At 56.9% G+C, this 55,203-nt stretch carries 60 protein-coding genes (2 of these 60 only partly in view); 20 read left to right on the top strand and 40 right to left on the bottom strand.

Features of this window, described 5'->3' with window-relative positions:
- The 17 genes from lpoB to yceD all read right to left on the bottom strand — a co-directional run.
- A protein-coding gene (gene lpoB, locus LAC65_RS06190; RefSeq protein ID WP_071668740.1) for a penicillin-binding protein activator LpoB crosses the window boundary here: on the bottom strand, positions 1-242 show its 5' end (the start). 358 nt of this gene lie to the left of the window's left edge; the window shows 242 of its 600 coding nt (coding positions 1-242); it begins with the start codon at positions 240-242; its stop codon lies off the left edge, out of view.
- Between the two features lie 11 nt (positions 243-253).
- Positions 254-619: a YcfL family putative periplasmic lipoprotein gene (locus LAC65_RS06185; RefSeq protein WP_039383863.1), complete on the bottom strand. Its 366-nt coding sequence runs from the start codon at positions 617-619 to the stop codon at positions 254-256.
- Between the two features lie 17 nt (positions 620-636).
- Complete coding sequence (gene hinT, locus LAC65_RS06180; protein WP_039383861.1) at positions 637-987, bottom strand: purine nucleoside phosphoramidase; 351 nt, start codon at positions 985-987, stop codon at positions 637-639.
- A 179-nt stretch (positions 988-1,166) separates the two neighbouring features.
- Complete coding sequence (gene ptsG / locus LAC65_RS06175; protein ID WP_039383858.1) at positions 1,167-2,600, bottom strand: PTS glucose transporter subunit IIBC; 1,434 nt, start codon at positions 2,598-2,600, stop codon at positions 1,167-1,169.
- 280 nt (positions 2,601-2,880) lie between these two features.
- Positions 2,881-3,672 carry a metal-dependent hydrolase gene (locus tag LAC65_RS06170; protein ID WP_039383856.1) on the bottom strand — a complete coding sequence of 264 codons (792 nt, stop codon included), beginning with the start codon at positions 3,670-3,672 and terminating at the stop codon, positions 2,881-2,883.
- Positions 3,673-3,687: 15 nt separating this feature from the next.
- Complete coding sequence (gene holB, locus LAC65_RS06165) at positions 3,688-4,680, bottom strand: DNA polymerase III subunit delta' (RefSeq protein WP_039383853.1); 993 nt, start codon at positions 4,678-4,680, stop codon at positions 3,688-3,690.
- Positions 4,677-5,312: a dTMP kinase gene (gene tmk / locus LAC65_RS06160; protein WP_039383850.1), complete on the bottom strand. Its 636-nt coding sequence runs from the start codon at positions 5,310-5,312 to the stop codon at positions 4,677-4,679. The genes holB and tmk overlap by 4 nt, the downstream gene beginning before the upstream one ends.
- Positions 5,302-6,321, bottom strand: a complete 1,020-nt coding sequence (gene mltG / locus LAC65_RS06155) for an endolytic transglycosylase MltG (RefSeq protein ID WP_039383848.1) — start codon at positions 6,319-6,321, stop codon at positions 5,302-5,304. The genes tmk and mltG overlap by 11 nt, the downstream gene beginning before the upstream one ends.
- Complete coding sequence (pabC, locus tag LAC65_RS06150; protein ID WP_039383845.1) at positions 6,318-7,130, bottom strand: aminodeoxychorismate lyase; 813 nt, start codon at positions 7,128-7,130, stop codon at positions 6,318-6,320. The genes mltG and pabC overlap by 4 nt, the downstream gene beginning before the upstream one ends.
- 115 nt (positions 7,131-7,245) lie before the next feature.
- Positions 7,246-8,487, bottom strand: coding sequence for a beta-ketoacyl-ACP synthase II (fabF, locus tag LAC65_RS06145; protein WP_039383844.1), 1,242 nt, complete (start codon positions 8,485-8,487; stop codon positions 7,246-7,248).
- 84 nt (positions 8,488-8,571) lie between these two features.
- Positions 8,572-8,808, bottom strand: a complete 237-nt coding sequence (gene acpP / locus LAC65_RS06140; RefSeq protein WP_039383843.1) for an acyl carrier protein — start codon at positions 8,806-8,808, stop codon at positions 8,572-8,574.
- Between the two features lie 153 nt (positions 8,809-8,961).
- Positions 8,962-9,696, bottom strand: coding sequence for a 3-oxoacyl-ACP reductase FabG (fabG, locus tag LAC65_RS06135; protein WP_039383840.1), 735 nt, complete (start codon positions 9,694-9,696; stop codon positions 8,962-8,964).
- 10 nt (positions 9,697-9,706) lie between these two features.
- Complete coding sequence (gene fabD, locus LAC65_RS06130; RefSeq protein WP_039383837.1) at positions 9,707-10,639, bottom strand: ACP S-malonyltransferase; 933 nt, start codon at positions 10,637-10,639, stop codon at positions 9,707-9,709.
- Positions 10,640-10,655: 16 nt separating this feature from the next.
- Complete coding sequence (locus tag LAC65_RS06125; RefSeq protein ID WP_039383834.1) at positions 10,656-11,609, bottom strand: beta-ketoacyl-ACP synthase III; 954 nt, start codon at positions 11,607-11,609, stop codon at positions 10,656-10,658.
- The gene (gene plsX, locus LAC65_RS06120; RefSeq protein ID WP_039383832.1) at positions 11,610-12,656 is read right to left on the bottom strand and encodes a phosphate acyltransferase PlsX; all 1,047 of its coding nucleotides are present in this window, start codon (positions 12,654-12,656) and stop codon (positions 11,610-11,612) included.
- Positions 12,657-12,683: 27 nt separating this feature from the next.
- Positions 12,684-12,854, bottom strand: a complete 171-nt coding sequence (gene rpmF, locus LAC65_RS06115) for a 50S ribosomal protein L32 (protein WP_007885783.1) — start codon at positions 12,852-12,854, stop codon at positions 12,684-12,686.
- A gap of 14 nt (positions 12,855-12,868) precedes the next feature.
- Positions 12,869-13,390: a 23S rRNA accumulation protein YceD gene (yceD, locus tag LAC65_RS06110; protein ID WP_039383829.1), complete on the bottom strand. Its 522-nt coding sequence runs from the start codon at positions 13,388-13,390 to the stop codon at positions 12,869-12,871.
- Between the two features lie 140 nt (positions 13,391-13,530).
- Between yceD and LAC65_RS06105 the strand changes: the two genes are divergently transcribed.
- Positions 13,531-14,115, top strand: a complete 585-nt coding sequence (locus LAC65_RS06105) for a Maf family protein (protein WP_039383826.1) — start codon at positions 13,531-13,533, stop codon at positions 14,113-14,115.
- An 11-nt stretch (positions 14,116-14,126) separates the two neighbouring features.
- Here LAC65_RS06105 and rluC read toward each other — a convergent pair whose 3' ends face one another.
- Positions 14,127-15,083 carry a 23S rRNA pseudouridine(955/2504/2580) synthase RluC gene (gene rluC / locus LAC65_RS06100; RefSeq protein WP_104084769.1) on the bottom strand — a complete coding sequence of 319 codons (957 nt, stop codon included), beginning with the start codon at positions 15,081-15,083 and terminating at the stop codon, positions 14,127-14,129.
- A gap of 299 nt (positions 15,084-15,382) precedes the next feature.
- Here rluC and LAC65_RS06095 point away from each other — a divergent pair, with 299 nt between their 5' ends.
- On the top strand, positions 15,383-15,592 hold the full coding sequence (locus LAC65_RS06095) for a hypothetical protein (RefSeq protein WP_139074200.1): 210 nt from the start codon (positions 15,383-15,385) through the stop codon (positions 15,590-15,592).
- A gap of 64 nt (positions 15,593-15,656) precedes the next feature.
- A complete protein-coding gene (gene rne, locus LAC65_RS06090; RefSeq protein WP_039383818.1) occupies positions 15,657-18,998 on the top strand; it encodes a ribonuclease E in 3,342 nt (1,113 codons plus the stop codon).
- Between the two features lie 161 nt (positions 18,999-19,159).
- Here the strand turns inward: rne and flgL are convergent, their stop codons facing one another.
- From flgL to flgB, 11 genes are all read right to left on the bottom strand, one after another.
- Positions 19,160-20,122, bottom strand: coding sequence for a flagellar hook-associated protein FlgL (gene flgL / locus LAC65_RS06085; protein WP_039383815.1), 963 nt, complete (start codon positions 20,120-20,122; stop codon positions 19,160-19,162).
- Positions 20,123-20,139: 17 nt separating this feature from the next.
- Complete coding sequence (gene flgK, locus LAC65_RS06080) at positions 20,140-21,774, bottom strand: flagellar hook-associated protein FlgK (RefSeq protein WP_039383813.1); 1,635 nt, start codon at positions 21,772-21,774, stop codon at positions 20,140-20,142.
- Between the two features lie 119 nt (positions 21,775-21,893).
- A complete protein-coding gene (gene flgJ / locus LAC65_RS06075) occupies positions 21,894-22,841 on the bottom strand; it encodes a flagellar assembly peptidoglycan hydrolase FlgJ (RefSeq protein ID WP_071668730.1) in 948 nt (315 codons plus the stop codon).
- Positions 22,841-23,890 (bottom strand): flagellar basal body P-ring protein FlgI, encoded by a 1,050-nt coding sequence (locus LAC65_RS06070; protein WP_233207422.1) that lies wholly within the window; start codon positions 23,888-23,890, stop codon positions 22,841-22,843. Before LAC65_RS06070 ends, flgJ begins: the two co-directional genes overlap by 1 nt.
- A 69-nt stretch (positions 23,891-23,959) precedes the next feature.
- Positions 23,960-24,670, bottom strand: coding sequence for a flagellar basal body L-ring protein FlgH (locus LAC65_RS06065; protein WP_039383804.1), 711 nt, complete (start codon positions 24,668-24,670; stop codon positions 23,960-23,962).
- Positions 24,671-24,731: 61 nt separating this feature from the next.
- Positions 24,732-25,514, bottom strand: a complete 783-nt coding sequence (flgG, locus tag LAC65_RS06060) for a flagellar basal-body rod protein FlgG (RefSeq protein ID WP_039383803.1) — start codon at positions 25,512-25,514, stop codon at positions 24,732-24,734.
- A 17-nt stretch (positions 25,515-25,531) separates the two neighbouring features.
- Complete coding sequence (locus LAC65_RS06055) at positions 25,532-26,290, bottom strand: flagellar basal body rod protein FlgF (protein WP_039383802.1); 759 nt, start codon at positions 26,288-26,290, stop codon at positions 25,532-25,534.
- 20 nt (positions 26,291-26,310) lie between these two features.
- Complete coding sequence (flgE, locus tag LAC65_RS06050) at positions 26,311-27,513, bottom strand: flagellar hook protein FlgE (protein ID WP_039383799.1); 1,203 nt, start codon at positions 27,511-27,513, stop codon at positions 26,311-26,313.
- 25 nt (positions 27,514-27,538) lie between these two features.
- On the bottom strand, positions 27,539-28,210 hold the full coding sequence (gene flgD, locus LAC65_RS06045) for a flagellar hook assembly protein FlgD (RefSeq protein WP_039383796.1): 672 nt from the start codon (positions 28,208-28,210) through the stop codon (positions 27,539-27,541).
- A gap of 12 nt (positions 28,211-28,222) precedes the next feature.
- Positions 28,223-28,627, bottom strand: a complete 405-nt coding sequence (gene flgC, locus LAC65_RS06040; protein WP_039383794.1) for a flagellar basal body rod protein FlgC — start codon at positions 28,625-28,627, stop codon at positions 28,223-28,225.
- 2 nt (positions 28,628-28,629) lie between these two features.
- Complete coding sequence (gene flgB / locus LAC65_RS06035) at positions 28,630-29,043, bottom strand: flagellar basal body rod protein FlgB (RefSeq protein ID WP_039383791.1); 414 nt, start codon at positions 29,041-29,043, stop codon at positions 28,630-28,632.
- A 152-nt stretch (positions 29,044-29,195) separates the two neighbouring features.
- Between flgB and flgA the strand changes: the two genes are divergently transcribed.
- From flgA to flgN, 3 genes are all read left to right on the top strand, one after another.
- Positions 29,196-29,855, top strand: a complete 660-nt coding sequence (flgA, locus tag LAC65_RS06030; RefSeq protein ID WP_039383788.1) for a flagellar basal body P-ring formation chaperone FlgA — start codon at positions 29,196-29,198, stop codon at positions 29,853-29,855.
- Positions 29,856-29,958: 103 nt separating this feature from the next.
- Positions 29,959-30,264, top strand: coding sequence for a flagellar biosynthesis anti-sigma factor FlgM (gene flgM / locus LAC65_RS06025; RefSeq protein WP_039383785.1), 306 nt, complete (start codon positions 29,959-29,961; stop codon positions 30,262-30,264).
- Positions 30,265-30,269: 5 nt separating this feature from the next.
- Positions 30,270-30,701, top strand: a complete 432-nt coding sequence (gene flgN, locus LAC65_RS06020; RefSeq protein WP_039383782.1) for a flagellar export chaperone FlgN — start codon at positions 30,270-30,272, stop codon at positions 30,699-30,701.
- A gap of 47 nt (positions 30,702-30,748) precedes the next feature.
- On the opposite strand, the gene murJ is transcribed toward flgN, so the two are convergent.
- The 4 genes from murJ to rimJ all read right to left on the bottom strand — a co-directional run bounded on the left by murJ (position 30,749) and on the right by rimJ (position 34,575).
- Positions 30,749-32,287, bottom strand: coding sequence for a murein biosynthesis integral membrane protein MurJ (gene murJ / locus LAC65_RS06015; protein WP_039385797.1), 1,539 nt, complete (start codon positions 32,285-32,287; stop codon positions 30,749-30,751).
- Positions 32,288-32,406: 119 nt separating this feature from the next.
- Positions 32,407-33,327, bottom strand: coding sequence for a Gfo/Idh/MocA family protein (locus LAC65_RS06010; RefSeq protein WP_039383780.1), 921 nt, complete (start codon positions 33,325-33,327; stop codon positions 32,407-32,409).
- 1 nt (position 33,328) lies between these two features.
- Complete coding sequence (locus tag LAC65_RS06005) at positions 33,329-33,964, bottom strand: YceH family protein (RefSeq protein ID WP_039383778.1); 636 nt, start codon at positions 33,962-33,964, stop codon at positions 33,329-33,331.
- A gap of 14 nt (positions 33,965-33,978) precedes the next feature.
- Positions 33,979-34,575 carry a ribosomal protein S5-alanine N-acetyltransferase gene (rimJ, locus tag LAC65_RS06000; protein WP_039383776.1) on the bottom strand — a complete coding sequence of 199 codons (597 nt, stop codon included), beginning with the start codon at positions 34,573-34,575 and terminating at the stop codon, positions 33,979-33,981.
- A gap of 194 nt (positions 34,576-34,769) precedes the next feature.
- Between rimJ and grxB the strand changes: the two genes are divergently transcribed.
- The 9 genes from grxB (at position 34,770) to LAC65_RS05955 (ending at position 41,184) form a co-directional block, all read left to right on the top strand.
- Positions 34,770-35,417 (top strand): glutaredoxin 2, encoded by a 648-nt coding sequence (gene grxB / locus LAC65_RS05995; protein ID WP_039383774.1) that lies wholly within the window; start codon positions 34,770-34,772, stop codon positions 35,415-35,417.
- A 108-nt stretch (positions 35,418-35,525) separates the two neighbouring features.
- Complete coding sequence (locus LAC65_RS05990) at positions 35,526-36,089, top strand: lipoprotein (protein ID WP_039383772.1); 564 nt, start codon at positions 35,526-35,528, stop codon at positions 36,087-36,089.
- Positions 36,090-36,236: 147 nt separating this feature from the next.
- Complete coding sequence (gene pyrC, locus LAC65_RS05985) at positions 36,237-37,283, top strand: dihydroorotase (protein WP_039383769.1); 1,047 nt, start codon at positions 36,237-36,239, stop codon at positions 37,281-37,283.
- Positions 37,284-37,351: 68 nt separating this feature from the next.
- Positions 37,352-37,597: a DNA damage-inducible protein I gene (gene dinI / locus LAC65_RS05980; protein WP_039383767.1), complete on the top strand. Its 246-nt coding sequence runs from the start codon at positions 37,352-37,354 to the stop codon at positions 37,595-37,597.
- A gap of 142 nt (positions 37,598-37,739) precedes the next feature.
- Entirely contained in the window at positions 37,740-38,009 is a 270-nt protein-coding gene (locus LAC65_RS05975; RefSeq protein WP_039383765.1) for a hypothetical protein, read from the top strand.
- Positions 38,010-38,292: 283 nt separating this feature from the next.
- Complete coding sequence (gene bssS, locus LAC65_RS05970; protein ID WP_039383762.1) at positions 38,293-38,547, top strand: biofilm formation regulator BssS; 255 nt, start codon at positions 38,293-38,295, stop codon at positions 38,545-38,547.
- 107 nt (positions 38,548-38,654) lie between these two features.
- Positions 38,655-39,770, top strand: a complete 1,116-nt coding sequence (solA, locus tag LAC65_RS05965) for an N-methyl-L-tryptophan oxidase (protein ID WP_039383761.1) — start codon at positions 38,655-38,657, stop codon at positions 39,768-39,770.
- Positions 39,771-40,036: 266 nt separating this feature from the next.
- Entirely contained in the window at positions 40,037-40,612 is a 576-nt protein-coding gene (locus tag LAC65_RS05960; protein WP_071668724.1) for a cytochrome b, read from the top strand.
- Positions 40,609-41,184: a YceI family protein gene (locus tag LAC65_RS05955; protein WP_039383760.1), complete on the top strand. Its 576-nt coding sequence runs from the start codon at positions 40,609-40,611 to the stop codon at positions 41,182-41,184. The genes LAC65_RS05960 and LAC65_RS05955 overlap by 4 nt, the downstream gene beginning before the upstream one ends.
- A 43-nt stretch (positions 41,185-41,227) precedes the next feature.
- On the opposite strand, the gene trhO is transcribed toward LAC65_RS05955, so the two are convergent.
- On the bottom strand, positions 41,228-42,283 hold the full coding sequence (gene trhO / locus LAC65_RS05950) for an oxygen-dependent tRNA uridine(34) hydroxylase TrhO (RefSeq protein WP_039383757.1): 1,056 nt from the start codon (positions 42,281-42,283) through the stop codon (positions 41,228-41,230).
- A gap of 260 nt (positions 42,284-42,543) precedes the next feature.
- Here trhO and LAC65_RS05945 point away from each other — a divergent pair, with 260 nt between their 5' ends.
- The 3 genes from LAC65_RS05945 (at position 42,544) to LAC65_RS05935 (ending at position 44,751) form a co-directional block, all read left to right on the top strand.
- Complete coding sequence (locus tag LAC65_RS05945) at positions 42,544-43,467, top strand: Kdo(2)-lipid IV(A) acyltransferase (protein WP_039383756.1); 924 nt, start codon at positions 42,544-42,546, stop codon at positions 43,465-43,467.
- A 499-nt stretch (positions 43,468-43,966) separates the two neighbouring features.
- The gene (locus tag LAC65_RS05940; protein ID WP_039383755.1) at positions 43,967-44,233 is read left to right on the top strand and encodes a hypothetical protein; all 267 of its coding nucleotides are present in this window, start codon (positions 43,967-43,969) and stop codon (positions 44,231-44,233) included.
- 119 nt (positions 44,234-44,352) lie between these two features.
- Entirely contained in the window at positions 44,353-44,751 is a 399-nt protein-coding gene (locus tag LAC65_RS05935) for a MysB family protein (protein ID WP_039383752.1), read from the top strand.
- Between the two features lie 2 nt (positions 44,752-44,753).
- Here the strand turns inward: LAC65_RS05935 and LAC65_RS05930 are convergent, their stop codons facing one another.
- The 3 genes from LAC65_RS05930 to LAC65_RS05920 all read right to left on the bottom strand — a co-directional run bounded on the left by LAC65_RS05930 (position 44,754) and on the right by LAC65_RS05920 (position 49,177).
- Entirely contained in the window at positions 44,754-44,948 is a 195-nt protein-coding gene (locus LAC65_RS05930; protein ID WP_211049308.1) for a YceK/YidQ family lipoprotein, read from the bottom strand.
- 148 nt (positions 44,949-45,096) lie between these two features.
- On the bottom strand, positions 45,097-47,649 hold the full coding sequence (mdoH, locus tag LAC65_RS05925; protein ID WP_039383749.1) for a glucans biosynthesis glucosyltransferase MdoH: 2,553 nt from the start codon (positions 47,647-47,649) through the stop codon (positions 45,097-45,099).
- Positions 47,642-49,177 carry a glucan biosynthesis protein G gene (locus tag LAC65_RS05920; RefSeq protein ID WP_175540467.1) on the bottom strand — a complete coding sequence of 512 codons (1,536 nt, stop codon included), beginning with the start codon at positions 49,175-49,177 and terminating at the stop codon, positions 47,642-47,644. The genes mdoH and LAC65_RS05920 overlap by 8 nt, the downstream gene beginning before the upstream one ends.
- Before the next feature lie 277 nt (positions 49,178-49,454).
- Here LAC65_RS05920 and mdoC point away from each other — a divergent pair, with 277 nt between their 5' ends.
- Complete coding sequence (mdoC, locus tag LAC65_RS05915) at positions 49,455-50,585, top strand: glucans biosynthesis protein MdoC (protein ID WP_039385787.1); 1,131 nt, start codon at positions 49,455-49,457, stop codon at positions 50,583-50,585.
- Between the two features lie 31 nt (positions 50,586-50,616).
- On the opposite strand, the gene LAC65_RS05910 is transcribed toward mdoC, so the two are convergent.
- Positions 50,617-52,077: a phospholipase D-like domain-containing protein gene (locus tag LAC65_RS05910; protein WP_039383744.1), complete on the bottom strand. Its 1,461-nt coding sequence runs from the start codon at positions 52,075-52,077 to the stop codon at positions 50,617-50,619.
- A gap of 148 nt (positions 52,078-52,225) precedes the next feature.
- Between LAC65_RS05910 and LAC65_RS05905 the strand changes: the two genes are divergently transcribed.
- The gene (locus tag LAC65_RS05905; RefSeq protein ID WP_039383742.1) at positions 52,226-53,368 is read left to right on the top strand and encodes a glycoside hydrolase family 1 protein; all 1,143 of its coding nucleotides are present in this window, start codon (positions 52,226-52,228) and stop codon (positions 53,366-53,368) included.
- Here LAC65_RS05905 and LAC65_RS05900 read toward each other — a convergent pair.
- Complete coding sequence (locus tag LAC65_RS05900; protein ID WP_175540463.1) at positions 53,356-53,529, bottom strand: hypothetical protein; 174 nt, start codon at positions 53,527-53,529, stop codon at positions 53,356-53,358. The genes LAC65_RS05905 and LAC65_RS05900 overlap by 13 nt on opposite strands.
- Before the next feature lie 326 nt (positions 53,530-53,855).
- Positions 53,856-55,203, bottom strand: the 3' portion of a protein-coding gene (locus LAC65_RS05895) for an efflux transporter outer membrane subunit (protein WP_039383739.1). The gene runs 26 nt beyond the window's last position; 1,348 of the gene's 1,374 nt are visible here — the last part of the coding sequence; its start codon lies off the right edge, out of view — the gene reads right to left on this strand; the stop codon is at positions 53,856-53,858.

The following is a 55,203-nucleotide window of genomic DNA, read 5'->3' as shown; positions in this document are numbered from 1 at the left end:
GACTGCACCATATTGGCCACCAGCGGTGAGACGCTGGCGCTCCAGTTAATGGTCTTTAGCTTAGGCGGCTGCGGCACATTTTGTGGCGGCGGCACGGGTTGCGGCTCCGGCTGCGGTTCCGGCTGAACCGGGGTCGTCGGCTGCGTCGGTTCGACCGGCGCCGGCGTCTGCTGTTTTACCACACAGCCGGTAAGCATCAGCGCAAACAGTAGCGCGCCAGAACGTTGAACACTGCGGATCACGGGGTTACTCCTTAGAGATAAAGATAAAGCCGCACTTTGCTGGCGGTAAGATTGCCCATTTGCGAAGCCACCATCACGCTGCCGTGTGCGGGAACAGTTTGCGTCTGTGCCGGCTCCTGCGGCTCAATTTCCAGTCCCTTATCGTCATACCAGTAGAAACGATAATGAACCGTAACAGGCGCTTCACGCAGATTCTGCAGCGTGCTGGCCGCCTGCAGCTGACCGTCGCGGCTGGTAAGCTGTGGCTCGTCAGTAATAATCCCCGCTGACAGCACGGATGACTCCATCACCAGCGATTGCGAGGTATTAATCATCGGTTTATCACTACTGCAGCCTGCCAGAGTCAATAATAGCAGGCCGCTCAGCCATCGACGCATATCAGGTCCGCCTGAGGTTAATAAGCAAGCATCGGGCCCAGGGGTTCACCACCCACCAGGTGCATGTGTATATGATAGACTTCCTGACCGCCGTGGCGATTGCAGTTCATGATCAGGCGATAGCCATCTTCAGCAATGCCTTCATCGCGGGCAATTTTCGCCGCCACGGTGATCATCCGCCCGAGCGCATGTTCATGCGCAGGCTTAACGTCGTTCGTCGTGGGGATCAGGACATTAGGGATAATCAGCACGTGAGTGGGCGCTTTGGGTGCAATATCACGAAAGGCGGTGACCAGTTCATCCTGGTAGATAATATCGGCCGGAATTTCACGGCGAATGATTTTACTGAAAATAGTCTCTTCAGCCATGGTGCGGTTCCTTTTTACCTGAGTCAGTCTGGCAGTATGCGCGAGAAAATCCGCTTCTTTCAACCTTCTCCCGGCTTTTCTTCACTGACTGGCTGCTTTTACAGCGTCGCGCAGACAAACAAAAACCCCCTCACGGGAGGGGGTTTTCAGTAACGGTGCACAATCTTACTGCAAAGGCGTTACATGCTGCGGATGTAATCATCCATTTCCGTTTTCAGATTATCTGATTTAGTGCCAAAGATAGCCTGTACACCGGAACCGGCAACCACAACGCCGCGGGCGCCCAGGTTTTTCAGCTCAGCCTGATCAACCTTTGCCACATCGGCCACGCTGACGCGCAGACGGGTAATACAGGCATCCAGATTGGTGATGTTCTCTTTGCCGCCAAAGGCGCTGACCAGCTTGCCCGCCATTTCACTGCCGGTGACGCTGCTCTGCTCAATCGCGGTATCTTCACGACCTGGCGTTTTCAGATTCAGTTTTACAATCAGCACGCGGAAAACGGTGTAGTAAACCAGGCCGTAGATGATGCCAACAATCGGGAACAGCCAGATTTTGCTGCTGTTACCGCTCAGGACGATAAAATCGATCAGGCCGTGCGAGAAGCTGGTACCGTCACGCATACCCAGCAGGATACAGATAGGGAACGCCAGACCTGCCAGAATCGCGTGGATCACGTAGAGGATCGGTGCCACGAACATGAAAGAGAACTCAATCGGTTCGGTAATACCGGTCAGGAACGAGGTCAGCGCGGCAGAGATCATGATACCGCCAACTTTAGCACGGTTCTCAGGCTTCGCCGAATGCCAGATAGCAATAGCAGCAGCCGGCAGACCATACATTTTAAACAGGAAGCCGCCTGAGAGTTTACCGGCAGTCGGGTCTCCCGCCATGTAACGCGGGATATCGCCGTGGAATACCTGGCCGGCCGCATTGGTGAACTCACCAATCTGCATCTGGAAAGGAACGTTCCAGATATGATGCAGGCCGAAAGGCACCAGCGCACGCTCAATCACGCCGTAGATGCCAAAAGCGACAACCGGGTTCTGATACGCAGCCCACTGGGAGAAATCCTGAATTGCCGTACCCACCGGTGGCCAGATAAACGACAGCACAATACCGGTAAAGATAGCGGTCAGACCGGAAATAATCGGAACAAAGCGTTTACCGGCAAAGAAGCCGAGGTACTCCGGCAGCTTGATACGGTAAAAGCGGTTAAACATATAGGCAGCAATCGCACCGGCAATGATCCCGCCCAGTACGCCGGTGTCCGCCAGATGTTTCGCTTCAATCTCTGCGGCTGGCAGATGCAGTACCAGCGGCGCCACGACCGCCAGCGTTTTAACCATAATGCCGTAAGCGACAACCGCCGCCAGTGCTGACACGCCGTCGTTATTGGTAAAGCCCAGCGCCACACCAATCGCAAAAATCAGCGGCATGTTGGCAAAAACGGACCCGCCCGCCTCGGCCATGACGTGGGAGACCACTGCCGGCAGCCAGCTAAAGTTTGCAGAACCAACACCTAACAAAATACCGGCAATCGGCAGAACCGATACCGGCAACATCAGCGATTTACCTACTTTCTGCAGGTTCGCAAATGCGTTCTTGAACATAGAAGCTCCTGAGTATGAGTGCATAGTTGCGCGATGCGCGTGGCAGCGGGGGAGGTTCCGCAGCCGGGTGACGCTGAGCGTCTTTTGATTTATTACGAAGAGTAAAATAAATGGGGGCGCGTTACTTTGACGGCTATCACGTTTCCTCAATGAGAGCCGGCAGCTTTCAGCACTTTCTGACTGACCTGCCGGATAATAGCGCAATAAAACACTGCCTGCGTCGGGAATAACCTGACGCAGGCAGTTCATTACGGATTAATTACAGCGTTTGAAATAAAGCTCAGGCCCCCAGACGCGTCATAGGAATGTGAAACAGGCGTGAGAAATTCTCCGTAGTCGTCGCGGCCAGGGTCTCGATATCCACCCCTTTCAGCACCGCCATATAATCGGCCACGTCGCGGGTAAATGCAGGCTGGTTCTCTTTACCGCGATGCGGCACCGGCGCGAGATAGGGAGAATCTGTCTCTACCAGCATCCGATCCAGTGGCACAAAGCGCGCGGCATCGCGGATCTGCTCCGCATTACGGAACGTCAGAATACCGGAGAAGGAGATATAAAAGCCGAGATCCAGAAGCTTAGCTGCGGTTGCGCGATCTTCGGTAAAACAGTGCAGCACGCCGCCGCACTTTTCGACCTGCTCTTCACGCAGGATCGCCAGCGTATCGTCACGGGCGTCCCGGGTATGCACGATGATCGGCTTATTCAGCGCAATACCGGTGCGAATATGTTCGCGAAAAGCGGCCTGCTGCTGCACTTTGGTCTCCTGCTGATAGAAGTAGTCGAGGCCGGTTTCCCCCAGCGCCACTACCTGCTCCTCTGCGGCCAGGCGGCGGAACTCCGCCACATCCCAGGGTTCCTCCTGGTTCAGCGGATGAACGCCGCAGGCCAGCGCAATATTCTGTCGCTCGCCGACCAGCGCTTTGATGCGATAGTAGTCTGGCAGCGTGGTGGCAATTGCCAGCATAAATTTTACGTCGCGCGCGGCGGCTTTGGCGATAACGTCATCCAGGTCGCGGTGCTGACTTTCATAGTCAAGGCCATCAAGGTGGCAATGGGAATCAACGATAAACATAATTTTCTCAGATAATTACGGGCTGATGACAGGCGGTGCCAGTAAACGGCTCCACGCCAGCAGCCGGTCGGTCAGAATAAGTTCGCGGTTAAGCGACGTCACGTGCAGCAGCTGCTCACGACAGGCGAGCCACTGCTGTGCGCTGCTGTTCAGGGCACTGCTGTTCAGCCGCCGGGCCAGCGCGGTCACCACATCAGGCCGGTCACCATTACTCAGCCACGCCGCAGCACCCTGCTGCATTTTCATGGCGTCCACCAGCAGCGAGATAAGCCAGCTGAGGCGATCGGCCACGTCATCACTGTTCAGCGCAGGCAGCAGCTGCAGAATGTCATCATTCAGCACCGCGATCAGCGTATCGCACAGTGCCTGACGCGTCTGCCAGCGCGCGGGCTGCAGCAGCGCCAGCGCTGCGGCGGGCGCACCGCCGCTCAGACGCAGCGCAGCGCGCAGCGCCGCTTCTGGCTGTGTTACTTCACGGCCCAGCCAGGCGAGGCTCTGCGACTCCTCCGGCGGAATTAGCGGCCAGCTGAGACAGCGGCTGCGCAGCGTAGCCAGCAACCGGGAGGACTCACGCACGCTGAGAAAGAACCAGCAGTTTGCGGGTGGCTCCTCCAGCGTTTTCAGCAGCGCATTGGCAGCCGCTTCCGTCAGCTGCGCGGCGTCCGGCAGCCAGACCACTTTCGCACCGCCCTGCTGCGCAAAATGATAGAGCTTTTCCGTAACGTCGCGCACGGCATCCACGCCCAGCGACGCCTTTCCTTTTTCTGCTTCCAGCCGATACCAGTCCGGATGCGTATGCGCCTGCATCAGTTCACAGCCGTGGCACGTGCCGCAGCTTTTAGCGCCTTCCCGCCGCTGACACATCAGCCAGCGGCTAACGCCCCACACCAGCGCGTCATCCCCCATACCTTCAGCTGCCTGCAGCAGCAGCGCATGATGCGCTGCGCCCTCCTGGTGACGGGCAATAATCTGCCGGTAGGGCTGGTTCAGCCACGGATACCAGTTCATGGGCGCTGCCCGGCCAGCCAGCGATGCAGGGCAGCTTTAAGTGACGTTGTCACCTCATCGATAGCCTGCGTTGCATCAACAGTGACGATGCTGGCGTCCGCCTGCGCCAGCGCAAGGTAGCGCGCGCGGGTCCGCTCGAAAAAGCGCAGCGACTCCTGCTCAATGCGGTCCAGCGCGCCGCGCGCGCGGGCGCGCTGCAATCCGATTTCCGGCGTCACATCAAGGTAGAGCGTCAGGTCGGGACGAAAATCGCCCAGCACCGCATCACGCAGCGTGGTCATCAGCGCGGCATCCATTTCACGTCCGCCGCCCTGATAAGCCTGCGAAGAGAGATCGTGACGATCGCCCACTACCCACGCGCCGCGCGCCAGCGCCGGCTTGATCACGTTTTCTACCAGCTGCACCCGGGCAGCATAGAGCATCAGCAGCTCCGCTTTGTCGGTAACCTGTTCACCTTCAATACCCTGCTTTACCAGCACCCGCAGCTGTTCCGCCAGCGGTGTGCCGCCCGGCTCACGGGTAAAGACGATGTCGTGGATACCGTGCTGCTGCAAAACTTCCACCACCGCCTCGCGCGCGGTGGTTTTGCCGGCGCCTTCCAGCCCCTCAATGACAATAAACTTACTCTTCATTTTTTTCCTTCAGCGCCTGACGATAAGCCTGTACCGCCCGGTTATGGCTGGCAAGGTTGGTGGTAAAGGTATGCCCGCCTTTGCCATCCGCAACAAAATAGAGATAGCTGCTCTTTTCCGGATGCGCAGCGGCTTCCAGCGAGGCGCGTCCGGGCATCGCAATCGGTCCCGGCGGCAGGCCGCTGATGCTGTAGGTATTATAGGCGGTCGGCGTGTCGAGATCGCTGCGCGTCAGCGTGCCGTTATAGCGCTCACCCATCCCGTAGATAACGGTGGGATCGGTCTGGAGCTTCATTCCGGTCCGCAGACGATTAATAAATACTGACGCTACCCGCGCGCGCTCCTCGCTTACGCCGGTCTCTTTCTCGATGATTGACGCCATCGTCACCAGATCCCGCGGCGCTTTGTAGGGCAGATTCGCCATGCGCGTCTGCCAGACCTCATCGACCAGCTTGTTCATGCGGATATGCGCCCGCGTCAGCACCGCGACGTCCGTAGTATTGGCAGTATAGAGATAGGTGTCGGGATAGAAGCTGCCTTCAAGCTGTGCCGCGTCCAGCTTCAGCGCCGCCGCTACGCTGGCAAAGCTGTCGTCCGGCAGCGTATGCTTCAGATAAGGCGCTTTGCGCAGCTCGCTCAGCCACTCGCTGAGGCGTGAGCCCTCGATAAAACGAAGCGGAAACTGCGCCTCTTTACCGCTGGCCAGCAGCTGCAGCAGCTGACGTACGGTCATGCCCTGTTCCAGCCGGTAGGTACCCGCTTTAAACTCCGCCAGCTCCGGCTGCAGCCTGAGCAACGGCCCAAACCAGATAGTGTGCGGAATAATATGCTGGCTCTCCAGCTGCGCTTCCAGCACAACGCGTCCGCTACCCGCCGGCAGCGTATAGAGCGTTTCCTGGTGAATGGTCAGCGGCGTATCTGCCAGGCGCTCTGCCTGCCAGTAGCTAAACGCGGCAGCGGCGGCAGCGATAACTGCCGCGCCCGCAATAATTTTTTTGATTCGACTCATGTTACGTCCATTTTCTGGCAACAGGTAAAAAGTTGCTGGTACAGCGTGCGTTCACTGAAAATAATGTTATCGATTTGCAGCACCGGCAGCACCGGCATCAGTGCATTACAGATCACGACTTCATCAGCGCCAAGTACGCTTTCGCGCGGCGCGCTGATTTCCTGACAAGCCTGGCCGCTGGCCGCCAGCTGCGCCATCAGAAAACGTCGCATAATGCCGTTTACGCCCGCCTGGCCAAGGTGAGGCGTAAAAATCTGGTTGCCGCGGCGCCAGAAGAGATTGGCAGCGCAGCATTCTACCACGCATCCCGCGGTGTCCAGTACCAGCGCCTCATCAGCATCCGTCTCATCAAGGTGGTGGCGAATCATCACCTGCTCCAGCCGGTTGAGATGTTTGATGCCCGCCAGCAGCGGATTGCGCGCCAGCGGCACCGGGCTGGTAATCAGCCTCACCCCCTGCTGCTGCAGCGCGGCGTAATGGTGCGGCCAGGGGGAGAGCGAGAGGATGCGCACCGGGTCCTGACAGCCGCGCCGGCTGTAGCCGCGTCCGCCAGCTCCCGGCGTCAGGATGATCTTCATCACTGCCCGGTCGTGACCCTGCGCAATGCAACGCATTTCATCTGCCAGCAGCGTCAGGTCGGGCAGCGGCAGCAGAAGCTGCCTGCACCCCTGCTCCAGGCGCTGCAGATGCGCCTCAGCCATCACGATGCTGCCGTTACGCACCGCGGCCGTGGTGAAACAGCCGTCGCCAAACTGGACAGCTCGATCGCTGACCGGCAGCATTGTTTGCGGGATACCGTTAATCCACACCGCGCGCTCCTCAGGCAGTCAGCCCTGAAATGATCTCGCCTGCCCGGACAGTTGTGCTGAAGAGCAGATCAGAAAAAAGGCCCGCATTGCGGGCCTCTGTTCGGCAGAATAGCGATTATACCTTGCGGAAGATCAGCGAGCCGTTGGTGCCGCCAAATCCAAAGGAGTTACATAGTGTATACTCCAGACCGCTAACCTGACGCGCCGTATGCGGCACAAAGTCCAGATCGCAACCCTCATCCGGATTATCCAGATTGATGGTTGGCGGTACAACCTGGTCGCGCAGCGCCAGAACCGAATAGATCGCTTCTACGGCACCGGCAGCACCCAGCAGGTGACCCGTCATCGATTTGGTCGAGCTGACCATCACGCTGTGCGCTGACGCGCCAAATACGGATTTCACCGCCTGCGCTTCAGCTTTATCACCGGCTGGCGTAGAGGTGCCGTGCGCGTTAACATAGCCGATCTGAGCCGGGTCGAGTCGGGCATCACGCAGCGCGTTGACCATCGCTGCAGCGGCGCCTGAGCCATCTTCCGGCGGTGACGTCATGTGGTAAGCATCGCTGCTCATGCCAAAACCAACGATTTCAGCATAGATTTTCGCACCGCGCTTTTTGGCGTGCTCATACTCTTCCAGAACCACAATACCGGCGCCGTCACCCAGTACAAACCCGTCACGATCTTTATCCCACGGACGGCTGGCCGCCTGCGGATTGTCGTTTCGTGTTGAGAGCGCACGCGCCGCGCCAAAGCCGCCAACGCCCAGAGGCGTACTGGCTTTCTCTGCGCCACCCGCCAGCATCACATCAGCATCATCGTAAGCGATGATACGTGCAGCGTGGCCGATGTTATGTACGCCTGAGGTGCAGGCCGTTGCAATCGAAATACTCGGGCCTTTCAGGCCATACATAATAGTGAGATGACCGGCGACCATATTAACAATGGTAGAAGGTACGAAGAACGGGCTGATTTTGCGCGGGCCGCCTTTAACCAGCGAGCTGTGGTTCTCTTCGATCAGACCCAGTCCGCCAATACCTGAACCAATAGCCGCGCCGATACGTCCGGCATTCTCATCAGTTACGACCAGACCGGAGTCCGCCATAGCCTGAATGCCAGCCGCGATACCATACTGGATGAAATCGTCCATCTTGCGCTGATCTTTCCGCGAGATGTACTCATCACAATTAAAATCTTTCACCAGGCCCGCAAAACGCGTTGCATAAGCACTGGCATCAAAATGGTCGATCAGGGTAATGCCGCTCTGACCGGCAAGGAGAGCACTCCAGGTAGACTCTACGGTATTGCCGACAGGAGACAACATGCCAAGACCGGTCACAACTACACGACGCTTAGACACGTTCGTCCTCCAGGGAGGGAAAAATAACGCTATGTGGGGCAAACATAAAACTCAGGCGGTCATATGACCGCCTGAAGATATTCATTAGCCTTGATGGCTAGTGACGTAATCGATCGCTGCCTGAACGGTAGTGATTTTCTCAGCTTCTTCGTCTGGAATTTCAGTATCAAACTCTTCTTCCAGAGCCATTACCAGCTCAACGGTGTCAAGAGAATCTGCACCCAGGTCTTCAACGAAAGAAGCAGTGTTAACCACTTCGTCTTCTTTAACGCCCAGCTGCTCAGCTACGATTTTCTTAACGCGTTGTTCGATATCGCTCATACTATTTAATTTCCTATCAAAACTCGCTTTCGCGATGGTTTTCGTAGTGTATAAAATGGTGAAAAAGATGCAACAAAATCCCGGCTGGTCGAACCACGATTTTGCGCTATTCTGCGGTGTTTACCGCAAATAATGCAAATGATTTCGTGATTATCAGACCATGTACATGCCGCCATTGACGTGCAGCGTTTCACCTGTGATGTAGGCTGCTTCGTCAGAGGCTAAGAATGCAACAGCATTGGCAATTTCCTGCGGGTCGCCTAAACGGCCTGCAGGCACTTCTGCCAGAATGCCCGAGCGCTGATCTTCATTCAGTGCACGCGTCATGTCCGTCTCAATAAAGCCCGGAGCCACGACGTTTACGGTAATGCCACGTGACGCGACTTCACGCGCCAGTGATTTGCTAAAGCCAATTAAACCCGCCTTTGCTGCAGCGTAGTTAGCCTGGCCCGCGTTACCCATGGTCCCAACTACAGAACCGATGGTAATGATACGGCCCACACGTTTTTTCATCATGGCACGCATGACCGCCTTGGAGAGGCGGAAAACTGATGTCAGGTTGGTATTAAGAATATCATCCCACTCATCATCTTTCATGCGCATCAGCAGATTATCACGCGTGATGCCTGCATTATTGACTAAAATATCCACTTCGCCAAATTCAGCGCGCACTTTTGCCAGCACGTCGTCGATAGAGGCTGCATCCGTCACATTCAGCGCCAGGCCTTTGCCGTTGTCGCCAAGATAGGCGCTGATGGCTTCAGCTCCGCTTTCGCTGGTTGCTGTGCCGATAACTTTTGCGCCGCGCGCCGCCAGTGTCTCTGCAATGGCCCGGCCAATACCGCGGCTTGCGCCCGTTACCAGCGCAACTTTACCTTCAAAATTCATGATTTTCCTCTTATTCCTGAGAGAGAGCCGCAGAAAGCGACGCAGGATCGTTCACGGCAGTAGCCGTCAGGTTATCAGCAATCCGTTTGGTCAGACCGGTCAGGACTTTGCCCGGACCCATCTCCAGCAGCTGAGTCACACCCTGTTCTGCAATAAATTGTACTGATTCGGTCCAGCGTACCGGGCTATAAAGCTGACGTACCAGCGCGTTGCGGATAGCCGCAGCATCGTTTTCGCATTTGACATCAACGTTATTCACTACCGGCACATCTGGCGCATTAAAGGCGATCTCTTCAAGCGCAACAGCAAGCTTAACTGCAGCAGGCTTCATCAGCGCACAGTGCGATGGCACGCTGACCGGCAGTGGCAGCGCACGTTTCGCGCCGGCCGCTTTACAGGCAGCGCCAGCACGCTCAACGGCGTCTTTGTTACCGGCAATCACCACCTGGCCTGGCGAGTTGAAATTCACCGGCGAGACCACTTCACCCTGCGCACTCTCTTCACAGGCTTTACGAATCGCCTTATCATCGAGACCGATAATTGCCTGCATAGCTCCCGTCCCTTCCGGAACCGCCTCCTGCATCAGCTTGCCGCGCAGTTCTACCAGCTTAATGGCATCTGCAAACGCCAGCACGCCTGCGCAAACCAGCGCCGAGTACTCACCCAGGCTGTGGCCTGCCAGCAGCACCGGCTGAGCGCCCTGTTTCTGCTGCCAGACGCGATAGATAGCGACTGAAGCTGCCAGCAAAGCGGGCTGCGTCTGCCAGGTTTTGTTCAGCTCTTCAGCCGGCCCCTGCTGAACCAGCTGCCACAGATCGTAGCCCAGCGCATCAGACGCTTCGCGAAACGTCGCTTCAACCTGAGGGTTGTCAGCAGCGAGTTCAGCCAGCATGCCAACGGTCTGAGATCCCTGTCCCGGGAAAACAAAAGCTAATTGCGTCATCTGTCCTTCCTGTCAATCAAAAGCGTACCAGCGCAGAACCCCAGGTAAAACCACCACCAAAGGCTTCCAGCAAAATCAGTTGTCCCGGCTTGATGCGGCCATCACGCACTGCTTCATCCAGCGCGCTCGGCACCGAAGCCGCAGAGGTGTTTCCGTGACGATCAAGCGTGACCACAACTTTGTCCAGGCCCATGCCGAGTTTACGGGCAGTTGCGCTGATAATGCGCAGATTTGCCTGATGCGGCACCAGCCAGTCGAGCGCGCTGCGATCGAGATTATTCGCCTGCAGCGTCTCATCAACGATATGCGCCAGCTCGGTTACCGCAACTTTAAAGACTTCATTACCCGCCATGGTCAGGTAGGCAGGTTCATCCTGACGCGCGCGATCCTGATAAGGCAGGGTCAGCAGCTGGCCATAGCGGCCATCGGCATGCAGATGGGTCGAGAGGATACCCGGCTCGCTGCTCTGGCCCAGTACCACGGCGCCCGCGCCGTCGCCAAACAGAATAATTGTCCCGCGATCGCTGGGATCAAGCGTACGCGCCAGGACATCAGCACCAATCACCAGCGCGTGTTTAACCGCCCCGTTTTTAATATATTGATCGGCAACGCTCAGCGCATAGGTAAAGCCGGCACAGGCGGCGCCAAGATCGAAGGCTGCGCAGTCGTTTATCTCCAGCATCTGCTGAATCATGCATGCGGAGCTGGGGAACGCGTGGCTGGATGAAGTTGTGGCGACGATAATCAGACCAATGTCGCTGGCGGCAACGCCGGCCATTTCCAGCGCGCGCTGTGCGGCGTTAAAGCCCATGCTGGCAACCGTTTCATCCGGTGCAGCAATACGGCGCTCGCGAATGCCGGTACGGGTGACAATCCACTCGTCTGAGGTTTCCACCATTTTTTCCAGATCGGCATTGGTGCGGATCTGTTCAGGCAGATAGCTGCCTGTTCCGATAATTTTGGTATACATCTACGCTTTGTCACTCCTGGCTAATACAGCGTCAAGGCGCGCGGCAATTCTTTCGGGAACTTGCTTACGCACCGCCTGCTCTGCCTGTTCTATCGCCACAGCGAATGCCTGAATATTGGCCGCGCCGTGGCTTTTGATCACTGTTCCGCGCAATCCTAACAGACAAGCGCCGTTATACTGGTCGGGGTTTAGATGACCGAAACGCCTGATCATACGCTTTTTCAGCCAGCGTCCCAGCAGTTTCAGCCACCAGGTCCCTTTACCTTTATTACCTTCGCCTGACGATTTCAGCAGCGACAGAAACAGCCGCACCACACCTTCCATCGTTTTCAGCGTTACATTACCGGCAAAGCCATCGCACACCAGCACATCTGTTTTGCCGGTCAGCAGGTCGTTACCTTCAAGATAACCAATATAGTTGATCTGAGGGCTTGCCCGCAGAACCGCAGATGCGGCGCGAATCGACTCAAGCCCTTTGGTCTCTTCCTGACCAATATTGAGCAGCGCAACGCGCGGTTGCCGGATCTCCAGCACCTCTTCCGCCATGACAGCTCCCATGATGGCAAACTGCACCAGCATATCGCTGTCAGAGTCGACGTTAGCCCCCAGATCAAGAATGACCGTTTTGCCCTGCTGCTGATGGGGCAGAACGGTCATCAGTGCCGGACGTGCAATGCCGTCCAGCGGTTTTAACAGGAGTTTAGCCAGCCCCATCAGCGCACCGGTATTACCGGCACTGATACAGGCCTGCGCCTTACCGGCCACAACCAGCTCCAGCGCCACGCGCATAGAACTGCCACGGCTCTGACGGATGACCTGCGAAGGCTTCGCATCACTTGCAATAACCGATTCGGCAGGGATAACCTGCACACGCCTCAAAAGTGAGGAATCCGCTTTGGCAAGAAATGACGAGATTGTGTCGGGATCGCCGACCAGAAGAAGAACCAGCTGCGAATGAGAGGCCAGTGCCTGCAAGGCTGCAGGCACTGTCACGCAGGGACCGAAGTCCCCGCCCATGGCATCAACTGCCAGGGTCAAACGTGTCAAGGTATCGCCTTGCGTAACCGCAAAGAATTACTTGGTGATAACCTTGCGACCGCGGTAGTAACCATCCGCAGTGATATGGTGACGCAGATGAGTTTCGCCAGAAACTTTATCTACTGACAGAGCGGCAGTGGTCAGGGCATCGTGCGAACGACGCATGCCACGCTTGGAACGGGTTGGTTTATTCTGTTGTACGGCCATGGACCTTACTCCTATTACTTACGCTTTAAACTGGCTAATACGGCAAATGGATTTGGTTTTTCTGCCTCTTCAGGCAGCTTACCAAAGACCATGTCCGCGTCGGACACTTCACAGTGTTCAGAATCATGCACCGGAACCACCGGCAGTGCGAGGATGAGCTCATCTTCTATCACTGCCAGCAGGTCGATCTCACCAAAATCGTTGACATCAACCGGCTCGTAGGCTTCCGGTAGTGCCTCAGCCTGGTCGTCAGAAGAGACCGGACTAAAGCAATAGCTTACGTGTACAGCTTGCGGAAATGGCTGGTTGCAGCGTTGACACATTAACGTCACCTGCACATCCGCCGTTCCTTGCAGAACCGCGAGGCGCTGGTTGTCAACCGCAAACGACATGGTACATTCCACATCACTGTCCACACTCACGACCGTTTCGGCCAGACGCGCCACCAATTCAGGTGCATAAACACCATGATAATCCAGGCGTTTTTGCGCGGCGCGGACCGGATCGAGCGTCAGGGGTAATTTTACCTTTTGCATAGGGCGCGCATATTAACTTTGTAACGTCTTAGAGTCAAAGAAAAAGGCCGTTTTACGGCATCTTTCACCTGCTATTCGCATCCAGTGCGGCGCATAGTTTAAAATGCCCGTCATGTTTACGCTATCTATTCTGTAAAAAAATGATGATGCCACTGGTTTTAGCCTCAACCTCCCCGTTTCGTCAGGCGCTGCTCAGCAAGCTTGGCGTACCGTTTGTGACTGCTGCGCCTGACTGCGATGAGACCCCGCAGCCCGAAGAGAGTGCGCCTGAACTGGTGCAGCGCCTGGCGCTGGCCAAAGCGCAGGCGCTGGCTGCGCAGTTTCCGGATCGCTGGATTATCGGCTCCGACCAGGTGTGCGTACTGGAGGGCGCTATCGCCGGCAAGCCGCACACCCGCGAAAACGCCTGCCGCCAGCTGGCTCAGGCGAGCGGAAAAGCGATTGTGTTTTATACCGGGCTGGCGCTGCTGCAGCCCGCCAGCCGGCAGCAGTTTGTGCTCTATGAGCCCTTTACAGTGCACTTCCGCACGCTGAGCAGTCAGGAGATAGCGCGCTACGTTGAGCTGGAGCAGCCGCTGGCGTGCGCCGGCAGCTTTAAAAGCGAAGGACTTGGCATTTGTCTGTTCGACAGGCTGGAGGGGCGCGACCCGAATACGCTGGTCGGGCTGCCGCTGATTGCACTTAATCAGCTGCTGATTAAGGCCGGCATCAACCCGCTGGGCTGATGCCGGTATCGTCAGCTTTTTTTCTGCCGCAGTCTGGTCAGGCAGTGTCTGAGTGCCGCATCCAGCGGCGCCTCCATGCGTAATGTTTCGCCGGTGGCAGGATGCGTAAACGTCAGCGCTGCCGCGTGCAGAAACAGGCGCGATAACCCCGTGCCAGCCAGCTGACGATCAAATTCGCGATCGCCATAGCGATCGTCAAAGGCGATCGGATGGCCACCATGCAGGGTATGCACGCGGATCTGATGCGTGCGGCCGGTCACCGGGCTGGCTTTAACCAGCGTCGCCAGCCCAAAACGCTCTTCTACTTTGAACCGGGTTTCTGAAGGCTTGCCTTCTGCGCTGACGCGCACTACCCGCTCTCCGCTCTGCAGAATGTTTTTCAGCAGCGGAGCCTGCACCACTTTCAGATGAGAAGGCCAGTCGCCGCGTACCAGCGCCAGATAATCTTTCTGCATCCCCTTTTCACGCAGCTGCTCATGCAATGAGCGCAGCGCCGAACGCTTCTTAGCCACCAGCAATACGCCTGAGGTGTCGCGATCCAGCCGGTGTACCAGCTCCAGAAAACGCGCCTCCGGACGCAGTGCCCGCAGCCCTTCAATAACCCCAAAGCTCAGGCCGCTGCCGCCGTGTACTGCCGTACCGGACGGCTTATTCAGCACCAGCAGATGATCGTCCTCATACAGAATGGCATCCGCTAACGCCGCGACTTTATCAAGCTTTGGCGACACGGCCTGCTCTTCCCGCTCTGCGACCCGCACCGGTGGTACGCGGACTTCATCGCCATCCTCAAGCTTATATTCAGGCTTCACGCGTTTTTTATTTACCCGCACTTCGCCTTTCCGCAGAATGCGATAAATCATGCTCTTTGGCACCCCTTTGAGCTGGGTGCGCAAAAAGTTGTCTATACGTTGTCCGGCATTTTCAGCCGTGATGGCGACAAAATGTACGCCGGGATTCTCTGTTTTCATGCCGGCGATTCTAAATAGTGTCCCCTGATAGCGCCACCCCTTTTTCTGTGCTTAACTCTCTCTGGTTTCAGGCTTCTGACCGCTCAAAACGGTGGCTTTTTCGGCAAACTGCCGATTAGCCCCGCAAATGAACAGGTTAAGAGCCTACAAACTTCACAGCTCGACAAAAGTCGCCTTGCTATATGCGGGTGAGCAGTGGAATAATGCTGCTGTTTCTGCACCAGAAAGATTCGGGCAGAAAAAGAGCGAAATTAAGGTAATTTGCCGGATAAAACGAGCACGCTGCAATGGCGTAAGACGTGATGCTTTATCAGGCACTTAGCGGGCTGCGGGTTGCGGCCTGGACAACAGACTGGGATGTGTGGATTTTCAAAAATTTTGTATTATTTCCACCTTCAGGCGCTGGTTTTCCTTATGAAAAGCAGGCCACCGACAAGATTTGCGCCCCTTTAGCCGCCGACAACCGTGAGGTTGACGTCAGTGCATGCAGACACGGGGCCATCGGTTGATTCTCGTCCAGGGTAACGATGCCCGCAGCTTTATCACTCATGTGAGAATAACGAGTAAGTCACGATGAAAAGAATGTTAATTAACGCAACTCAGCAGGAGGAGTTGCGCGTTGCCCTTGTTGACGGTCAGCGTCTGTACGATCTGGATATCGAAAGCCCCGGACACGAGCAGAAAAAAGCCAATATCTACAAAGGTAAAATCACCCGCGTTGAACCCAGCCTTGAAGCGGCATTTGTCGATTATGGCGCTGAGCGTCACGGTTTCCTCCCTCTGAAAGAAATTTCCCGCGAATACTTCCCAGCTAACTACAACGCGCACGGCCGTCCTAACATCAAAGATGTGCTGCGTGAAGGCCAGGAAGTGATCGTTCAGATTGATAAAGAAGAGCGCGGTAATAAAGGCGCTGCACTTACTACCTTTATCTCTCTCGCAGGCAGCTACCTGGTTCTGATGCCTAACAACCCGCGCGCCGGAGGCATCTCCCGCCGGATTGAAGGCGATGACCGCACTGAACTGAAAGAGGCACTTTCCGCGCTGGAATTGCCGGAAGGCATGGGCCTGATTGTACGCACCGCAGGCGTGGGAAAATCAGCTGAGTCGCTGCAGTGGGATCTGAGCTTCCGTCTCAAGCACTGGGAAGCGATCAAAAAAGCGGCAGAGAGCCGTCCTGCACCCTTCCTGATCCATCAGGAAAGCAACGTCATTGTGCGCGCTTTCCGCGACTACCTGCGTCAGGACATTGGTGAAATTCTTATCGATAATCCTAAAGTGCTGGAGCTGGCGCGTCAGCATATCGCTGCGCTGGGCCGCCCTGACTTTAGCAGCAAGATCAAACTCTACACCGGTGAAATTCCGCTGTTCAGCCACTACCAGATTGAGTCGCAGATCGAGTCCGCCTTCCAGCGTGAAGTCCGTCTGCCTTCTGGCGGCTCAATTGTTATCGACAGCACCGAAGCGTTAACCGCGATCGATATCAACTCCGCTCGTGCAACCCGCGGCGGCGACATCGAAGAAACGGCCTTCAATACTAACCTTGAAGCAGCCGATGAGATTGCCCGCCAGCTGCGCCTGCGCGACCTCGGTGGCCTGATCGTTATCGACTTTATCGATATGACGCCGGTCCGTCATCAGCGCGCCGTAGAGAACCGGCTGCGCGAAGCGGTACGTCAGGATCGTGCACGCATTCAGATTAGTCATATCTCCCGTTTTGGTCTGCTGGAGATGTCGCGTCAGCGTCTCAGCCCGTCACTGGGTGAGTCGAGCCATCACGTCTGCCCGCGCTGTAGCGGTACGGGTACCATCCGCGATAACGAATCACTGTCACTCTCTATTCTGCGTCTGATTGAAGAAGAAGCGCTGAAAGATAACACCAAAGAAGTACACGCCATTGTGCCGGTGCCGGTTGCCTCCTACCTGCTGAACGAAAAACGTGAAGCGGTGAGTGCGATCGAGAAGCGTCAGGGTGGCGTACGCGCCATTATCGTGCCTAACGATCAAATGGAAACGCCGCACTACTCCGTGCTGCGCGTGCGCAAAGGTGAAGAGACACAAACGCTCTCTTATCATCTGCCGAAGCTGCACGAAGCTGAAATGGCGCTGCCATCAGAAGAGGATCACGCCGAGCGCCGTCGTCCGGAACAGCCTGCACTGGCCGCCTTTGTGATGCCAGATGCCCCGCCTGCACCGGTTGAAGTCACTGCCGAAAAACCTGCAGCGAAAAGCGAGCCAACCGCACAGACTACAGCGCGTCCTGCGGCTGCGGCTGCCACCGTCAATACGGGTCTTGTGAGTCGTCTGCTTAACGGTCTGAAAAAGCTGTTTGCAGGTGATACTCCGGCAGCAGCCCCGGCGGAAGCACAGCCTCAGCAGGCGAGTAAGCCGGCAGAAGAAGAGAGCAGCACGCAGCAGCGTGGTGAACGCCGTAACCGTCGCAACAATAATCGTCGCGATCGCACGCCGCGTAATGGCGAGCAGGCTCAGAACCGTGAGCCGCGTGAAGCGCGCGAGCCACGGGAAGCCCGTGAGCCCCGTGAAGCGCGCGAGCCGCGTGAAGCCCGTGAGCCACGTGAAAATCGTGAACCGCGTGACAATCAGGAGAATCGTCGCAACAAGCGTCCGAACGAGCCGCGTGCCGAGCGCCCGGTCCTGACTGAAGAGCAGCAGCAGCAGCGCGATGAACAGCAGCAGCAACGTCGCGAACAGCGTGCCGAGCGTCAGCGTCGTCGTCAGGAAGAGAAGCGTGCTCAGCAGCAGGAAGAGAAAGCCGTTGAGTCCGTTACAACCGAAGAGATCCCTGCAGTTGACGCAGCGGTACAGGAAGAAGAGCGCGTTCAGGTCATGCCACGTCGCAAGCCGCGTCAGCTGACTCAGCGTATCCGCAGTGGCGAGGTTATGGAAGCATCACCAGCCGCAGCGCAGCCAGAGGCAGCAGCGGAGATTGCACCGCCGGTTAACACCGCTGAGCAGCCGGAAATGAGTGATGAGCAGGATGATAACGAGAACCGTGAAGGCGCGAACATGCCACGCCGTTCACGTCGTTCTCCGCGTCATCTGCGCGTCAGTGGTCAGCGCCGCCGTCGCTATCGCGATGAGCGCTATCCGCTGCAGTCGCCGATGCCGCTTGAAGCTGCAGCCGCCTCGCCAGAGATGGCATCAGGTAAAGTCTGGGTTTCCTATCCGGTTACGCAGACGCACGAGCAGTTCACCTCTCAGGCGCCGCTGAACGAAATGACCGAATATGGTTATCAGGATGCAGCAGACGCGCTGCCGGTGGCTGCCGAAGCCGCCTCAGCGGGCGTGCCGCAGCCTGAAACGTCAGAGGTTGTACATCAGGCTGAACCGCAGGCGCACACCGAAGTGCCAGTGGTAAACACCGATGACCTGACCCCTGTTGCCGCGCCGGTTGATCATGAGCCTGCCGTTATCTCTGCCGCCGATGAAGCGGTGGCGCAGGAGACGGCTGCGGAAGCCGAGCCTGCGATCGTAACTGAGAACGTGTCAGAAGAAGCGCCACAGCCTGCTGTGCAGGATGCGGTACAGCCAACTGTGACCGAAGCCGCTGCCGCAGCAGAACAGGCACCGGCGGATGTGACTCCTGCTGTTGAAACGCAGGTTGAAAAGGTGCTGTCAGCGCCAGTCGCGGCGGAAGCCCCTGCTGCGCCAGTGGCTGAACCTCATGCGCCGGTTCCGGCACGCGATGTGTCAGTTGAACAGTCAGAGTCACGCTTTAAGCTGCACGCCACGGCACCAATGACCCGCGCGCCAGCACCGGCCTGGGAACCAGAGCCGGCACGTCACAGCGACTGGGTACGTCCGCCGTTCAGCTTTGAAGGCCGCGGCTCTGCCGGTGGTCACAGCGCGACGCATCAGGCTACCGCACCGGCAACCCGTCCGGACAGCGTGTAACTCTGCGCGGATAAAAAAACAAAACCCCGGCTGGTCCGGGGTTTTTTATTGCCTGCTGTTTACCGGGAGCGGCCTGAACCGCAGCCAAAAAAAACCCACCGCCCGCGAAGGCGATGGGAAAAACAAGCGCACCCGGTTAAGTACGCTGAATGTCAGGTCAGTTACGAATTAAGCTGGAACAGCGACATCTTTGACATATCGCTAAAGGTTTTATACGACGCCTGCAGGGCTGTCTGCTGCATGGTGTAGCTGGAGATCGCCTGGGTGTAGTCAACCTGTACCAGATCGCTCATCTGCGTGGTCATGATGGTATTGCGATCGTCACCCTGCTGATTGAGCGCACTCACCTCAGCCATCTGGATCCCCACAGCAGAACGTACCGTCAGCACGTTATTAAGTGAGTTACTCAGCCCGCGGTTGGTTTTATCCATTGCGGCCTGAAACGCCTGCTTTGTGGCGTCGTCCGCGTTATCCTGCGGCGTTTTCAGCGCGGCGATTGCGCTGTCGAGCATGCTGAACAGGCTGGTCTCGCTGGTGCCGTTATCAGGCTCTGGCTTTGCATTGCTGGTGATCGCCATAAACACGGACTTACCGGTGCTGCCCACCTGCATGGTGCGGCTTTCATCGACTTTCTGCGTAATCGGCTCATCCCCGCCCACATAGGCCACGCCGGTGCTGCTATCGCTAAACGGCGGCGCATCGGTCTTATAGCCGGCAAAAATATAGCGCCCGTTACCATCCTGACTGTTTGCCTGGTTCAGCAACTGCGCGCGCAGCCCTTCCAGCTGCGTAGCCAGGGAGCCACGATCTTCATCACTCAGGGTGCCGGTGGAGGCATTTACGATGGTGGTCTGCGCATCCTGTATGGTACTGACCACGCTGGAGAGCGCATTCTCTTCCATCGAGAGGCTCTGATTAGCAAAACTGCGTGCCGTGGCATACTGGCTGCTTTTTACCTGCGACTGTGACAGCACCACCGCGCGTGAGGCTGCGATAGGATCGTCAGAGGGATTACTGACCCGCAGCCCGGTTGCCAGCTGCTGGCCTACCTTCAGCCAGGAGGATTGCGAGTCGGTGATCCCGCGCACCTGCTGGTCAAAAATCATACTTGAGCTAAGACGCACTTTCTTCTCTCCTCTGCTTAGCTGCGAATGCCCATCAGCGCATTAAACACCGCGCTGGCGGTCTGCAATACCTGCGCATTCGCCATATAAAACTGCTGATACTTCGTCAGGTTGGCGTACTCTTCATCAAGGTTAACGCCGGAGACGGACTGCTGCCGGTTGTTCAGCTGCGTGACCACGTTTTTCTGCGTGGTGCTGGCGGTTTCCAGCGAGTTGGTTTTGTTACCTACGCTGCTGACAAGGCTGGCATAAGCCTGCGCAATCGTTGCATTTCCGTTAACCAGCTTGCTGTCCTGCAGATCGAGCAGCTTCTGTGCGTTGCGGTTGTCGCTTTCGCCGCTGCCTTTCGCTGCTGCTGCTGCGATCTCTGACTCGCTGGTGATGGCAACCGACATGCCGCCAATCACGTTCTGTACCGGCTTAACCAGAAAACTGTCACCGCTCTTCGCGCTGCCGCTGACCGTCAGCTGCAGACCATCAAAATTCAGCGTGCCGTCGGCCGCCGGCGCTACGTCAAAACGCACGTTATCGGCAGCACGGGTAACGGACCAGGTGCCGCTCTCATAGCTAACGGTATAGTTGGACGCTTTCAGGGCACTGGCGTCACTCCAGCTGGCGCTGACCGATGCCGTTGAGGTGTTTTTCAGGTTGCTGACCACATCCGGACTGCCGATAGTAAAGAACGCTTTTCCTGCGTTGCCTTCGCTGTCAAAACCGCCCTGATGCACGTCGTTAAATGCGGTGGTAAACGCTGCGGCCAGCTGGCCCAGCTGGTTCTGGGCGCCGTCCAGATCCTGCGTACGAAACGCCAGCAATCCACCCAGCGAGCCGGTGGTCAGCGTTTTTTCCGGGATCGCTACGTTACCGGCCTGTTTGTCGCTGTAGCCAACGGTAAGGCGCGTAGAGTCGGCGCCCGAAGGCATCGCCACCAGGCTGGTCGCATTACGACCGTTAACCAGGGTGATATTGCCTGCTGAGACGATATAGCTCCCATCCTGCTGCGCAACTTTCACGCCCACCACGTTGTTCAGACTATTGACCAGCTGATCGCGCTGATCCAGCAGATCGTTAGGCGCAGCGCCACCGCCGGTGGTGAGCTTTGCAATCTGCGTATTGAGGTCGGCAATCTGGCGTGTAAAGGTATTGACCTGATCGACGCTGGCAGCGATATCGGTATTCACGCTGGTCTGCATGTTATTAAGGTATTGCGACGTGGTCTGGAACTGATTAACCAGCCCCTGGGCATAACTCAGCATCGACTGACGCGCTGACGGATCGTTGGCGTTACTGACCACGTTCTGTACGTTGGTAAAAAAGCTCTGAATCGATGTTGAGAGGCTGGTGGTAGACGTAGAGAGCAGATCGTCGATATTGGAGATCTGATTATGCTGGGTATTGACCGCGCTGTAGCTGGCGCTGGAGCCACGCAGCTGCGTCGTGATGAACTCATCATACTCACGCTGTACGCCGCTGACATTCACGCCGTTGCCATAATAGCTGTTGCCCTGCAGCGTGCTGTTAGCCTGCGACAGCAGAATAGTCTGCCGCGAGTAGCCCGCCACGGTATAGTTACTGATGTTGTTACTGGTGGTGCTTAATGCGGCCTGTGCGGCGCTCAGCCCGCTCATTGCGGAGTTAATTATACTGGACATCTCGGTTCCTTTCTTTCCCGTTAACCGGGCTGGCAGTCATCAGTGCAGTTGTGGGACGGCAGGCGCCCGCAACATATGAAGGTTATCGGCGTGCTTAAGGGAAACTTGAGGCTAAGACGTCAGAACAGATCGGTGATATCCTGGCCGTAAGCTTTTACGACTTTTTCGCCCATGTTTTTGAATTGCTGAATCATTCCCACCAGTTTTTGCGCATATTTCGGATCGGTAGCGTAACCCGCCGCCTGCAGCGCGCGCGCGCCCTGTTCAGCACTCGGCGCGCTGGTGACCGCCGCATAGCGCGGATTTTTCGACAGCAGGCGCACATAGTCGGTCAGCGCCTCAAGGTAGGAGCCATAGACGCGGAAGCTGGCGCGCACTTTCTTCGCCTCACCCGCCTCATACTCGGTGGTCATGATATCCGTGGTTTCGCCTTTCCAGTCGCCGCTCGCCTTGATACCAAACACGTTATAGCTCGGCTTGCCGTCGCGGGTCAGGATCTGACGTTGACCCCAGCCCGACTCCAGCGCCGCCTGCGCCAGAATCAGGTGGTGCGGTATACCGCTCTGCTGGCTGGCGAGTTTCGCCGGCTGCGCCAGCTGGGCGATAAACTCACTGCTGTCAGAAGGCAGGTTCGCAGGCGTTACCGGCAGACGCGGTACCGCTTTGCGCACAATCTGTTCCAGCTGCATTGGCACGCTGTTGCTGCTGCTGTAGATAAAGCTGTTATCCAGCTTCATCGGCAGCGTGCCGGCCCGCTCATCCGGTGCCTGCGCGGGCTGCATCTGTTTGACAATCGTGTCAGCCAGACCCAGTCCGCGTTTGCCTATATCCTGCGCAATCTGCTGATCGTAGAGCGAGGTGTAGAGTCGCGTCTGGTCGTTGCTCAGCGCGCCATCCTGCGGCAGCGCGTCGCGCATGCTTTTCAGCATCATCTGCACAAACATGCCCTCTACCTGTTTCGCCACCTGCAGCGCTTTTCCTTTGGGATCGGCAGCGGCCTGGCGTTTCAGCTCGTTCAGCGAGCGGCTGTCATACGCCGCATTGTTCAGCGATTGCATATCGGTCATCAGATGATTTCCAGCTTCGCGCGCAGACAGCCTGCGCTCTCCATCGATTGCAGAATCGACATCAGCTCTATCGGCGTTGCACCCAGCGCATTCAGGGCACGCACCACATTGTTCAGATTTGCGCTGGCGTTGACGCGCTGCAGTGCGCCACCGCTCTGCCGCAGATCGATCTGCGTCTGCGTTGTCGCCACCGTCTGCCCGCCGGCCAGCGGCGTATCAGGCTGACTGACGTTCTGCTGCTGATTCACCGTCACCGACAGATTCCCCTGCGCCACTGCACAGGTGTTCAGCGTAACCTCGCGGTTCATCACCACCGTGCCGGTGCGTGAGTTGACGATCACTTTGGCATCTTCCAGCGGCACAGAGACATCGATGTTCTGGATCTCCGCCAGCGCCCGCACCTGAGAGCTGTTGTTGGGTGAGACGCGGATCTGCACGGTGCGTGCATCCAGCGGCAGTGCCGACCCGACGCCGCGGCTGTTGATGGCATCCGCAATGCGCTGCGCCATGGTGAAATCTTCATTATTCAGCTGCAGGTTAATGGTGTTCTGGCTGCCAAAGTTGCTCTGCAGCTCGCGTTCAACGGTGGCACCGCCGGTAATACGGCCGCCGTTAAGCTGGTTAACCTGTACGCTGCTGCCGCCGGCCGACGCGCCCGCGCCGCCAACCAGAATATTTCCCTGCGCCAGCGCATACACCTGATTATCCACCCCTTTCATCGGCGTCATCAGCAGCGTACCGCCGCGCAGGCTTTTGGCGTTACCCAGCGAAGAGACCACGACGTCCAGCGTCTGTCCCTGACGGGCAAACGAAGGCAGCTTCGCTGTCACCATTACTGCCGCCACGTTTTTCAGCTGCATATTGGTGCCAGCCGGCACGGTGATCCCCAGTTGGGAGAGCATGTTGCTGACCGTCTGGGTGGTGAACGGTGTCTGGGTGGTCTGATCTCCGGTACCGTCCAGTCCCACCACCAGCCCATAGCCAATCAGCTGGTTTTCGCGCACGCCCTGGATGCTGGTCAAATCGCGAATGCGATCTGCCTGCGCCATCAGACTGCTGACAGCGAGCAGTAAACCGAGACCCGCGCGCAGCAAAATACTTTTTTTCATCATGACCTCTTACATCGGCGAGATGTTCAGGAAGAAGCGCTGGAACCAGCCCATAGTCTGCGCCTCATTGATATAACCGTTACCTACGTACTCAATGCGCGCATCGGCCACCTGAGTAGAGAGCACGGCGTTGCTGGCACTGATGGTGCGCGGATTGACCACGCCAGAGAAACGAATAAATTCGGTGCCCTGATTAATCTCAATCTGTTTCTCACCCACGACGCGCAGGTTGCCGTTAGAGAGCACCTGATTCACGGTCACGGTGATGGTACCGGTAAAGGTGTTGTTGGCGGTGGCGCCCCCTTTACCTGCAAAATCATTTTTGCCGCCGGCGCTCAGTGCGGCTTTCTCACCGCCTGCGCCCAGCAGGCCTTCCAGCCCGGTCGGCACGCCGGTTACGCCAAAGCTGTTGCTGCCATTGCGGTTAGCGCTGGCGGAGGAGCTTTTGCTCGCGCTGACGTTCTCCTGCAGCGTGATGGTCAGCGTGTCACCAATATTGCGTGGACGACGATCCTCAAACAGCGGCTGGTAGCCGTAGTTCAGCGGCGCAACGCCCTGAAAAATAGAGCCGTTCACCACCGGTGGCGCAGACGGCGTAGGTTCTGCCGTGGTTACCCCTTGTACCAGTGGCGTGCGCGGCACCAGCGCACAACCGTTGAGCGTCAGTAGCAGCGTCGCTACTAACCAATGACCAGGCTTGAGAATCGCTTGCTTCGCCACGGAGTTCTGACCTTCTGTATGTTCTTAATCGGGCCAGCGGAGTGGCCCAACGATCCCGGCGTTAAAGCTGGGTGAGTTTCTGCAGCATCTGATCGGAGGTACTGATCGCCTTGCTGTTAATTTCATACGCGCGCTGCGTCTGGATCATGGTCACCAGCTCTTCCGCCACGTTGACGTTTGAGGTTTCCACATATCCCTGATAGAGCAGGCCTGCGCCGTTCTGACCAGGCGTGCTCTCAGTAGGCGCGCCGGACGCCTGCGTCTCCTGATAGAGGTTCTCGCCGACGCTGTCGAGACCGGCATCGTTCATAAAGGTGCTCAGCGTGAGCTGGCCCACCTGTGCGGGCTGCGCCTGCCCCTGCTGCGTCACCGTAACCACACCGTCGCGGGCAATCGTGATGCTGGTGGCGTTTGCCGGGATCGTGATACCCGGCTGTACCGGGAACCCGGCGTTGGTCACCAGCTGACCATTCTGATCCACCTGGAAAGAGCCATCACGCGTATAGGCAGAGGTGCCATCCGGCATCTGCACCTGAAAATAACCCTGTCCGTTTACCGCCACATCTTTTGAGTTGCTGGTCTGCGACAGGTTGCCCTGGTTATGCAGACGCTCAGTGGTAACCGGGCGTACACCGGTACCGATCTGCAGACCAGACGGCAGCGTAGTCTGCTCAGAGGATTGCGCACCAGGCTGACGCAGCGTCTGATACATCAGATCTTCGAAGACCGCGCGCGAACGCTTAAAGCCGTTGGTGCTGACGTTTGCCAGGTTGTTGGCAATGACGTCCATATTGGTTTGCTGTGCGTCAAGACCGGTTTTCGCGATCCATAAAGAACGAATCATTCTGTTTTCCTTACGCCTTAGCTGCTCATATTGAGCAGCTGATTAGCGCGCTGTTCGTTTTCATCAACGTTTGAGATCACTTTCATCTGCATCTCAAACCGTCGGGCGTTGGCGATCATATCGACCATGGTTTCAACCGGCTTGACGTTGCTGCCTTCCAGCACGCCCGGCATCACCTGCACCGTCGCGTCGTTAGCCAGCGCAGCACCGCGCTGCGCCTGGGTCGCCGCGCTGGGGCGAAACATGCCGTCGTCACCGCGCGTCAGCTCCTGCCCGGTGGCGCGCACCAGCTTGAGCCGGCCGAGCTGAACCGTGGCGTTAGGCGCATCGCCAGCATTGAGTGCGGTGATCGAGCCATCTGCCGCGATGGTGAGCTGGGCACCCTGCGGCACCGCAATCGGTCCGCCGTCACCCATGACGGGATTGCCCTGAATGGTCAGCTGACCGGTGGGACTGATCTGCATATTCCCGTTACGGGTATAGGCTTCACTGCCATCCGCGGTGCGTACGGCCAGCCAGCCATCCTGCTGTACCGCTACATCCAGCGGACGCTCGGTGTAGTCGAGCGAACCCTGCGTCATATCGGCACCCGGCGTTGAGGCGGCTACCAGCGTGCGCGTTGGCAGAGACCAGCCGCTGACCGGCACCGCGCGCAGCGCATTCAGCTGCGCCCGGAAGCCCGGTGTCGAAGCATTGGCGAGGTTGCTGGCGGTAACAGACTGCTGCTCCATCGTCTGACTGGCCGCGCCCATCGCGGTATATATTGCGTGATCCATAAAGCAATCCCGTTAGCGTATTAACGAAGGTTAACCAGGGTGTTAAGGATCTGATCCTGGGTTTTAATGGTCTGGCTATTCGCCTGGTAGTTACGCTGTGCCACGATCATATTCACCAGCTCTTTACTCAGATCGACGTTGGAGGCTTCCAGCGCACCAGAGGTCAGGCTGCCGTAGGTGCCGGTACCGGCCAGACCGATAGCCGCCTGCCCGGATGAGCTGGAGGCGGACCAGACGTTATCCCCTTCTGACTTCAGCCCTTCCGGGTTAGAGAAGCTCGCCAGCACGATCTGACCCAGCAGCTGGGTTTTACGGTTGGAGTAAGTCCCGCTGATGGTGCCGTCATCGTTAATGGTGTAGCCGGTGAGGTCGCCAGGCGCATAGCCATCCTGCGTCGGGTTACCAAAGTTAGTCGCGCCGGTGTTCTGCTGCAGGCTGCCTAGCACGCTCAGTGCAATCGGCTGGCCCGCTGCGGCACCGTTAGAGCCGTCAATGGTCAGGCCGATGGTGTTAGCGGAGGTCAGCTTGCCGCTGGTGTCAAAGGTCATCGTAAAGTTACCGGCGGTTTTACCGGTGGTAGAGTCGATCGCGTGCACCGCCCAGGTATTATCCGCGCTCTTGGCGTAGTAGAGATCCAGCGCGTGATCGTTACCCTGCGAGTCATACACGGTCACGGTGCTTTTCGCGTTATAGCTGTCCACTTTGCTGGTATCAAACGGCGTGACGGTCGGGATCGCATCGGTTGAGTTCAGGTTAGACACCAGCGTCGCGCTGCTGGTGGCGCGCGCTGACATCTGCGTGGTGGGAATGCTCAGCGCAATCGGGTTCGCACCGTTCTGGATGGTTGGCGGGGTGCCGTTTGCCGGATAGCCGGTCACTTTCATCCCCTGGGTGTTCACCAGGTTACGGTTCTCATCCAGCGTAAACTGACCGTTGCGTGAATAGAACACGCCGCCGCTGGCGTCGGTCATACGGAAGAAGCCGTTACCGCTCAGCGCCACATCCAGCCCGCGGCTGGTTGAGGTGGTGGTGCCGTCATTGAAGTTCTGGATCACCGCCGCCACTTTGGTTCCCATACCGACGTTAGAGCCTGCGAACATATCGGCAAAGGCGATGGTGCTCGACTTAAAGCCCGCCGTGGCGGAGTTGGCGATGTTGTTACCAATGACATCAAGGTTGCTGGAAGCAGCACCCAGGCCGCTCACCGCTTGTGAAAAAGACATGTAATCTCTCCTGCTAAGGGGTTAGTCAGAGAATCTGACGAATTTCATCGAGGGTCGCGGAGCCCATGGTGCCGAGATCCAGTTTCGCGGTGTTGTTCACGGTGCTGACGCCATTGACATAGGCGTAGTTCAGCGGCTGTGCCACCAGCTGTGTGCTGCCATTGCTGGCGGCGAGTGCTACAGAATATTTGCCATCCGGCGCGACGCTGCCGTCATCGAGCTTGCCATCCCAGGAGAAGGTGTGTACCCCTGCGGTCAGGCCGCCCAGATCGATGTTACGCACCACGTTGCCGTTGGCATCTTTGATGGTCACGCCGGTGCCGGTTGACGCCGTGCCCAGCTCCACACCAAACGGCGTCGTGCTGCCTTTACCGACCAGCACCTGATCGCCTTTGACCATCACGCCATGCCCAATCAGCGTTGAGCTCTGCAGTGACTGGCTGGTGCTAATCTGGCCGGAAATCGATCCCAGCGTGGTGTTCAGCTTCTCAATCCCGCTCAGGGTGTTGATCTGCGCCAGCTGCGTGGTGAGCTGGCTGTTATCCATCGGATTGGTCGGATCCTGGTTCTGCATCTGCGTCACCAGCATGTTCAGAAACTGGTTCTGCAGCTCCTGTGCGCTGTTACCGGTGCCGGCCGAGCCGGAACTCAGGATCGTCGGGTCGAGATTGTCTTTAATGCCTACGGTTAAGCTCATCGTATCTCTCCGTTACTGCCCGATGGTGAGCGTTTTCATCATCATCGACTTCACTGTGTTCAGGACTTCGACGTTGGCCTGATAGCTGCGCGACGCAGACATGGTGTTGACCGTTTCAGCGACCACATCCACATTGGGCATTTTGACGTAGCCTTTCTGATCGGCCATCGGATTGCCCGGGTCATAGACCAGTTTTGCGGGCGTGGGATCGTTGACCACGCCCGCCACTTTAACGCCGCCGGTGGCCGCGCCCTGGGCGGCATTGGTCTGGAAAATAACCTGCTTCGCCACGTAAGGCTGTCCATCCGGTCCGGTTACGCTGTCGGCGTTGGCCAGGTTACTGGCGCTGACGTTAAGCCGCTGCGACTGCGCGGTCATCGCCGAGCCGGCGATATCAAATATATTCAGCAATGCCATGCTTATTGCCCCTGCAGTACGCTCATCATGCCTTTAATCTGGCTGCTGATGAGGGTGAGATCGGTTTGATACTTCAGGCTGTTATCGGCGAACTGCGTACGCTCGCGATCCATATCGACCGTGTTGCCATCTGCAGCGGGCTGGTCGGGAATGCGATACAGCAGATCCATTGCGGGCTGCGCCTGCGTTTGTGCTTCAATATGGCGCGATGAGGTCACATTCAGCGCCAGACCGCTGCCCTGCGCGCGGCCGTTCTGCATCACTTTGTTCAGCTGGCTGGCAAAGTCGATATCGCGCGCCTGATACCCGGGGGTATCCGCATTAGCGATATTTGACGCCAGAATCTCCTGACGCTGTGCACGCAGGTTTAACGCTTCGGTACCGAATCGCAGTGCGGCATCGAGTTTGTCGAGCATGCTTCCTCCGCGAATGAAAATTTTGAGCTGACAGCTTAATCGGGGGATTGCAAGGGCGATCGTCTGAATAACAGCAAAAACCACGGCTATTTTTACCCTTGATTTTTTTTTGCAGCGGGTAGACTCATCAGCAACTTTCAGTGGGAGGCGTTATGCGCAGAGCATCACAAGGGCTGTTTCTGGCGGTACTGCTGCTGGCGCTGCCAGGCTATGCGGCCGATCTGAACGCGCAGCTGACATCCTATTTTAAAGCGCGCGATCCGCAGCACGCCGCTGGCATGGTGGTTATTGTTCGTACCCCATCCGCACAGTGGCCCGCCTGTGAGACGCCGCAGCTGCAGCTGCCCGGTAACAGCCGTCAGTGGGGTAATCTGAGCATTGCCGCCAGCTGCGGACAAAATCGCCGCTATCTGCAGGTGCAGGTGCAGGTGACCGGTGACTATCTGGTCGCGAATCACCAGCTCACGCGCGGCACTGCCGTCAGCGCGGCTGATTTCAGAACGGAAACGGGCCGGCTCGATACGCTGCCGGCTCGCGCGCTGGTTGACGGCACGCATCTCGCAGAGGCGATTGCCCTGCGGGATATACCGCCCGGGCAGCCGGTTACCGCCTCAATGCTGCGCCAGCCGTGGCGGGTTAAAACCGGTCAGTCGGTGATGGTCACGGCGAGCGGCGACGGCTTTAATGCCAGCAGCGAAGGCCGCGCGCTGAGCAATGCCGGCGTCGCGCAGACGGTGCGGGTACGTATGGGAAATGGTCAGGTGGTAAGCGGTCGCGTCGGCGAGGATGGGAATATTCTGATATCACTCTAAAGCGCTAAAGAACAGAGGTGTTCAGCCGATAGAGATAACAGCTAAAATATAACCCTATGCCGATTCAGTGGGCGCATTCCACTGTACTTACAGGAGCCAAGCCATGAACGTCGACAAAACCGAACCGTCAAAACCGGTCAGCACGGTACAACCCCGTGACGCCAGCGACAACGCAGGCAGAATCCGTCAGAACTCCGCGCCGGCCGCCCCTGCCGCCAGCGAAAAGAGTGCCGAAGTCAGTCTGAGCTCAAGTCAGGCACAGCTGCTGGAGCCCAGCAGTCGCGATATTAATACCGCTCGCGTTGAGCAGTTAAAAACCGCCATCCGCAATGGCGATCTGAAAATGGATACCGGCAAAATTGCGGATGCATTAATTGCCGATACCCGGAAATATTTAGAAGGCTACTGATCCCGATGGATAATCTGCTGACCACCCTGGATAAAATGCAGGATGTACTGGCTTCACTGACTCAGATCATTGAGGAAGAGCAGCAGCAGCTCGCAGCCGGTCAGGTTAACGGCAACCTGCTGCAGCGCATTACTGAAGATAAAGCCGCGCTGCTGACAACCTTAAATTATCTGGATGAGATGCGCCATAATACGGAGAAAACGCTCGGTATAGAGGCGCCCTATCGCGGTCAGCAGGATATCGCCCGGCGCTGGGCCACTATCGCGCGCGTCACGCAGCAGCTGCGCGACGCCAATCAGCATAACGGACTGCTACTGCAGCATCAGGTCGCGTTTACCCGCGATGCGCTGCAGGTGCTGAAGCCGCATCAGACCCAGGCATTTTATGGCCCGGACGGACGCGGACTGGGCCAGGCCACGCTGCGCAGCAAAGGCTGACGCCTTAGCCGCGACCAGGGCAGCCGGGCTGCCCTGGCAATGCACACTCAGGCAACGGTGCGGCGGGCAAAATCGCGCGGCCGGAACCCGAGCGCGCCAAGCACCACAAAATAGGCTCCCCCGCCGACGGCACAGACCGCCGCCAGGCGCACCAGCCGCCAGGCCATCTCGCCCTCTTCCCAGGCAGGCATCACCTGCAGCATCCCCAGCAGCGCGGCGGCCATGACCGCAACCGCGATAAACAGGCGTAATAAGAAACCCATCCAGCCTGGCTGTGGCTGAAAAATATCCTGTTTGCGCAGCTGCCAGTAGAGCAGCGCGGCGTTGAGGCAGGCCGCCAGCCCAATCGACAGCGACAGCCCCGCATGTTTCAGCGGACCGATAAACGCCAGATTCATCAGCTGCGTCATAATCAGCGTCACTATCGCTATCTTCACCGGCGTTTTAATATCCTGCCGCGAGTAGAATCCTGGCGCCAGCACCTTGACCACAATCAGCCCCATCAGGCCGACGGAATAGGCGATCAGCGCGCGCTGCGTCATTGCCGCATCAAACGCGGTAAATTTCCCGTACTGAAACAGCGCCACCGTTAGCGGTCCGGCCAGAATGCCCAGCGCCACCGCGCAGGGCAGCGCCAGCAGAAAACAGAGGCGCAATCCCCAGTCCATCAGCCGCGAATACTCAGCCTGATTGCCGCTGGAGAAGCTCTTCGCCAGCGACGGCAGCAGAATGGTCCCCAGCGCCACGCCCAGCACGCCAGAGGGAAACTCCATCAGGCGGTCAGCGTAGTACATCCAGGAGACGGAACCTGACACCAGAAAGGAGGCGAAAATGGTATTGATGATAAGGGAAATCTGGCTGACCGATACGCCGAGGATCGCCGGTCCCATCTGGCGCATCACGCGCCAGACGCCGGCATCGCGCAGATTAATGCGCGGCAGCACCAGCATACCAATCTTCTTCAGGTGCGGCAGCTGGTAGCCAAGCTGCAGCACGCCGCCTACCACCACCGCCCACGCCAGCGCCATAATTGGCGGATTAAAGTGCGGTGCGGCAAATAGCGCAAAGCCGAGCATGCTGATATTCAGCAGCGTGGGCGCAAACGCCGGAACCGAAAAGCGATTCCAGGTGTTGAGGATCGCCCCCGCCAGCGACGCCAGCGAGATCAGCATAATATAGGGGAACGTCACCCGCAGCAGCGCGCTGGTGAGGGCAAATTTATCGGCGGTATCCGCAAAGCCAGGGGCCGTGATCATAATCACCCAGGGCGCGGCGAGCATGCCCAGTACCGTCACCACAGCCAGCGCCAGCGTCAGCAGGCCTGACACATACGCCACAAAGACCTGCGTCGCCTCTTCACCCTGCTTCGCTTTGTACTCCGCCAGAATCGGGACAAACGCCTGCGAGAACGCGCCCTCGGCAAAAATCCGGCGCAGCAGGTTGGGCAGCTTAAACGCTACAAAAAACGCATCCGTCGCCATCCCGGCGCCAAATACGCGCGCCACAATGGCATCGCGGGCAAAGCCCAGCACGCGGGAAAACAGGGTCATCGAACTGACCGCAGCCAGCGATTTTAGCAAATTCATAATGAAGGGTGCGTCCTGAAAAAGTCGGGAAAAAGCGCCATGCAGCACGGGCATCCGCGATGCCCGGCGTTAGTCTACTGAGGTCGCGGCAAATGACCAGTACCGAGTGTTACAAGGCGTTATTCCCGCTCCACCTCGCGGATCAGTTTTTCTGTCAGACGCTGCGCCACCAGCGCCTGCTCGCCGCTGGTTTCAGGCATAGTCTGATTTTCCACGCAGCGGATAAAGTGATGCGCCGCGCCGGTAAAACCGCGCTGCGTCAGATGGCTTTGCCACGCAGGCGGCACCTCACGCAGCAGCCCGCGGCTGTTCTCCTGCTGCCAGTCGCGCATCTCCTCAATCTGGTAGTAGTCTCCGTCGCAGACCGCGGTGACCACCTCCCGCTGCGTGCCGGCGCGCCGGTGCATGCTGGTCGAGACCTGCAGCCCGCCGGCGCTGAAATGGTGCTCTGCGTAGAGCAGTGCGCCTTCATCTGTGGTCCGGATATGGCCATCACCCGGCTGCAGTTTGCCCCCCGCCAGCCACAGGGCGGTATCCACCACGTGCAGATAATCATCCAGCAGCGTAAAGCGCAGCCCCTGCGGACCCACGCTGTCCATGCGATGCTTTTCAATCCGCAGCGAGGCGGCGCGCGGCATTTCCTGCTTCAGCTGCTGATAGCGCGGGGCAAAGCGCCGGTTAAACGCCACCATGAGTTTGCGCTGGCGTTTTTCCGCCAGCGCGACCAGCGCTTCAGCCTGCTGCAGCGTCTCTGCCAGCGGCTTATCCACGCAGACATCTTTGCCCGCCAGCAGCAGCGCCTGAACCACGTCAAAATGTGAGGCGGTGCTGCTGTGCACGAACACGGCGTCGCAGGCGGCGGCCAGGGCGCCAAGCCGGTCAAAACAGGGAATACGATAGCGGGCGCATACCGCCTCCGCCTTAACCTGATTGGGTGAAAACGCCCCCACCAGCTGCCAGCTTTCTGCCTGCGAGAGCACCGGCAGCCAGGCTTTCTGCGCAATCCCGCCTAAACCGGCAATACCAATTCGCAGCGTCATCTTAATGCTCCTGTGCCAGCAGCTGAGTCAGCTGCATCTGCAGTTCAGCCACCTGCTGCTCCAGCGCGGCAACCCGATCGCTAAGCTCCGCTTCACCGGCGGCGGGAGACGGCGAGCAGGTCGTCTCCTCTGCGGCCAGCAGGTGCCGGTAGCGGCTTTCGCGACGGCCCGGCTCACGCGCCATTTTTGCCACCAGCGGTCCCTCCTGCCGGCTCATCAGCTCCTCCAGCGTCTGTTCGGTCTCACTGACATCGCTGAACTCATACAGCCTGCCGCTGCGGGTACGCAGCTCGCCTGGCGTTTGCGCCCCGCGCAGCAGCAGCAGGGTCATTACCGCGACTTCGGCGGCGCTGAGCTGCAGCTGACCAAACGCAGAGTTACAGAAGCGCTGCGCATATTTGCTGACTCGCTGGCTGGCGCCGCTGCTGGCGGTGACCAGGTGCTTTTTAACCAGCTCATCCAGCTGCGCCTGCACCTCCTCTTCGCTGAGCGTCATAACCGGCTCGCGGTTCGATTTCTGATTACAGGCGGCTACCACACCGTTCAGCGACAGAGGGTAATATTCAGGCGTAGCGATCTGCTTTTCCAGCAGCGCACCCAGCACGCGTAGCGCCTGGGAAGAGAGCGCGATTTTCATGGATCCGTTTCCTTTTAAAATTGAGTGCGCTTATCCGGCGTCCACGCGTGCCAGGTCAGCGCCGTCAGTACGTGATCCTGCCAGCAGCCATCAATAAGCAGATAGTTTTTTGCATAGCCTTCCTGCTCGAAGCCGAGCCGTGCCAGCAGATCGCCGCTGCGCTGATTGTGCGGCATATAGTTAGCCATAATGCGGTGCATGCGCTGCTGTCGCTGCATATAGCGAATAGCCGACTGCAGCGCTTCAAACATCATGCCCTGCCCCTGCCACTTTTCGCCCAGCGAATAGCCGAGATAGCAGGCGTGAAAGGAGCCACGCAGCACGTTGCTGAAATTTGCCACGCCGCGGATCTCATGTTCATCGGGGTCCATCAGCACAAAATAGAAAGCTGAGCCCTGCTTATGCAGATCGCCAATCAGGCCGAGCCGCGCCTGCCAGCCGGAGGGATAGCAGTGGCTGTCATCGCGCACCGGCTCCCACGGTTTGAGGAACGCGCGGTTTTCTGCGTAATAGTCTGCCAGCCGCCAGGCGTCGCGTTCATGCACCAGACGCACCACCAGACGATCGGTCGTAAGCCGCACGCGCGGGCCTGCAGAGCGATAGCCAAACATCGAATCTCCTGAAATCCTTAGCGAAAGAGAGCGGAACGCCGCTGGCGTTTTCTCCACTATAACCGCCCCACAGGCTGCGACACAACGTTGCTGAACAGGGGCAGGGTTTGCCCCTTCCACGGTTCTCTTCCATACTTCCGGCAGGATCGGAAAAAGGGTGAATCCCTCACCCGGAAAACCACAGGAGAAACGGGATGAAACTTTACATCTACGATCACTGCCCCTTCTGCGTCAAAGCGCGCATGATTTTTGGCTTAAAGAATCTGCCGGTAGAACTGGTGGTTATGCTCAATGATGACGAGGCGACGCCGGTAAAATTAATCGGCCAGAAAATGGCGCCGGTATTGCAAAAAGCGGACGGCAGCGCCATGCCGGAGAGCATGGATATTGTGCATTGGGTAGACAAACAGGATGGCGAACCGCTGCTGACCGGCAGAACCAATCCCGCTATCGCCGACTGGCTGCGCCACGTCAACGGCTATATCAATAAGCTTTTAATCCCGCGTATCGCCGATGCTGCTTTTGCTGAATTTGCCACCCCGGAAGCGCGACGCTATTTTCACGATAAAAAAGAGGCGAGCCTCGGTGATTTCACCGAGCTGCGTAAACATGCGCCTGGCCTGATCAAGAAGATCAGTGACGATCTGCGCCAGCTGGATCGGCTGATTGTGAAGCCTAACGCCGTTAACGGCGAGCTGTCCGAGGATGATATCAACCTCTTCCCGCTGCTGCGCTCACTGACGCTGGTGTCCGGCATCGACTGGCCAAGCCGCGTCACCGATTACCGCGATAACATGGCGAAACAGACGCAGGTTAATCTGCTCTCTTCTATCGCCGCCTGAATGTTAAACCGGGAGGAACCCGTTCGCGGGTTTCTCATCTTATCTGATGACACCTTGCGCCGATTCAGGCAGGCTTAGCGCTGTTTGCCACACCGGAACGAGGATGCAATGAAAAAGAAATTTTATGGGATCGCGGCGCTGTTCGGCATGCTGCTGCTCAGCGGCTGTAATCAGTTGACGCAATACACCATCACGGAACAGGAAGTGAACCAGGCGCTGCAAAAGCGCAACAATTTTGAAAAAGAGATCGGCGTATCCGGCCTTATCAATGCGCATATCGTACTCAGCGATCTCAGCAGTGAAATCGGACGTGAAGAACCTGACCGCGTCACCCTCTCCGGTAAAGCGAAAATTGATGTCACCTCACTGTTTGGTCCGCAGCAGGCTGAGATGCTGCTGAAAATGAAGGCACAGCCGGTTTATAACGCGCAGGAAGGCGCTATCTATCTGCACAACCTGTCGATTGTTGATGCGCAGGTCGTACCGGAAAAAATGGCGTCGATTGTGAAAACGCTGACCCCCTATCTCAATCAGTCCCTGCAGCACTATTTCAATGAACGGCCCGCCTACCTGCTGAGCGCTGACCGCAGTAAAGGCGAAGCGCTGGCGAAAAAGCTGGCGAAAGGACTGGAAGTCAAACCGGGTCAGCTGGTGATCCCTTTCACCGACTGATACCGTCCCGTGCGGCCAGCGTTTATCTGGCCGCACGGGTCATCGCTTTCCGGCGATAAAAAGCCGTGCAAACGGTTGCCTGCCCGCTTAAGATATCGCCCCGGCCTGAATGCGCCATTCTGTTTTCACTTAAGCCGGAGCCTGACCATGACCTCTCAACCTCAGCACATCACCATTCGCCGCCCTGATGACTGGCATATCCACCTGCGCGACGGCGTGATGCTTGAAAGCGTACTGCCCTATACCAGCGCCGTGAATGGCCGGGCGATTGTCATGCCAAATCTGGTGCCGCCGGTCACCAGCGTGGCGGCGGCCCGTGAGTATCGCGCGCGCATTCTTGCCGCCCTGCCCGCTGCGCACAATTTTACGCCGCTGATGACCTGCTATCTGACCGATTCACTCGAACCCGATGAGATTGAAGCGGGGTTTCGCGCGGGCGTGTTCACCGCTGCCAAGCTCTATCCGGCACACGCTACCACTAACTCAAGCCACGGCGTAACAAACACCTCGGCGATTGCTGCGGTGCTGGATCGCATGCAGCAGATTGGTATGCCGATGCTGGTGCATGGTGAAGTCACTGATTCCCACATTGATATTTTTGATCGCGAAGCGCGCTTTATTGAGACCGTACTGCATCCGCTGCGCCAGCAGTTTCCCGGCCTGAAAGTAGTCATGGAGCACATCACCACAAAAGAGGCCGCTGACTATGTGGCTGAGGGCAACGCGCTGCTGGGCGCAACCATCACGCCGCAGCATCTGATGTTTAACCGTAACCATATGCTGGTGGGCGGGATCCGTCCTCATCTTTATTGCCTGCCTGTTCTGAAGCGCAACACACATCAGCAGGCGCTGCGTCAGCTGGTAGCCAGCGGCCATCCGCGCGTTTTCCTTGGCACCGATACTGCGCCCCACCTGCGGCATGCCAAAGAAGCAAGCTGCGGCTGTGCGGGCGTCTTCAACGCGCCGACCTCTCTTCCTGCCTACCTTACCGTGTTTGAAGAGCTTAACGCCCTGCAGCACTTTGAAGCGTTCTGCTCAGAAAACGGTCCGAATTTTTACGGCCTGCCGCTTAACGAGGGAACGCTGACGCTGGTCCGCGAACCCTGGCAGGTGGCTGAAAGCGTCACCGCAGGCGACGATACGCTGGTGCCATTTCTTGCCGGCGAAACGCTGAACTGGCGCATTAAAGAATAAGCGATAACTGCTTGCCTTCGGCATTAATATACTGTACAAATAACCAGTATATTAAACCGGAGGCGTCTATGCGTATCGATATTACCGTAGCGAAAAACCGCCCGCTGCCCGCAGGTGCACTCGATGCGCTTAGCGCGGAGCTTTCCCGTCGTATTGCACACGATTTTCCTGAAGGCGAGCACCACGTTAATGTGCGCTATGCCACCGGGAATCAGCTGAGCGTGACCGGCGGCTGTAAAACTTCACGCGACCGCATTACCGATCTCCTGCAGGAAACCTGGGAAAGCGCCGACGACTGGTTTACTCACGATTAACCGCCAATGTGCCGTTTTTGCCGGGTTTCGCCCCGGCTTTTTTTGTTTCATTTCCCCTCGCCAGAAAAACAGCCGCCATCTAGACTCAGGTTTATCGATCCCCTATTCTTGCCTCGCCATGCTTACAGGAGGTGTTTGACAGATGATCACAGATAAACCCGAAGAGGCGATGACCTTTGGTGAACTGCTGGCGCTCATTGCCGAGCAGCAGCGCCGTTTAACCGTCCTTGAAACTGCCTTTACCAGTCTGACGCTTTCGCTCGATGCGCCCGCAGTCCAGCTGCTTGCCCATAACCTGACGCAGGAAGCGCAGAACCAGCAGCACGATGCCTCGCTGCAGCAGCAATTTTTCCGCCTGGCGGAGACGCTCCGGCAGCGCACAGATCCGCTCTCTGCTGAAGCGCAGCCCTGATATTCCGCGACTGAGTCCGGCATGTTCCGCTGAAGTTTCTGTCGCTTTCGCCGATAAAACAGGTAATGTTGCCGGGCTGGTTACGTCTGTAGCAGGAAACCAGCCCGTCATCTTCCGGCGCTTTTACAGCATTTTCTGGTGCATTTCGCAGTCATATAGCCGCATTTCATTACTATTGACCTGTCTGACCGCTATTTCATGTTATAATTAGCTCGCTAGTGCATGTAGCAGCCGCATTGAACCTCAAGAAGCACTTCGTTTAACGAGTAATAAGGAGGTTATAATGGACAGTAATAAAGACGTCATCCAGACTCATCCCCTGATTGGATGGGACATCAGCACCGTTGACAGCTATGACGCCATGATGATACGCCTGCACTCGCTCTCCTCGCAGGATCAAAAAGAAGAAGAAGCTGACGTCGGTTTGACCTACTGGTTAACCACTGACGTTGCCAGACAGTTTATCTCCATACTGGAAGCTGGCATTGCTAAAATAGAATCTACTGAGCAAAACCTGCGCGATAGTCGCAAGCACTGACCGTTCCTGTTGCGCGAAAAAGGCACCCATCGGGTGCCTTTTTCATATCGCTCCCGCTTTTGGTATGCTGTTGAAAAATTTCGCCGTTTTGCAGGAGTGTTCGTGTCATGGTTTACGATCTGATTATCGTGGGCAGTGGGTCAGTCGGGGCCGCTGCGGGTTTCTACGCTACGCAGGCTGGCTTATCGGTGCTAATGATCGACAGCGCGCATCCCCCGCATCAGCAGGGAACACATCACGGCGAGACCCGCCTGATTCGCCACGCCTATGGTGAAGGAGAGCGTTATGTGCCGCTGGTACTGCGCGCCCAGTCACTGTGGGATGCGCTGGAGCAGCAGAGCGGCGAGCGTATCATGCATCGCAGCGGCATTCTCAACCTGGCACCCGCTCATTCGCCATTCATTGAGAACGTTATTCACAGTGCGAAAACCTGGCAGCTGGATGTCCAGCTACTGCAGGCGGATGAGGTGCGACAGCGCTGGCCGCAGTTTACCGTGCCGGATGGCTACATCGGCGTCTTTGAGCCGAAGTCGGGCTATCTGAAATGTGAAGAGGCGGTGCGCAGCTGGATAAAACTGGCTGAACAGGCTGGCTGTGCACAGCTGTTTAATTGCCCGGTCAGCGATATCGGTCGCGACGGCGAGCTGCAGCAGGTCACCACGCTGGATGGGATCTATCGTGCGCGCAAGCTGCTGGTCAGCGCCGGTACCTGGGTCAGCGAGCTAATAGCCGATCTGCCGGTTACGCCAGTGCGTAAAGTGTTTGCCTGGTATCAGGCTGACGGCCGCTACAGTGAAAACAATCACTTTCCCGGTTTTACCGTAGAGACGCCAGACGGCAGTCACTTTTACGGGTTTCCGGCAGATAATAACGCCCTTAAAGTGGGCCGGCACGATGGTGGTCAGGTCATGCAGACCCCGCAGGATCGCAAACCTTTTGGTGCTGTGGCCTCAGATGGCAGCGAAGCGTTTCGCTTTTTGCGGCAGTTCCTGCCCGGCGTCGGCGTCTGTTTACACGGCGAGGCGTGCAGCTATGACAATACCCCTGATGAAGATTTTATTATCGATACCCTGCCGGATGAACCCAACCGCTTAATCATTACCGGCCTTAGCGGTCACGGTTTTAAATTTGCCAGCGTTCTGGGCGAGCTTGCCAGCGAATTTGCTCAGGATAAACCTTTCAGTTTCGATCTTACGCCCTTTTCTTTACGGCGATTTTCCTGATACTCAGGCTGGCAGCACCGCAGCTGCCAGCCCTCCCATTTACATTTGTTTACGCCCGACACTCAATAATGCCTCATCCTGTGTAGTAATTATATTTATTACCTTAAAATGCCCTGCTTTCAGTCAATATTACTGAAGCAGTAGCGCGCCGCTATTTTAAAATTTTGACAACGATCCGCTTTTTTATAGAAAAGTAAGGCTCATTGCTTTTAGTTAATGAATTAAGGATGCTTGCAGCACTTATTTCATGGACAGGAATAAAGGCTATGTGGCGCAACACTGCAGATCGATTCGGCCTGCTCTCAATTATTATCCACTGGAGCATGGCGGTTGCCCTCTATGCGATGTTTGCCCTGGGATTATGGATGACAGGCCTGGGCTATTATGACAGCTGGTATCATACTGCACCGGACATTCATAAAAGCGTCGGGACAATACTGTTTATTCTGCTGTTGCTGCGCCTGCTCTGGCGCTGGCACTCCCCTGTACCCGCCCCGCTCGCCAGCTATTCTGCCACGGTGCGCCGTACCGCCCGGGGTGTGCATGCCCTGCTTTATCTGCTTTTCCTCCTGCTGCTCGTTAGCGGCTATCTGATTTCTACCGCTGACGGTAAACCGGTCTCTGTATTTGGCTGGTTTAACCTGCCGGTAGTCGTTGCTGGCGGACCACAGCAGGCGGACCTGGCAGGCACGCTGCATTTGTGGCTGGCCTGGAGCCTGGTTCTGCTTTCAGCGCTGCATGCGCTGGGGGCGGTTAAACATCATATTATCGATCGGGACGCGACGCTCAGGCGCATGCTCGGTTTACGCTCACGTTCACTCTCTCAAAAGGATGTATCATGATCAGAAAAACGCTTCTGGCCGTCAGTGCCGCCGCGCTGTTTGCCACCAGCCTTAATGCCAGCGCCGCAGAGTATAAAATTGATAAAGAGGGGCAGCACGCATTTGTACAGTTTCGTATTCAGCACCTCGGCTATAGCTGGTTATATGGCACATTCAAAGATTTTGACGGCGGATTCACCTTTGACGATGCTAATCCGGCAGCCGATAAAGTGAATGTCACCATTAATACCGGAAGTCTGGATACCAATCATGCTGAGCGCGACAAACACCTGCGCAGCGCAGATTTCCTTAATACCAGCAAATATCCTCAGGCAACGTTTACCTCAACAGAGGTTAAAAAAGAGGGAGAGCGTTATAAAGTCACCGGCAATCTGACGCTGAACGGCGTAACAAAACCCATTACGCTGGATGCGCGCCTGATGGGTGAAGGTAAAGATCCGTGGGGCGGTTACCGGGCAGGTTTTGAAGCCAGCGGCGAGGTCGTTCTGAAAGAGTTTAATATCAGCAAGGATCTGGGCCCTGCCTCTCAAAAGGCTGAGCTGATTATCTCTGTAGAGGGAGTACGTCAGTAAGCGGCAAGCCGCCTGAGATCACTTCCTCAGGCGGCACCCGTCATTATGACTTATCGGGCGCGGGAATGGTCATCGTCATATTCAGCAGACCACGCGATTTGTTAAACACCTTATTGCCGTTTTCGCGTCCGGCACGACGTGCGCGCTGCTCTTCAGGCGACAGTTTTGCCTCTTCCATGCAGATTGGGCTGCAGCAGTTCTGATATTTTTCAGCGCAGGCGGGACACTGAATAAACAGCAGATGGCAACCGTCATTAACACAGTTAGTATGGCTGTCGCATGGCGTACCGCACTGATGGCAGCTGGAGAGAATATCATCAGAAATACGCTCGCCCATACGCTCATCAAAGACAAAATTTTTGCCTTTGAAACGCACCGGTAATCCCTGCTCGCGCGCGCGGCGCGTATATTCAATAATGCCGCCTTCAATGTGATAAACATCATCAAAGCCGTTATGCTTCATCCAGGCGCTCGCTTTTTCGCAGCGAATACCGCCGGTGCAGTACATCACAATTTTTTTATCTTTCTTATCCTGCAGCATATCGACTGCCATGGGCAGCTGATCGCGGAAGGTATCCGCAGGCACTTCCAGCGCATTATCAAAATGGCCCACTTCAAACTCATAGTGGTTACGCATGTCGACAAATACGGCATCAGGATCGTCCAGCATCGCATTAACGTCTGCTGCCTTCAGGTAGCTGCCCACATCGCTGGCGTCAAAACTGCCATCGTCGATGCCATCGGCAACAATACGGTCGCGCACTTTCAGGCGCAGCACCCAGAATGATTTACCGTCATCGTCCAGCGCAATATTCATGCGCAGATTATTCAGCGCCGGATCAAAAGCGTACAGCATCGCTTTCATCGCTTCATATTTCCCGGCCGGCACGCTGATCTGCGCGTTAATCCCTTCCCGGGCCACATAGACACGACCAAATACGCTAAGCTGCGTCAGCGCAATATAGAGGCGATCGCGGAACGCTTTGGGATCGGCAATCTGGAAATATTTATAAAAAGAGACTGTCGTACGCGGCTCTGTTTCCGCCAGCATGCGATCTTTCAGCTCTTTATTGGAAACGAGGTTATGTAACACTGGCATGGTGAACACCTGTTAGCAATGAGAGAATTTCAGGGCGCACATGATACCTGAATTCACAGCTGTGCCTAGCCCCCGAACCGAATTGGTGGTGATACACGCGTGCCGATTTTCTGCGCTGTTCGTCTGTTAATGCGGCAAACACCAGCCTGACGGGTGTTGTGAACGCGGTGTGATTACAGTTAACGACAAAAAATGGCATAATTGCGTTAAATAACAGAAACCGGACTCTCTGGTACAGAACGCAGGATACTGATTCTTCCATGACCCAACTTCCGCAATTTACCCGTGAACTGCTTCATCCGCGCTACTGGCTCACCTGGCTGGGCATTGGATTTTTATACGTGCTGGTTTTACTTCCCTACCCGCTTCTGTATGCATTTGGTTGCGGCCTGGGGCGTATTGCCATGCGTTTTATGAAGCGCCGCACAGAGGTTGCGCGACGCAATCTGGAGCTCTGCTTTCCTGATATGCCCGTCAGCGACCGCGAGGCGATGGTTAAACACAACTTTGAATCAGTCGGAATGGGACTGATTGAAACCGGCATGGCCTGGTTCTGGCCCGACTGGCGTATCCGTAAATGGGTTAAGCCGGAAGGACTGGAGAATGTGACTCAGGCGCTGGCAGAAAAGCGCGGAATTCTGCTGATCGGTATGCATTTTCTGACGCTTGAGCTGGGCGCTCGCGTTTTCGGCATGTACAACCCGGGTATTGGTGTGTATCGCCCGAACGATAACAGACTGCTCGACTGGCTGCAGACCTGGGGCCGGATGCGCTCAAATAAAAGTATGCTGGATCGCAAAGATCTCAAAGGCATGATCCGGGCACTGAAGAGTAATGACATCATCTGGTACGCGCCGGATCACGACTACGGCCCGCGCAGCAGCGTGTTTGCCCCTTTCTTTGCCGTTAAGGAAGCAGCCACCACAACCGGAACCCATATGCTGATTCGGCTGGCTAATCCCAGCGTGGTGCCTTTCCTGGCACGTCGTCTGCCGGACGGACGCGGCTACGAGCTGAAACTGATGCCGGATATTCGCCATCAGTTCTCACTGGAGAGTGAGCTTGATACGGCAACGGTGATGAACCGCGTTGTTGAAGAGACGGTGTTACTCGCGCCTGAGCAATATATGTGGCTGCACCGCCGCTTTAAAACCCGTCCGGAAGGCCAGCCGTCGCGCTACTGATGCAGCACAGCGTTCAGGCTATCAGCGATATCTCATAGCCTGAACCGCACCTGATATGTCCATCAGATCCAGCATTATTTCTGGTTTCGTCTGAAAATCATTAGCTCCGGTAACAGGTTATGTTACCGGATTTGCCTGCACAGGCGCTCTGCAGCAGGCAATCAGCCGTCTGACACCGGCTTTCTGGGCCACACTTATCAATTAAAAGAGTGCAATCTGGTCCTGATCATCTATAATTCCAGGCCTAATCCTATTTATTTTTTTCAAAATCGTTTGACTTACTTATCAATGTAGAAAAATTGACTTATTTTACAATGCGTTGTCGATAAAACAGGCTGCTTATTCCATATTGTCATTTTAAAAATTTTTTTAATTACTTTATTACACTGGCTCACTCTGCTGATTCCGGTTAATTTCAGTTGCAACAGTTAACCAATTAACTGTTCTCAGAAAAATAAAAAAGATTACACACAGCAAATCTCATGCAGGACAAAATAATATGAACAAAGGTCATTATTATTACGTTACGATCGGTACCGATCAGGAAGGCTATCATCTGCTGCATCGTAAAGAGTGCAAACGGATGCCGCTTAAAGAAGATATGGTGTTTATTGGCACCCTCTATAACCTGAATCAGGCGCTGGCCACCGCGCGTATTAACTTCAAAAAAGTAAAGCCGTGTATCAAATGCTGTATTCGCTACTCTGCACCGGTAATGCGCGAAACTGTCCGTCCGGTTCTGCACTTTCCGCAAAAATTGCTCTGATGCGTATGGGCGGGTGATTTTTTCCTCACCCGCCCGTACTGCTCGCCTGCCCGCCTGCGTTCTGCAAATTTTCGTCTATCTTTCTGTAAAATCCCCTTTTTACAGTCAAGGAGTCATCAATGGATCTGTTCAGCACCTTAGAAGAAGCAATTGAAGCCGCACGTGAAGAGTTTATGACCAGCCAGCAGGGCGTATCCGAAGAGGATGTCAACGTCAGCCAGTTTGGCCTGCAAAAATATGTCATGCAGGATGGCGAAATCATGTGGCAGGCGGAGTTCTTTGCCAGTGAAGATGAACAGGGTGATTGCCTGCCGCTGCTTAGCGGTGAGGCGGCGCAGGCGGTATTTGACGGCGATTTCGACGAAATTGAGATGCGTCAGGAGTGGCAGTCTGAAAATACCCTGCACGAATGGGATGATGGCGAATTTCAGCTGGCGCCACAGCGCGATCTTGAAGAGGGTGAAGTGGCTGCTGAAGAGTGGGAAGATGACAACACGGATTCAGATAATCTGGCGTAATCTCACTCATAAGGCCCATGCTGCGCGTCAACCGGCAGCAGCAGCGTGTCCACTATCAGCGACAGCGGCAGATCGAGGATGGTGACGATGCGCCACGGGCCGTCGCGCACATCCCACTGTACGCCGGGATAATAGTGGTTACCGTGCCCCTGTCCGGGCACGGTACGGCTGATAATGCTGCCGCACCCGCTCAGCATCAGCACACTGCCTGCCAGTATGACCGCCAGAACGCTTTTCACATCGCTTATCCTCACTGATTGACCTGCTACTATACCTGCCCTGCCCGGCTTTAGCAGCGGCAATAAAAAAGCGGCATCGCTGCCGCTTTTACTGTTTTACTGCTGCTCAGGCACGCGGTGGCAGTGCCTGCGGATTCAGCGTCAGCTTCTGATAGCTCTCCAGCCACTGATGATACTTATCCGCGTTTTCCCACAGCCGGGTATGCACGCGCGCCAGAACCACAGGATCGCTGATCAGCTGCAGACGCTGTTCGCGATTCAGTTTTTCCGGTGCATCGCTCAGCGCCTGATCGACATGCCGGTCACGGGCGTGATCCAGCAGCGTGCTCTGTTTATGACGCGACGTAGCCAGTGCGGTTGCCAGCGCATTGAACGCCGGGTTAAACAGCGCATGCATAAAGCCATGCTTCAGCGCCCGCTCGCGGTTGATCTGCAGATAGTGATCTGTATCAACCAGCTCTTTTGGCGGCTCATACTCTTCCGGGATCAGGAACAGTTTCGCCCGCCGGCTTTTCAGACCCACGGTCGCGCGGCTCGACATCACCGACACAAACGGCGACAGGATCAGCGAGAAGACAATAGGTGCCAGCCACCACAGGAAGTTGAGGTCCAGCACGCCCATGCCCACGGCCCAGACGATGCCAAGCAGCATCTGCGAACCGTGACGGCGGAACGCTTCGCTCCACGGAGTGGCATCATCATCACGCTGCGGTGAATTCCAGACCACCTCCCAGCCGAGGAAGGCGCTGACCACAAACACGGTGTGGAACAGCATGCGCACCGGCGCCAGCAGCACCGAGAACAGCATCTCCAGCATCAGCGAGATGAACAGACGCAGCGCGCCGCCATAAGCCTTAGCCCCTTTGCACCAAATCAGCACCACGCTCAGCAGCTTCGGCAGGAACAGCAGCACCAGCGTGGTGGAAAAGAGCGCAATAGCCAGATCGGGACGCCATTGCGGCCAGACCGGGAAGAGCTGACGCGGCTGCAGGAAGTAGGTCGGCTCCATCAGGGTATGGACCACCTGCAACGCCGTAGAAAGCGCAAGGAACATAAACCAGAGCGGCGCCGAGAGATAGGACATAACGCCGGTCAGGAAGACGGCACGGTGCACCGGATGCATCCCTTTTACCAGGAACAGGCGGAAGTTCATCAGGTTACCGTGACACCAGCGACGGTCGCGCTTCAGCTCATCCAGCAGGTTAGGCGGCAGCTCCTCATAAGAACCCGGCAAATCGTACGCGATCCAGACGCCCCAGCCGGCGCGGCGCATCAGCGCAGCTTCAACAAAGTCGTGCGAAAGAATTGAACCGGCAAATGAGCCTTCACCCGGCAGCGGCGCCAGCGCACAGTGCTCAATAAAGGGCTGTACGCGAATAATGGCGTTATGTCCCCAGTAGTGCGACTCGCCCAGCTGCCAGAAGTGCAGCCCTGCGGTAAACAGCGGCCCGTAAACGCGGGTGGCAAACTGCTGGCAGCGCGCATAGAGCGTATCCATACCGGAGGCTTTTGGCGAAGACTGGATAATCCCGGCATTCGGGTTCGCTTCCATCATACGTACCAGACCGGTCAGGCACTCACCGCTCATCACGCTGTCAGCGTCCAGCACCACCATGTAGCTGTAGTTGCTGCCCCAGCGGCGACAGAAGTCATCGATGTTACCGCTTTTGCGCTTCACGCGGCGACGGCGGCGACGGTAAAAAATCTTGCCCGCTCCGCCCACGTCGCGTACCAGCTCCATCCACGCTTTTTGCTCAGCAATCGCGATATCTGCATCGTAGCTGTCGCTGAGAATGTAGACATCAAAATGCTCAGCATTCCCGGTGCGCTTTACCGACTCCCAGGTAGCGCGCAGTCCGGCAAAAACACGCTCCACATCTTCGTTACAGATGGGCATGATCAGCGCGGTGCGGTGCTCCGGGTTCAGCGGCTCATCACCCGTGGTTGAGTAAGAGATACTGTATTTATCGCGTCCAATCAGCAGCTGCAGGAACCCCATCAGCGCCGTCCAGAAGCCCGCCGATACCCAGCAGAACAGAATAGCGAACAGGAACAGAATGCCGGTCTGCAGAATATAAGGCAGGATCAGCTTCACCGACTCGATCCAGTTCTGTTGAAACAGCCCGACAGGATCGAGCAGCGTCCAGCCCTGATAAGGCAGAATGGTTTTCATATACCAGGTCGCGACCACGGTCTGCGCGATGGTCAGAATCAGCAGCGTATAGCGGCGCATTGAACCGACATGACGCCACTTATCCTCCGCGCGCTGCTCCTCTGCCGTTGCATAACGCGGTTGCACTTTTTGCCCGCGCAGCGAGTTCCAGGCGCGCGCCAGCGGATTGGTACGCCAGGCTTCCGGGAACATCAGCGAGCGTTTAACCGGCGGCATCGCTTTTAACGTCGTGCGATCGAGATAATCTTTACTGAACTGCTGGCCATCCGCTACCGCATCCGGCCATGTCATCGCTATGCGTGATGAGACAGATTTCAGCGGCGCATCGTCAGGCCGATCGCTGGCTGCGTTATCCTGCCCCAGCACCGTATGAATGGCGTGGAAGGCGGGCGCATTTTGCAGCGATGTGCTGAGCCGCGCGCGACCTGCCGCATCAAGCGGCAGCGCCTCAACATAAGATTGAGGTAAAAAAGTCGATTTATTCATTGGCAGGTAACTGATAGCTCCAGGTTTCCGTCAATGTCTTGTCACCGCTTACCAGCGCGGCGCGCATTTCGGTTGATTGCTTGCTGTCTTTCACGCGCAGACGCAGCACCAGACGCCAGCCTTTGGTCACCGGATTGTAGCGTACGCTCTGCTCAACCACTTCGGCGTTATCGCCAACGCTAACCTGCGGTGCTACCTGCGTATCCTCCGGCAGCATGCTCATCGCTTTACCGGTGAAGTCGAGGGTAAAGGCGACAGAACCATCAGGCTGGCGGACCAGATTAGACTGTTTCACATCACCCGCAGAACGCAGGGTATCTTTGACCCAGGCAACATCATCCTGATGCAGCTGATTCTCATCGCGGGTGAAGTGCAGACGATAGTTGAAATTCATCTCTTTGCCCGCGTCAGGCAGTTTTTCCGGCGTCCAGAAGGCGACGATGTTGTCATTGGTCTCATCCGCAGTCGGGATCTCAACCAGCTCAACGCGCCCTTTACCCCAGTCACCCTGCGGCTCAACCCAGGCGCTTGGACGCATATCATAGCGATCGTCGAGATCCTGATAGTGGCTGAAGTCGCGTCCGCGCTGCAGCAGACCAAAACCTTTCGGGTTTTCAATCGTAAAGGTGCTGACCGCCAGATGGCGTGGATTGTTCAGCGGGCGCCAGATCCATTCACCGTTACCGGCGTGGATCGAGAGGCCGTTGGAGTCGTGCAGCTCCTGACGGAAGTTGCTGACCGGCGAAGGCTGATTAGCACCAAACAGGAACATACTGGTCAGCGGTGCCACGCCCAGTTTACCCACGTTATCACGCAGATAAACTTTAGACTGCACATCCACCACCGAGGCTTTGCCTGGCTTCAGCACAAAGCGGTAGGCTCCCGCAGCGCGAGGTGAATCAAGCAGCGCGTAAATAACCAGCTGCTTCGCCTGAGGTTTCGGGCGCTCGATCCAGAACTCTTTAAAGCGCGGGAACTCTTCACCAGAGGGCAGCGCGGTGTCAATTGCCAGACCGCGTGCGGAAAGACCATAGACCTGGTCTTCCCCGATTACGCGGAAGTAGCTGGCACCAAGGAAGCTGCTGATCTCATCCTGCTTTCCTTTGTTATTCAGCGGATAGAGTACTTTGAATCCGGCAAAGCCGAGATTTTTTACCGCATCAGCGTCATGTTTGACGTTGCCGAAATTGAAATAAGCCGGATCGTATTTAATTTCACGCACCGATGAGGCGGTGACTTCGTTAATCTTCACCGGCGTGTCGAAGTACATCCCCTGATGGTAAAACTCGAGCTTAAACGGCGTGCGCAGCTTGCCCCAGTATGCCTTGTCGTGGTTAAACTGGATCTGCTGATAATCCGCAAATTTCATTTCACGAAATTGAGAGGGTAAATTACTTTTTGGCGCTTCAAAACCTTTACCTGCCAGGGCCTTAGCCTGTTTTGCCACATCATCAATGTTAAACGCCCAGCTATTATTTGCGTACAGCGCCAGCAGTACTGCTGCGCTGGTCCAGCGCATCTTCACCAGCCCGCTATTATTTTTCACTTTATTTAGCACATCCCCCCCTTTCGTGTGCTCAGATCAAACCCACTCATCTTAATGGATTATTCGGTTTTCCGACAGCTTATGTAAAACATTGTTCCGCGCAGCGCCAAGCCTCCAGAGCACTTTTCGGAATATTAAACCCGGCAGTTTAAGAAACAGAATCAACTGATAGTATAGGCTGTTAACCGGCAACAGAATGTTCTGCTGCACGATCTGGTTTCAGGGTGAAACCAGCCTGTATAGGATGAACCGGAAGCTTATGAGCGCTGTAAAACCTGAACGCGAATATTTTCTCGACTCGATTCGAGCTTACCTGATGCTGCTGGGGGTGCCGTTTCACGTCTCGCTGATCTACTCGACACAGCGCTGGTCCGTAAACAGCCAGGATGCCACGCTGTGGCTGACCATTTTTAACGATTTCATCCATGCATTTCGCATGCAGGTGTTTTTTGTTATCTCCGGCTATTTTTCCTACATGCTTTATCTGCGCTACCAGCCGGCACGCTGGCTGAAAGTCAGGCTGGAGCGCGTGGGCATTCCGCTGCTCGCCGCTATCCCGCTGATTACGCTGCCGCAGTTCTTTCTGCTGAAATATCTCACTCACAAGCTTGATGGCTGGGATCGCTTTTCAGCGTATGACAAATACAATGCTCTGGCGTGGGATCTGATCTCGCACCTCTGGTTTCTGCTGGTCCTGGTGATCCTGACGGCGCTGGGTATGCTGACATTTCGCTGGCTGCGCAACCAGCAAAGCACGCGTAACTATCAGCAGACAGGCTGGGGTAGCGTAACGCTGGCACTGCTGGGCTACGCGCTACTGTGGTGCCTGCTGCGTCGCACGCTGCTGCTGCTGACGCCGGGCATCATGATGGATGGACTCTTTACCATTGCGGTCATGCAAACGCTGACGTATCTGCCGTTCTTTATGCTGGGCGCGCTGAGCTGGAAACATCCGCCGCTGAAAGCGCTGTTTGTGCGGTTCAACCCGCTGATCTGCTTTGGCACCGTGCCGGTCTTTATCGCCTACTACCTGAATCAGCGCTATGGCAACGGCGACGGCTGGCTCTATGAGACCGATATGCTGCTTTCAACGCTGATGGGCGTGTGCATGCTGAACGTCTGCTATAGCGTCGGGCACCGCCTGCTGAACAGCCACTCTCCGCGTATCGTTTATCTGGTTAACGCCTCGCTGTTTATCTATCTCGTCCATCATCCGCTCACTATCCTGTATGGGATATATGTGACGCCGCACATCAGCAATAACACGCTGGGTTTCTTTGTTGGGCTGATAACGGTATTTGCCGCAGCGTTTGCGCTTTATGAGATCCACCTGCGTATCCCGCTGCTGCGCTTTCTGTTTTCCGGCAAAAAGGCGGCGCAGAAAGGGTGAGGCTGCACCGGCGGCGCGTTTCAGCGCGCCGCTACAGCAGCCACTCTACCGGCAGCCGCCATACCAGCCGCACCAGCAGGCGCTGCAGCAGCGTTGACTGCGGTTCATGTTTATGTACCACTTCTGCGCCCTGCTCATCCTGTTCTATCCAGTTCACCCGGCCCCACTTGTCCAGCCGCAGCGTCCAGGCCCGATGTTGCATACCGCGACTGAAGCGATCATGCGTCTGGCGCGCCAGGGCTTCACTCTCAATGACCAGTCCCATTTCGGTGTTCAGCACCGCAGAGCGGGGGTCAAAATTAAATGAACCCACAAAGACTTTGCGATTATCAACGGTAAACGTTTTTGCATGCAGGCTGGAGCCGGAGTTACCCGTTAACCCGCGATCGTGCGGTGGTTCGCCGGCGTGTGCCTGAGGTTTCAGCTCATATAGCGCAATACCGTGACGCAGCAACTTTTTTCGCCAGCGCGCATACCCGGCATGCACCACGGTGACATCATTGGCCGCCAGTGAGTTGGTCAGTACGGCGATACGCACGCCGCGCCGGCGCAGTGACAATAGCTGCGCCACCCCGGCGCGGGTCGGGACAAAATAGGCTGAGATAATATCGAACTGCTGCTGTGGCGTGCCGATGACCTCCAGCATCCGCTGCGGCAGCAGGCTGCTGCGTCTGGCTTTGCCCAGCCCTTTGCGCGGATCGTCGCTCAGCAGGCGCGCCTCAGCCCAGGTCATCGCCAGCGCGCCCTGCTCCAGCTGGCTGACAAAATCGGAGTGGTTAAGACGCGCCAGATAACGCTGCACCGCCTCGCTCTGCTGCCACTCCGGCGGCAGGCGCACCGCTTCGCCCTCATCGCTGCGCACGTCCACTACGCTGCGCAGCGGCGATACCGCCTGGCTATGCCAGTAGCGCTCGAAATCTGCGGTAACCTCATCGACGACCGGCCCGATGGCCAGCACGTCGAGATCGGTAAACAGGGGCTCATTGCCGGTACCAAAATATTCATCCCCGACGTTGCGCCCCCCCACCAGCGTTGCGGCGCCATCTACCGTCAGACTTTTATTATGCATCCGGCGATTGAGGCGCGCGAAGTCAGTCAGGTAGCCCAGCGCGCGCAGCGTGCGGAATGAAAACGGGTTAAACAGCCTGACCGAAATGTTCGGATGACGTTCCAGCTCCGCCAGCGTGTTATCCAGCCCCGGCGTATTGTTATCATCCAGCAGTAAGCGCACCCTGATACCGCGGCCGGCAGCGTCCAGCAGCGCGCTGAATAGCAGGCGTCCGGACATGTCGTTATGCCAGATATAGTACTGCACATCGATAGTGTGCCGCGCCATGCTCATCAGCAGGTAACGCGCAGCAAACGCGTCAAGCCCGTCGTTAAGCGGATGGATGCCGCTCAGGCCGGGATGCTGCGCGCACTGCTGCGCCACGCTTTGCCGTAATTCATCGCCCGCGGCTAACTGGCCGGGCAGCGCTGCTGCTTCGCTCATACTGGATCCCTGAATACGTAATCACGCTTATTATTGGCATTGTCGCTGTGGCAGGCAACCTGCATGCCTGACCGGCAGAGCCGGCTGCTAATTTAGTCTAGACTTAGCCCGTGGTTCTGCATCGGGCGATTACCCTGAGGAGTGAAATATGACCGCGTTACTGCCTCATTATCAACCCCGGCTTTTTCGCAGTTTTTTTCAGGGCAGCTTTCCCTGCTCTACCGCCTGTCGCAGCGGCGGCCGCCGTCTGGATATGGTTGTCAGTAGCGGACACGATATGCTGCTGGACAAAGATTACGCCGCGCTGGTGCGGGAAGGTTTGCTCACGGCGCGCGACGGTGCGCGCTGGCATCTGATTGAAGCGACGCCTGACCACTACGACTGGCGCTCCTTTCTGCCGATGATCCATGCGGCCGCACGCCATAATATGCAGATTATCTGGGAGCTGGCGCATTTTGGTTATCCGGCGCACCTCGATATCTGGAAACCGGCGTTCGTTGAGCACTTTGCCCGCTATGCACGCGCTATGGCACAGCTGATGCGCGATGAGGGCGTGGAGCAGCCGTTTTTTACCCCGATTAATCAAATCTCATTCTGGGCCTGGGCCGGGGCTGATGTTTCATGGCTCGATCCTTACGCCAGCGAACGCGGACGCGATCTGAAGCGCCAGCTGGTGCGCGCCTCGCTGGCCGCGATGCATGCGATCCGCGATGTCTATCCTGAAGCACGCTTTGTGCTGACCGATCCGCTGGTGCAGATCGCTGCGGATCCGGATAAGCCAGAGAGTGCCGGGCATGCTGCCCGGCAGCATGAGATGCAGTTTGAAGCATGGGACTGGCTGGCCGGGCGCGCTGAACCGGGACTCGGCGGACAGGCGGACTTTCTCGATATTCTGGGCCTGAACTACTATCCCGACAACCACTGGTTCTGGTCAGGCGATACCCTGCCACCCGATCATCCGCAGCGTCAGCCCCTGCACCAGCTGCTGCTGGCGTGCTGGCAGCGCTATCAGCGTCCGCTGCTGCTGGCGGAAACGGGGGCTGAAGGCGATGCGCGCGCGCCCTGGCTGCGGCACGTCAGTGCGGAAGCGCGGCTGGCGCTGGCTCAGGGCGTTGCGCTGGAGGGAATTTCACTCTATCCGGTGGTGGAGTATCCCGCCTGGGCGGACGATCGCCGCTCTCCCGGCGCCCTGTTCGGGCTGGGCGATCCTAACGGTAATCGTACTCTGCATGAGGGACTGGCCCTGGAGCTGCGCGGTCAGCAGATCAAATGGCAGCGTCAGGAGTGCTGAGCGTGACGGGAAGCGGGCGCACAGCTTCTGGCGTCCTGCAGCGTATCGGCAGGGCGGCGCACATCGGTAAGCCAGGTCATGGTAACAAGAAAAATCACGCCAATCAGACAGGCACAGAGTAAGGCGATGATAGCGATCAGTTTATCGTCGCGAGCGTCCATTTAGCTCTCCTTGCAGGCGTTGATACTGCGTTGCAGGCGTTAGCTCATCCACAGAGTGAGCATCAGGACAAAGATTATAAGCGTTACCGAAGTGACCGCAAGAACCACGATAGCGAAGTGCGCATCATCAAGCGGTTGACGGTGAGACTCGTCGTTATCGTCAGGTGGGGCCGGCAAACTCATGAAAACTCAATAGCGTAAGCAGAATCAGGGCAAAATTGCGCGCTGAGTGTAATGGAAAGTGATAAATATTTCACGACTATTTCTGTGCGAAACAGATACCGCACGTGACTTTATTACTTTCCTGCTACCGCCATGATCCCGCTTCAGGCGGCGTGCCAGCCGCCACCCAGCGCCCGATAGAGATCGATTTGCGCCTGCAGCAGATTATTTTTTACCGAGACAATATTAAGCTGCGTGCTGAACAACGTACGCTGTGCATCAAGCTCATCAAGATACGAAGCATAACCATTCTGATAGCGATTGCGGGCAATCCGGTACGCTTCCGCTACAAACTGCTCCTGCTTTTGCAGTTCCGCCAGCTGCTCCTGATTACGGCGGATCGCATCCAGCGCATCCTCTGTTTCTGAGAAAGCGTTACGCACCGTTTTTTCATAGCTATAGAGCGCCTGATTGCGCGTAGCCATCTGCACGTCAACCTGTGCCGTCAGCGCTTCGCGATTAAGCAGCGGTGCCAGGATACTGCCCCCCAGGCTCCAAAGACGAAACGGATTATCCAGTAGCGTGTGCAGCTCGCTGCTTTGCAGCGTGCCGCTGGCGGTGAGGTTGAGTGAAGGCAGCAGTCTGGCGCGTGCGGACGCCAGAGAGGCATCTGCTGCCAGCAGCTCACGCTGCGCCTGAACAATGTCGGGACGCCGGTTCAGCAGCTGCGACGGCAGCAGCGCAGGCAGAGCGTGCGGCCGGATGTTGTCAAAGCGATGGCTGCGTGCGATTTCACGCGGGTTCATGCCCGCCAGGACGCTTAATGCGTTCTCCTGCTGCGCGATCTGATGCTGCAGCTGCGGAATTTGCGCGCTGGCCGTCTGGTACTCTGACTCCGCCTGCATCCACTCCAGTCGCGACGTATAGCCGGTTTCAAACTGGCGCCGGGCAAGCTGGCGGGAGTTTTCGCGCGTTGCCAGCGTCGCCTGCGTCACGCGCAGCTGTTCATCCAGCGAGGCAAGCGTAACGTAGCCCGATGCCACTGAGCTGGCAACGGTAAGCTCAGCCGCCGCCGCCGCAGCGCGCTGCGCCTCCAGCGTCGCCTCTGCCGCGCGTATGCTGTTACTGCGGCTGCCCCAGAGATCGACCTCATAATTAGCCTGCAGTAAACCCTGAAACACCGCGCTTTCATAAGGCTGGCCGGTTGCCGCCGAGAGCGAACGCTGACGGCTGGCAGCCACACCGGCAGAGAGCGCCGGAAAGTTATCGCCCTGCGCTGCGCGCACCTGCGCCCGGTACTGATCGACCCGCGCCCGGGCAAGAAGAATATCGCTATTATATTTCAGTGCCTGACTGACCAGACGATTCAGATCGCTGTCGCCAAAGGTGCGCCACCATGCGGCTTCTGGCGGCGCCTGCGGTCCGGTCCGATCGCGCCACTGCTCCGGGATGGGCAGCGAAGCGGGCGCTTTTTCAACCTGGGTTGCACAGCCGCTGAGCAGTAGCAGCGCA

The sequence above is a fragment of the Pantoea eucrina genome, assembly GCF_020079945.1.
GTDB lineage: Bacteria > Pseudomonadota > Gammaproteobacteria > Enterobacterales > Enterobacteriaceae > Pantoea > Pantoea eucrina.
The sequence above is the reverse complement of the archived record's forward strand: the minus strand, read 5'-3'. Positions and strand labels throughout refer to the sequence as shown.

What these genes read in the sequence shown, in the direction of transcription:
- LAC65_RS06185 (WP_039383863.1), bottom strand. Translation starts at nt 619, where the DNA reads ATGCGTCGATGGCTGAGCGGCCTGCTATTATTGACTCTGGCAGGCTGC.
- hinT (WP_039383861.1), bottom strand. Translation starts at nt 987, where the DNA reads ATGGCTGAAGAGACTATTTTCAGTAAAATCATTCGCCGTGAAATTCCG.
- ptsG (WP_039383858.1), bottom strand. Translation starts at nt 2,600, where the DNA reads ATGTTCAAGAACGCATTTGCGAACCTGCAGAAAGTAGGTAAATCGCTG.
- LAC65_RS06170 (WP_039383856.1), bottom strand. Translation starts at nt 3,672, where the DNA reads ATGTTTATCGTTGATTCCCATTGCCACCTTGATGGCCTTGACTATGAA.
- holB (WP_039383853.1), bottom strand. Translation starts at nt 4,680, where the DNA reads ATGAACTGGTATCCGTGGCTGAACCAGCCCTACCGGCAGATTATTGCC.
- tmk (WP_039383850.1), bottom strand. Translation starts at nt 5,312, where the DNA reads ATGAAGAGTAAGTTTATTGTCATTGAGGGGCTGGAAGGCGCCGGCAAA.
- mltG (WP_039383848.1), bottom strand. Translation starts at nt 6,321, where the DNA reads ATGAGTCGAATCAAAAAAATTATTGCGGGCGCGGCAGTTATCGCTGCC.
- acpP (WP_039383843.1), bottom strand. Translation starts at nt 8,808, where the DNA reads ATGAGCGATATCGAACAACGCGTTAAGAAAATCGTAGCTGAGCAGCTG.
- fabG (WP_039383840.1), bottom strand. Translation starts at nt 9,696, where the DNA reads ATGAATTTTGAAGGTAAAGTTGCGCTGGTAACGGGCGCAAGCCGCGGT.
- fabD (WP_039383837.1), bottom strand. Translation starts at nt 10,639, where the DNA reads ATGACGCAATTAGCTTTTGTTTTCCCGGGACAGGGATCTCAGACCGTT.
- LAC65_RS06125 (WP_039383834.1), bottom strand. Translation starts at nt 11,609, where the DNA reads ATGTATACCAAAATTATCGGAACAGGCAGCTATCTGCCTGAACAGATC.
- rpmF (WP_007885783.1), bottom strand. Translation starts at nt 12,854, where the DNA reads ATGGCCGTACAACAGAATAAACCAACCCGTTCCAAGCGTGGCATGCGT.
- yceD (WP_039383829.1), bottom strand. Translation starts at nt 13,390, where the DNA reads ATGCAAAAGGTAAAATTACCCCTGACGCTCGATCCGGTCCGCGCCGCG.
- LAC65_RS06105 (WP_039383826.1), top strand. Translation starts at nt 13,531, where the DNA reads ATGATGATGCCACTGGTTTTAGCCTCAACCTCCCCGTTTCGTCAGGCG.
- rluC (WP_104084769.1), bottom strand. Translation starts at nt 15,083, where the DNA reads ATGAAAACAGAGAATCCCGGCGTACATTTTGTCGCCATCACGGCTGAA.
- rne (WP_039383818.1), top strand. Translation starts at nt 15,657, where the DNA reads ATGAAAAGAATGTTAATTAACGCAACTCAGCAGGAGGAGTTGCGCGTT.
- flgK (WP_039383813.1), bottom strand. Translation starts at nt 21,774, where the DNA reads ATGTCCAGTATAATTAACTCCGCAATGAGCGGGCTGAGCGCCGCACAG.
- flgJ (WP_071668730.1), bottom strand. Translation starts at nt 22,841, where the DNA reads ATGACCGATATGCAATCGCTGAACAATGCGGCGTATGACAGCCGCTCG.
- LAC65_RS06070 (WP_233207422.1), bottom strand. Translation starts at nt 23,890, where the DNA reads ATGGCGCAGGCAGATCGCATTCGCGATTTGACCAGCATCCAGGGCGTG.
- flgG (WP_039383803.1), bottom strand. Translation starts at nt 25,514, where the DNA reads ATGATTCGTTCTTTATGGATCGCGAAAACCGGTCTTGACGCACAGCAA.
- LAC65_RS06055 (WP_039383802.1), bottom strand. Translation starts at nt 26,290, where the DNA reads ATGGATCACGCAATATATACCGCGATGGGCGCGGCCAGTCAGACGATG.
- flgE (WP_039383799.1), bottom strand. Translation starts at nt 27,513, where the DNA reads ATGTCTTTTTCACAAGCGGTGAGCGGCCTGGGTGCTGCTTCCAGCAAC.
- flgD (WP_039383796.1), bottom strand. Translation starts at nt 28,210, where the DNA reads ATGAGCTTAACCGTAGGCATTAAAGACAATCTCGACCCGACGATCCTG.
- flgC (WP_039383794.1), bottom strand. Translation starts at nt 28,627, where the DNA reads ATGGCATTGCTGAATATATTTGATATCGCCGGCTCGGCGATGACCGCG.
- flgB (WP_039383791.1), bottom strand. Translation starts at nt 29,043, where the DNA reads ATGCTCGACAAACTCGATGCCGCACTGCGATTCGGTACCGAAGCGTTA.
- flgA (WP_039383788.1), top strand. Translation starts at nt 29,196, where the DNA reads ATGCGCAGAGCATCACAAGGGCTGTTTCTGGCGGTACTGCTGCTGGCG.
- flgM (WP_039383785.1), top strand. Translation starts at nt 29,959, where the DNA reads ATGAACGTCGACAAAACCGAACCGTCAAAACCGGTCAGCACGGTACAA.
- flgN (WP_039383782.1), top strand. Translation starts at nt 30,270, where the DNA reads ATGGATAATCTGCTGACCACCCTGGATAAAATGCAGGATGTACTGGCT.
- murJ (WP_039385797.1), bottom strand. Translation starts at nt 32,287, where the DNA reads ATGAATTTGCTAAAATCGCTGGCTGCGGTCAGTTCGATGACCCTGTTT.
- LAC65_RS06010 (WP_039383780.1), bottom strand. Translation starts at nt 33,327, where the DNA reads ATGACGCTGCGAATTGGTATTGCCGGTTTAGGCGGGATTGCGCAGAAA.
- LAC65_RS06005 (WP_039383778.1), bottom strand. Translation starts at nt 33,964, where the DNA reads ATGAAAATCGCGCTCTCTTCCCAGGCGCTACGCGTGCTGGGTGCGCTG.
- rimJ (WP_039383776.1), bottom strand. Translation starts at nt 34,575, where the DNA reads ATGTTTGGCTATCGCTCTGCAGGCCCGCGCGTGCGGCTTACGACCGAT.
- grxB (WP_039383774.1), top strand. Translation starts at nt 34,770, where the DNA reads ATGAAACTTTACATCTACGATCACTGCCCCTTCTGCGTCAAAGCGCGC.
- LAC65_RS05990 (WP_039383772.1), top strand. Translation starts at nt 35,526, where the DNA reads ATGAAAAAGAAATTTTATGGGATCGCGGCGCTGTTCGGCATGCTGCTG.
- pyrC (WP_039383769.1), top strand. Translation starts at nt 36,237, where the DNA reads ATGACCTCTCAACCTCAGCACATCACCATTCGCCGCCCTGATGACTGG.
- dinI (WP_039383767.1), top strand. Translation starts at nt 37,352, where the DNA reads ATGCGTATCGATATTACCGTAGCGAAAAACCGCCCGCTGCCCGCAGGT.
- LAC65_RS05975 (WP_039383765.1), top strand. Translation starts at nt 37,740, where the DNA reads ATGATCACAGATAAACCCGAAGAGGCGATGACCTTTGGTGAACTGCTG.
- bssS (WP_039383762.1), top strand. Translation starts at nt 38,293, where the DNA reads ATGGACAGTAATAAAGACGTCATCCAGACTCATCCCCTGATTGGATGG.
- solA (WP_039383761.1), top strand. Translation starts at nt 38,655, where the DNA reads ATGGTTTACGATCTGATTATCGTGGGCAGTGGGTCAGTCGGGGCCGCT.
- LAC65_RS05960 (WP_071668724.1), top strand. Translation starts at nt 40,037, where the DNA reads ATGTGGCGCAACACTGCAGATCGATTCGGCCTGCTCTCAATTATTATC.
- LAC65_RS05955 (WP_039383760.1), top strand. Translation starts at nt 40,609, where the DNA reads ATGATCAGAAAAACGCTTCTGGCCGTCAGTGCCGCCGCGCTGTTTGCC.
- trhO (WP_039383757.1), bottom strand. Translation starts at nt 42,283, where the DNA reads ATGCCAGTGTTACATAACCTCGTTTCCAATAAAGAGCTGAAAGATCGC.
- LAC65_RS05945 (WP_039383756.1), top strand. Translation starts at nt 42,544, where the DNA reads ATGACCCAACTTCCGCAATTTACCCGTGAACTGCTTCATCCGCGCTAC.
- LAC65_RS05940 (WP_039383755.1), top strand. Translation starts at nt 43,967, where the DNA reads ATGAACAAAGGTCATTATTATTACGTTACGATCGGTACCGATCAGGAA.
- LAC65_RS05935 (WP_039383752.1), top strand. Translation starts at nt 44,353, where the DNA reads ATGGATCTGTTCAGCACCTTAGAAGAAGCAATTGAAGCCGCACGTGAA.
- LAC65_RS05930 (WP_211049308.1), bottom strand. Translation starts at nt 44,948, where the DNA reads ATGCTGAGCGGGTGCGGCAGCATTATCAGCCGTACCGTGCCCGGACAG.
- mdoH (WP_039383749.1), bottom strand. Translation starts at nt 47,649, where the DNA reads ATGAATAAATCGACTTTTTTACCTCAATCTTATGTTGAGGCGCTGCCG.
- mdoC (WP_039385787.1), top strand. Translation starts at nt 49,455, where the DNA reads ATGAGCGCTGTAAAACCTGAACGCGAATATTTTCTCGACTCGATTCGA.
- LAC65_RS05910 (WP_039383744.1), bottom strand. Translation starts at nt 52,077, where the DNA reads ATGAGCGAAGCAGCAGCGCTGCCCGGCCAGTTAGCCGCGGGCGATGAA.
- LAC65_RS05905 (WP_039383742.1), top strand. Translation starts at nt 52,226, where the DNA reads ATGACCGCGTTACTGCCTCATTATCAACCCCGGCTTTTTCGCAGTTTT.
- LAC65_RS05900 (WP_175540463.1), bottom strand. Translation starts at nt 53,529, where the DNA reads ATGGACGCTCGCGACGATAAACTGATCGCTATCATCGCCTTACTCTGT.